This window comes from Rhodococcus globerulus NBRC 14531 (assembly GCF_001894805.1).
Lineage (GTDB): Bacteria > Actinomycetota > Actinomycetes > Mycobacteriales > Mycobacteriaceae > Rhodococcus_F > Rhodococcus_F globerula.
Genome location: NZ_BCWX01000002.1, coordinates 1 through 57,671 on the forward strand (window position 1 = coordinate 1; position 57,671 = coordinate 57,671).

Here is a 57,671-nt window from a genome sequence, read left to right on the forward strand (position 1 = left end):
TAAAGCTCACATAAAGACAATTGTAGTTTTGTAATCGAATGTAAGAATTCGGATATATCTATTCATTAATTGCAAATAGAACAGTCGAATGTACTTATATGTCTGAATTGGCTGGAAATATTCGAGAATTCTGAAATAGTTTCTCAAATCGTCGGGGTGGCGAGTGCTGCCGCGCCTGGGGCGTCGTCGATACCCGCTGGCAACCCGCAGCATTTCATCTCCTACGACGTGACTCCCCGCACGCCGGTTGAAACGATCGACAGTTTCCACTACACGGTTGCTGTGGAGACCCCGAACGGCACCGCCGGTGTCCGTTTCTCGCTGTTCGGTGCCGGTGGTGTGCCGCTGTCTTCGGAATGGCGGTCGGGCGCTGACGGGGGCAATGGTGTCACGTGTGCGATTGATGTTCCCTATTCGCGTGGAACGGCATATTCCTTCGACGTCATGAAGTCGGGTTCGTCGGCGATGGCAACAACATGGTCGGGAACGATTACCAATGATTCCACCGGAGTGGTCACAAAGATGGGGTCATGGTCCACTCCGGCCGCATTCGGTGGACTGAAGAGCACGACTATCGGTTTCATCGAGAAGTTCTCCGGGATCAAGACGTGTGGCGACATTCCGGATGTGAGCGTGAAGTATTCGAAGGTGTCGTTCGGCAACGACAACCCGTCGTCGGGAGCCAAGATCTGGCCGAGCTCGAATGGCGGTAGCGGTATTTACACCTGCCTCGGTGTTACGCCCGCGAAGTCGGTGTCCACCGTCGGTCAGTTCAACATCGCCAGTGGTGACAGTACGGTCAGCCCGGTATCCCCAGAACCCGATCCGTCAACGTCGATACTGAATCAACTCGGGGACATTTTCGGCTCGTAACCGGATTCAGTCCGTCGGCGGAACAGGGGTTGATACGAGGCCTTCCGCCGGCTCACGAGGAATCGCAAGTTCTGTCTCTTCGAGGCGACCGCGCAGTGTGATGCTGTCGGTGATCTGCCACTGGTCGGCTTCGCTGTTGTGTGCCGCCGCAACAGCGCGGCCTGACGCTGCCAGATTTCCCGGTACGGTCTTGGCCACCTCGGAGAGACGGGCTGCCTCGTTCACAGGATCACCGATCACGGTGTACTCGAATCTTTCACGCGCACCGACATTTCCGGCAACTGCGATACCTGACGCGACGCCGATGCCGGCATTGATTTCAGGCACTTCGGCGCACAGACGGATCTGGATCTGTCTGGCAGCTGCGAGTGCGCTGCCCGCGTGGTCGTCGATCCGGTTCGGCGCACCGAAGATGGCAAGTGCTGCGTCGCCCTCGAACTTGTTGACAAATCCGCCGTGCCCGTCGACCTCGTCGACGATGACGTCGAAGAACCTGTTGAGGAGTGCGACAACGGCGGTTGGAGTGTTTGTCGAGGCGATCGTGGTGGAGCCGATCACGTCGACGAAGAGAACCGATACATCACGTTCCTCGCCGCCGAGTTCGGGATTCTGACGCATCGCGTTGGCTGCAACCTCATGCCCGACGTGTCGTCCGAACAGGTCGCGAATGCGTTCACGCTCCCGAAGTCCTTCCGCCATACGATTGAAACCGGTTTGGAGCAAGCCCAATTCGGTACCGTCGTAGACAACGACGTGAGCACTCAGATCGCCGCGGGTGACTTGCTCCATGCCTCGCCGTACGGATCGGATCGGCGCCGCAGCCGATCGAATGTTGATATAGGTCAGCCCGAGTCCGACGCACAGGGTGATTCCGCCGATTACGAGGATGGCGATTGCGAGAGCTTGCCCGGAGGCTGGACGGATGAAGCTGAAGATCGCGATCAACATCAGACCGGTGACAGGGACTCCACTGCCGAGCATCCAGACCAGGATGGTGCGCCCCGTGATGCCGAGCACCGCGGATTTGCGGGGTGTCCCGGATTCGAGGGCGCGGGCTGCGATGGGACGAAGTGCGAACTCGCTGAGGAGATAGCAGAACGCGCAGGTCGTGATTCCGCTGAAAGCTATGGTGAACAACACTTTCGGGATGGTGTTGGCGTCGACGATCCCGTACATCGTGGTGAACGTGGCCAATGCCACCGTCCACAGGATGGCTTGAACTCTGGTCAATCGCCATGGTCCGCGCAGCGCGGCGCGTTGATTCTCAGGTGTCGGCGGGACGTTGTCCGTTGCCCAGCGAAGATCATGGATGAGGCGTGTCGTTCCCCAGAGCAACCCGACGACGAAGACACACCCAGTGAATATCGGCACTGCGATGAAGTTGATCCACGCGAACTCCGATCGCATGATGCTCGGGCCTGGAACAACAACTCCGATGAGAACGACGGCCAGTGCGGACCCGATCAGATTGGTGACCAGGAGCGGAGCAGTGAGGAGGGCTTGGACGCGAACGCGTCGTCGGCGGGGACTCTCGTCTGTGGATCCGAGCAGCCACGACCCTAGGGGCGCGCTCGGGACATTGCTGGGCTGCATAGTGTGTCGAGACTAGTCGCACCGATCCCTTAGGGTGGTGCAGTGCGCTTAGTTATTGCTCGTTGCCGTGTCGACTACGTAGGTCGATTGACCTCCCATCTCCCTACCGCCAGACGCCTTCTGTTGGTCAAAGCGGACGGTTCCGTCAGCATCCATGCCGATGACCGGGCGTATAAGCCGCTCAACTGGATGAGTCCGCCGTGCTGGTTGGTCGAGACCACCGGTGACAGCGACGACATTCTGTGGGTCGTGACCAACAAGGCCGGCGAAGAGCTGCGGATCACCCTCGAAGAGGTCGAACATGATTCGTCGTACGAACTCGGTATCGATCCTGGTTTGATCAAGGATGGCGTCGAGGCGCACCTGCAAGAGCTTCTCGCAGAGCATGTCGAAACGCTGGGTAAGGGCTACACCTTGGTACGACGCGAATACATGACGGCTATCGGGCCGGTCGATCTTCTGGTTCGTGATGCCGATGGTGCTTCGGTTGCCGTCGAGATCAAGCGTCGCGGGGAGATCGACGGTGTCGAGCAGCTGACGCGCTATCTCGAATTGCTCAACCGTGATCCGCTGCTCGCTCCGGTAACGGGAGTGTTTGCGGCGCAACAGATCAAGCCGCAGGCCAAGACTTTGGCAACCGACCGCGGGATTCGCTGCCTTGTCCTCGACTACGAGGCGTTGCGTGGGACCGAGAGCACCGAGTTCCGGCTTTTCTAATGCCTCGCCGCAAACCGATGCCGAAACAATCTCGCCGTACTGACAGTCGACGAGGTCCGGTTTCGGATGAACCGCGTGGTGTGCTTTTTGGCGGGGCAGTGGTCCGGGAGGAGCCCGGTCCGGGCGGCGAGCTGTACATGGTTCGGCCGATTCCGGGAGCCAATGCCACGAAGTTCTATCGATGCCCCGGCTGTGACCACGACATCAGGCCGGGAGTTGCGCATGTGGTGACGTGGCCGTCGGAGCCCGGTGGGGCTGCGGAGCGTCGGCATTGGCATACCGGATGCTGGTCAGGCCGCGGCACCCGCGGCCTGACCAGAAGGTGGTCGTGACGGATCAGTTTCGGGACTGCGCCCGCTGTTCGACCTCGCGGGTGTCGATTTCGGCTGTGTTGGTGTCTTCGATGTCATCCGAGTCGTCAGTTTCCGGTTCGGATTCTGTGTAGCTCGTTTCCTCGTACTCGTCGTCGGTGAATTCCGAGGACGGCGGAGTGGTCGGGGCGTCGAGCAATTCGCTCTCACGGTTGACGGACGCGAGCATCGCGGGCACCGAATCGAGCTGACCTCGGATTCCCAGGAGTTGCGCAAGGATGCGTCCACGTAGAACGCGCAGTTCTTCGGCAAGTTCCTTGGCGTGAGCGATCTTTCGCTCGGACTGATCTGTCGCAGCCTGTAGACGACGCTGCGCTTCGCGCGTGGCGTCGGTCAATCGTCGTTCGGCTTCTGCCTTGCTTGATGCTTCGAGTTCGTCGACTGCGGCAACAACCTTGGCGCGTCGTTCGGCCATCGAGATGTCGAAATCTTCGCGAATCTGAGTTCGCTTCGCCTCGGATTCGGCGGCCAGACGGTCGCGCTCGGCCTGCGCGGCTTCGACGATGCGTGCCGCTTCGGTCTTGGCCTGCAACATGGTCTGCTCGTGCATGGTTTCCATCGCGTTGCGACGGTCGTCGAGCTCCGCGATCAACGACTCGTAGTGCCCGCGTAGGCGGGCGCCGTCCTGTTCGGCGATGGAGGTCATCTCTGCTGCGTCGGCCTCGGCCTTCGCACGAACCTCGGATGCTTCGTCGGATGCCAGTCGGAGCATGCGGCTGATGCGATCGCTCATGCCCTCCGCAGTGGTGGGTGGAACGGACAGGCGGTCGACGTCCTTACGGAGATCGTCGATGTCGTCGCGGGCATCGTCCAACTGCTTGGCAAGGTCACGGGCTTGCGCGGCTGCGGCATCGCGATCCGCAGCCGTCACACGCAGTTCTACGTCGAATCGCTCGAAGTAGTTGCGTACCTCGTCGCGGTCGTATCCCTTCCGTGCGATCTGAAACGGAAGTTGAATGGAACCGCGGTCCTGCTCGTATGCCATGGCGACAATCTACCTGGCATATCTGCAGGAGTCGGGCCTACTAGTGCGACGCGGCCGGTTCGACCAGTTCGACGAGTACACCGCCGGCGTCCTTCGGGTGGATGAAGTTGATGCGTGAGTTCGCGGTGCCGCGCCTCGGTGCGTCGTAGAGCAACCGGACGCCGCGTGCACGGAGCTCGTCGGAAATAGCTTCGATGTCGGTGACGCGGTAAGCGAGCTGCTGCAGTCCGGGGCCGCTACGGTCGATGAACTTGGCGATAGTCGAGTTCTCGTCGAGCGGTGCGAGCAACTGAACGGCCGTGGAGCCGGCGGGCGCACCGACGACGGAGAGCATGGCTTCGCGCACACCTTGTGCTTCGTTGACCTCTTCGTGGGTCGAGACCATGCCCAGGTGCTGGGTGTACCACGCGATGGCGACATCGAGGTCGGGAACGGCAATTCCGACGTGGTCGATGGCGACGACGAGGTCGGAGGACAACGCTGCGAGAGCGGGACTGGGGGAGGTCTGTGTCATACCGTTCACGGTAGCGCTACCGTTTAAGTAGTACACGTCGGGATGTGACTTGGCTCGTAAACCACGTGCGCCCGAAGACTATGTCTCTTTTTGCAGCCGGAGGAAATCGTGACCAGTTCTGTGATTGTTGCCGGAGCCCGTACCCCGATGGGTCGACTCATGGGTTCGTTGAAGGACCTGTCCGGGTCCGATCTCGGTGGCATCGCCATCAAGGGCGCCCTGGACAAGGCCGGTGTCGCCCCGGAGCAGGTCGAGTACGTCATCATGGGTCAGGTTCTCACCGCCGGCGCCGGCCAGATGCCGGCCCGCCAGGCCGCCGTCGCCGCGGGCATCCCGATGAGCGTTCCCGCCCTGAGCATCAACAAAGTGTGCCTCTCCGGTGTCGACGCCATCGCCCTGGCCGATCAGCTGATCCGCGCCGGCGAATTCGACGTCGTCGTCGCCGGCGGGCAGGAATCGATGTCCCGCGCACCGCACATGCTCGAAAAAAGTCGCGAAGGGTTCAAGTACGGCGACGTCACGATGCGCGACCACATGGCGTACGACGGCCTGCACGACATCTTCACCGACCAGGCGATGGGCCTGCTCACCGAACAGGTCAATCAGCAGGACGGCACCCACATCACCCGCGCGGAGCAGGACGCGTTTGCCGCGGCCTCGCACCAGAACGCCGCCCGTGCCTGGAAGGACGGCCTGTTCGACAACGAGGTCGTCCCCGTCTCGATCCCGCAGCGCAAGGGCGATCCGATCGTCTTCGCGCAGGACGAGGGCATCCGCGCCGACACCACCGTCGAATCCCTCGGCAAACTGCGTCCCGCGTTCAGCAAGGACGGCACCATCACCGCCGGCTCCGCCTCGCCGATCTCCGACGGCGCCGCCGCGGTGGTCGTGATGAGCAAGGCCAAGGCCGAAGAACTCGGTGTGGCGTGGATCGCGGAGATCGGCGCCCACGGTGTGGTTGCCGGACCCGATTCGACCCTGCAGTCCCAGCCGGCGCGGGCCATCGCGAAGGCCTGCGCGAAGGAAGGTATCAACCCCGCCGATCTCGATCTCGTCGAGATCAACGAGGCGTTCGCGGCCGTCGGTATCGCCTCCACGCGTGAGCTCGGCCTCGATCCGGCGAAGGTGAACGTCAACGGCGGCGCCATCGCCGTCGGGCATCCCCTGGGGATGTCCGGTGCCCGGATCGCGCTGCACCTGGCACTCGAGTTGGCGCGCCGCGGCGGCGGCATCGGCGCGGCCGCACTGTGCGGCGGCGGCGGGCAGGGCGACGCCCTGATCGTCCGCGTACCCAAGGCCTGAGAGTCTAAATACACCTGAACACCTCAGTTCGCTCTACGACGCCTCGTGGTATTCCTCACACCACTACGGGGCGTCGTAGTTGTTCGGGCACAATGGGGTTCATGGCGAACGTCTTCGATCTCAGTACCACCGCAAAGCGGTTCCGTTTCATTGCCGTCCTCGAGGCCTTCACATGGCTCGGACTGTTGGTCGGAATGGCCTTCAAGTACATCCCCGAAGAGGGAATGGTGGCAGGCGTCAAGATCTTCGGTCCCTTCCACGGTGCTGTGTTCGTCATCTACATCCTGGTTGCGCTCTGGACTGCAAAGCAGTTGAAGTGGAACCTGGTCACCACGTTCTGGGCACTGTTTGCCAGCATCCCGCCGTTCGGCACGATTGTTTTCGAGGCGTGGGCCGCGCGCACAGGCAAGTTGGCGGAACTGTCCAAGGTGAACACAGCCGCTGCGGACCCCGCGCTCGCTTAAGTGAAGTAGGCCTCTTCGAAGGTTCCGGCAACTCGTGACAAACTGGGACTTGTGACTCGACCAGGATCCAGGCCCCCAGCGCGTTCGTCAGCAGTTGCAGCCGCTATGAGCGGCGCAGTCGACTTGTCCGCTCTCAAAGAGCGGGCCACGGCCCCACCTCCGCGTAATCCCAGCGGCGATGGGGCCGTTTCTGCTGCCAATGGGTTTGTCATCGAGGTGACGGAAGCGAACTTCGAGGCCGAAGTTCTGGTCAAGTCGAGCCAGGTGCCGGTGATCGTCAACCTCGGTGGGCGCGCGTACGAGCCGTCTGTCGTCTTCACCGAGGTGCTGGAGCGATTGGCCGCGCAGGCAGGTGGTCAGTGGATTCTTGCGAACGTCGACGTCGATGTCAGCCCCCAGATCGCGCAGGCCTTCGGAATCCAGTCGGTGCCGACGGTTGTTGCCGTTGCCGCCGGTCAGCCGTTGGCAGATTTCCAGGGTGCACAGCCCGAAGAGCAGTTGACTCAGTGGTTTGCCGCCGTTCTGCAAGCTACCGCCGGCAAGCTCAGCGGTCCCGTTCCGACTGCTGAGCGCGACGAACCAGAAGTGGAAGATCCACGATTCGTTGCTGCCGAAACCGCCCTCGACGCCGGTGATCTCGACGGTGCCATTGCGGCATACCAGGTGATTCTCGACGCCGAGCCGACCAACGCCGAGGCCCTCAACGCTGTTCGCCAGGTCAAGTTCATGGCGCGTGCCCAGAACACCGAACCCGACGCCGTGGCGGCGGCCGACGCAGATCCGTCGAATGCCGAACTGCAGTTCGCGGCAGCGGACCTGGAGATGGCCGGACAGCAACCGGAAGCAGCTTTTGCTCGCCTCATCGGCGTCGTGTCACGCAGTGCAGGTGACGACAAGGCCGCGGCGCGGACGCGTCTGCTCGAACTCTTCGAATTGTTCGATCCCGCCGAGCCCATGGTGATGGCAGCCCGCCGCAAACTGGCGGCAGCGCTCTACTAGGCCTACTACGGCCGCTACTCCGTATAGCGGCTGTCGCAGGACACCTGCCCACCCAACACACCGGTACGGAAGGCGTCGACCCGGGCGAAGCCGCTCGGGACGGTGTCGCCGTTGACGTCACTGGCAGCCAACCCGTCCGTCAACAAGCCGGAGACGGCCTCGTCGAGGTCGCCGGGCGACAGGGTGACCTGTGCTCCGGACTCGGCTGCATTGGAGGGGCTCAGTGCGGCTGTGATCACTCCGGCCAAGCACGCCGCCCGCAGCGCGGTCTGTGGTGTGTCGAGTGCCTGACCACGTTGCTGCTGCATCGCGAGGGTGTACCGCGACGCGAGCAGTACGTATGCGTTGTAGTCGCCGGTGATGTCGGTCTGCATCAATTCGCGTCGACCGACCCGTCCCGGTGTTCCGCGTTCCGCCAACTCGTCGACGTTGATGCCGATGGTGTTGGTCGAGGGGCAGAACGAGACCGGTTCGGTGGCGACGGCGTCGGCGCATCCGGTGTCCGCGCCGGTGAAGGTGACTGTCGGCGGATTCTCCAATTCGAAGACCGACTGGAACGTCGTCAGGAACTCCTGCAGCGTTTCCTCGGTGACGGGAAGTTCTCCTGAATCGTCTTCGGAGTCGAATTGCTGGGGCAGTTCAGCCCGTCGGGATTCGATTTCTTCCTGGTCGATCCGCGTGCAGGCAGACGCGCCGTCGGTGAACCCGATCTGTGTTGCGGTGACGCGTTCGAACGCGGAACCGTGGTGTGAGTCGGGATCGTTGGGATCGTCGTCACGGATAGCGACCGCAGAGGCGAGCACCTTGTTCAGGCCGTCGGACGTATTCATGGTGAAGTGTGCTGCCTTGTCCTCGGCAACGTGCCGCAGGAACGCACCACCGAAGCAGTCGGCCTGTTGTTCACGCACCAGGGCCGATTCGGACCCACCTTTGACGATTCCGGCTTTGCGCTGGACGGCATGGCCGTACTCGTGCGCGAAGATGAACGCGACGGCGACGTCCCCGAACTTTTCCTGCACCTCGGGAAGGAGAAGTTCGCGATCCCAGCCGATGGTGTGGTCGAGGCTGCAGTAGCCGGCGTTGATGAGGTCTTCTGTGGTCTCTTCGCAGAAGTCCGGGCCGTTCGATTCGGTGGGATCCCACGAGATCAGCGTGTCGACGGGTTGGAACGGCTCGTTGAACAGTGTCGGATACTGCGTGTTCCAAAAGGTTTCGATGTCGGTGATCGCGTTGGCGGCGAGTGCGTCGATGGAACCGCCGTCGGTGCCGACGATGTCGCGTTCGGCGTCGGGCGCACCGGGTCGCAGGCCACTAGGACCGGACGACGCGTCGAGGCCGGCAACGCGGAAAGGGTCGTGGTAGATCGAGACGGCCTGGCCACTGGAGGTCTGCGAACAGCCGGACAACACGGCAGCAGTTGCCAACAACGACGAAGTGACTAGTGCTGCTCGCCGGCCCACCATCAACGCTCCAGACTGATCCATATCGCACCGTTGGCGGGAAGTGCGACCTGAGCTGACGCCGGCCGACCGTGCCACGACTGCGACGTCGCTGTGACCGCACCGAGGTTGCCCACCCCCGAGCCGCCGTACGTCTGCGCATCGGTGTTGAGGATTTCCACCCATCGGCCGGGCTCCGGTAGCCCGACGCGGTAGCTCGAGTGTTCGCTGCCCGAGAAGTTGAAGAGGCAGGCGACAATCGAGCCGTCAGTACCGTAACGCAGAAAACTCAGGACGTTGTTCTCGGTGTCGTTGGCGTCGATCCACGAATACCCGCCAGGCGAGGTGTCCAGGGTCCACATTGCCGGATGCCGGCGGTATGCAGAGTTGAGATCGCTGACCAGCTGCATCGCGCCGCGGTGGAGATTGCCGGTGTTCGGGTCGTCGAGTTGCCACCAGTCGAGGCCTCGTTCTTCGGACCACTCGGCCGTCTGGCCGAACTCCTGGCCCATGAACAGAAGCTGCTTACCCGGGTGCGCCCACATGTACGCGAGGAGAGCGCGAAGCCCCGCGGCTTTCGCGAAATCGTTGCCGGGCATACGTGTCCACAAGGTTCCCTTGCCGTGGACGACCTCGTCGTGGCTGATGGGCAGTAGGTAGTTCTCGCTCCACGCGTACATCAGCGAGAAGGTGATCTCGTGATGGTGGTACGTGCGGTGGACGGGGTCGCGGCCCAGGAATCCCAGGGTGTCGTGCATCCACCCCATGTTCCATTTCATGTTGAATCCGAGACCGCCCACATTGGTCGCGCGGGTGACTCCAGGCCACGCGGTTGATTCCTCCGCAACGGTGACAACGCCACGGTGCTTCTTGTGGACGGTGGCGTTCATCTCCTGAAGGAACGCAACTGCTTCCAGGTTCTCTCGGCCACCGTGAATGTTGGGAGTCCAGCCACCTTCCGGGCGGGAGTAATCCAGGTAGAGCATCGATGCGACAGCATCGACGCGTAGGCCGTCGATGTGGAATTCGTCGAGCCAGAACAGTGCGTTGGCGACGAGGAAGTTGCGGACCTCGCGTCGACCGAAGTCGAATACGTATGTACCCCAGTCCAACTGCTCGCCGCGCTGCGGATCGGCATGTTCGTAGAGCGGTGTGCCGTCGAAGCGGGCCAGTGCCCACTCGTCCTTGGGGAAGTGAGCGGGAACCCAGTCGACGAGGACACCGATGCCGGCGGCATGGAGGTGATCGACAAACCAGCGGAAATCGTCGGGTGTCCCGAATCGTGCGGTCGGAGCGTAGTACGACGTGACCTGATATCCCCAGGAACCGCCGAACGGGTGCTCGGCGACTGGGAGCAATTCGACGTGTGTGAACCCGGTTTCGGTGACGTACTGCGCGAGTTGCTCGGCCATCTGCCGGTAGTCGAGGCCAGGGCGCCAGGATCCGAGATGCACTTCGTACACACTCATCGGTGACTGCGCTGGGTCGATGTGGGCACGAGCCTCGAGCCAGTCGGCGTCGTGCCAGATGTGGGAACTGGTACTCACGCGTGACGCCGTCGCCGGCGGTACCTCGGTGGCGAAGGCCATAGGGTCGGCCTTGTCCGCTACCGAACCGTCTCGCCCGTGGACGCGGAACTTGTACAGTTCACCTGCTGTGATTCCGGGCAGGAACAGTTCCCAGACTCCTGTCGAACCGAGGACGCGCATGGGCGCGAATTGCCCACCCCAGCCGTCGAAGTCGCCGATGACGGTGACGCCGCGGGCGGCGGGCGCCCACACCGCAAACGAGGTTCCCTCGACTACGCCGTCCGGCGTTTCGTAGCTGCGCGGGTGGGCGCCGAGAATATCCCACAGGCGTTCGTGCCGACCCTCGCCGAAGAGATGGAGATCAAGTTCGCCGAGCGTGGGGAGGAATCGGTACGGATCGGCAACAACGACGGTATGCCCACCCGGGTAGGTGACCGAGTACCGGTAGTCCATGAGTTCGGCGTAGGGGACCAGTGCGGCGAAGACCCCACCCGAAATGTGGTGGAGGGGAAAGGCCTTTCCGCCGATGACGGCGTCGACCGACTCGGCGTGTGGCCGAAGGGTACGCAGCACTGTTCCGTCGGGGTGTGCGTGCGCGCCGAGGACGCTGTGCGGATCGTGGTGTTCGCCGCGGGCAAGCAATTCCAGATCGTGGGGCGCTGGAGCAACCCCGGCAGGCAGTTCGGCGACCATCATTTACCTCCGCGGTATGCCAGGGAAGTTCTGGCGGGGTAGGGAACTGGCGGTAGCGCAAGAATGTGGGCGACGGACCGCCACGGCTCTAGGCGAACGAAATTTGCTTGGCCCCACTGATATTGCTCGCCGCTGACTTCGTCGAGCACGCTCATGTGGTCGTGCCATTCGCGCCCGAGTGCCGGCATGTCCAGCCAGATCGTTCCCTCTTCCGCGGCAAACGGATTGAGGTTGATGACGGTGAGTACGGCGTCGCCGGTGATCGGATCGAACTTCGAGTAGGCGATGATCGCGTCGTTGTCGATGTGGTGGAAATGCAGGTTGCGGAGTTGTTGCAGAGCGGGGTGCGCGCGGCGGATCCGGTTCAGCGTGGTGATCCAGGGTTCGAGGGATTCGCCGCGCGTAGCGGCTTCCGCGAACCGGCGCGGACGTAGTTCGTACTTCTCCGAGTCCAGATACTCTTCGCTACCGGGACGCACCGCCTGGTGCTCGTAGAGTTCGTACCCCGAGTAGACGCCCCACGTCGGTGCGAGTGTTGCGGCGAGAGCTGCCCGCAGCGCGAACATTCCGGGTCCGCCGTGCTGTAGCGACTCGTGCAGGATGTCCGGGGTGTTCACGAAGAGATTGGGGCGCGCCTCGTCGGCTTTGGCTGCGAGTTCGTTGCCGAATTCCGTCAGTTCCCACTTTGCGACGCGCCACGTGAAGTACGTGTACGACTGTGTGAAGCCGCGTCGGGCCAGGCCGTACATGCGGGCAGGCCGGGTGAACGCCTCGGCCAGGAAGAGAACGTCCGGATCGGATTTCTTGACTTCGGAGATCAGCTTTTCCCAGAAGTTGGGCGGCTTGGTGTGGGGGTTGTCGACGCGAAAGATCTTGACCCCCGCGTTGATCCAGTGGCGAACGACGCGCAGGATTTCCTTGTCCAACCCGTCCGGGTCGATGTCGAAGTTGATCGGATAGATGTCCTGGTACTTCTTCGGCGGGTTCTCCGCGTAGGCGATGGTGCCGTCGGGCAGAACAGTGAACCACTCGGGATGCTTTGCTGCCCAAGGATGATCGGGTGCACATTGCAGTGCGAGGTCGAGTGCCACTTCGAGGTCGAGTTTGCGTGCCCGCGACACGAACGCCTTGAAATCCTTGAGCGTTCCGAGTTCCGGATGGACTGCGTCGTGCCCACCTTCGGCGGAGCCGATGGCCCATGGCGATCCGACATCCCCGGGTTCGGGAGTGAGCGTGTTGTTGCGGCCCTTGCGATTGATCTCACCGATCGGGTGAATCGGCGGCAGGTAGACAACATCGAAACCCATTGCGGCAATGCGCGGTAGATCCTCCGACGCGGTCTTGAACGTGCCGTGCTTCGGCACCCCGTTCTCGTCCCAGCCGCCGGTGGAGCGGGGGAAGAACTCGTACCACGAACCGAAAAGTGCTCGGTTGCGGTCGACCAGCACGTTGTGCGGTTCGCCCTTGGTGACCAACTCGCGCAGGGGATGCGCGCGGAGCAACTCGGCGACGTCCGACGCAAATGCCGGGGCGACCCGGGCTGTCACCGGCGCGGTGCTGCGCAGCGACGCCGTCACCGCCTCCAGCTTCGAGCGGTTGGCGCGGGGCTGTTCCTGGGCGGCGCGCTCGAAGAGTCGCGCGCCGATCTCGAGGTCGTTGGCAAGCTCTGCCGGGCCTTGCCCGACGGACAGTTTGGCTTCGACGGCGTGCTTCCAGGTTGCGACCGGATCACTCCACGCTTCGATCCGGAACGTCCAGAGTCCCTCGGTGGACGGAACGAATACAGCGTCGACGGTGTCCGGTTCGCTGCCCGGGTCCATCTGGATGCGTATCGGTTTGGTTCCGCGGGGTCCGCGCACGGTGAGGGTGGTCGCAACTGCGTCGTGGCCCTCTCGCCATACCGTGGCGTGTACGGGAAACACTTCACCCACTACGGCCTTGGCTGGATAGTTACCCGAGATCGCGGGTACCACGTCGTCGATACCGAGGCGTCCTGTCACGGGAAGCTCCATTTCTGATGGTGGAGTGTTACTGGTGTGGCCGAGTTCAACCGTAGTGGGTACAGCGCCTTGTCGTCGCTCCAGCGGACACGGTGGTTCAACTCGACTAGGGTTCGCGGGGTGAAAGCCTTGCGTCGGTTCACTGTCCGAGCCCACCTTCCGGAGCGCCTTGCAGCGCTCGGCCCCTTGTCCACCAACTTGCGTTGGTCCTGGCATCCCGAGACTCAGGATCTGTTCTCGCGCCTGGACCCTGAACTCTGGCAAGCAGTTCAGTTCGATCCGGTTCGAATGCTCGGAGAGGTCGATCCCGCCCGACTCGACGAGCTCAGCAGCGACGACGACTTCCTCGCTGACCTCGACACCGCAGCCGCCGATCTCGACAGCTACCTGAGCACTCCGCGCTGGTACCAGTCGCAGCAGGCAAAGGGGGTGTCGCTGGCTGGGGGAATTGCGTACTTCTCCATGGAATTCGGCGTCAGCGAAGTCCTGCCGAACTACTCGGGTGGCCTGGGAATTCTGGCCGGCGATCATCTCAAGGCCGCATCGGATCTGGGACTGCCGCTGATCGGTGTCGGGCTGCTCTATCGATCCGGCTACTTCCGCCAGTCCCTGACAGCCGACGGGTGGCAGGCCGAGCACTACCCACCCCACGATCCGCAGGGGTTGCCTCTGCGTTTGCTGACGGATGCCGGCCCGTCGTCCGACGACGGTTCGCCGGTAGTGATCCACGTCGCGATGCCCGGTGGGCGAGTTCTCCGGTCGCGGGTGTGGATCGCGCAGGTCGGCCGGGTGCCCCTGCTTCTCCTCGATTCGGACATCGCTGAGAACGATCCCGATCTCCGCGGCGTGACCGACCGGCTGTACGGCGGCGATCAGGATCACCGCATCAAGCAGGAAATCCTTGCGGGTATCGGTGGCGTACGTGCAGTTCGGGCGTACACCGCGGCATACGGATTGCCCGATCCCGAGGTGTTCCACATGAACGAGGGCCACGCCGGTTTCCTCGGTATCGAACGAATTCGTGAACTTGTCACCACCAGCGGGCTGGATTTCGATTCGGCGTTGGCGGCTGTACGCGCCGGTACCGTCTTCACGACCCACACTCCGGTGCCCGCCGGAATCGACCGCTTCCCGGCAGATCTGGTTCGCCACTACTTCGGCGGTTCCAACGGCGAGAACGAATCGACGCTTCTTCCCGGCCTGACGGTCGATCGCATCGTCGGCATGGGCCGCGAATCGGATCCGTCGATCTTCAACATGGCGCATATGGGCCTTCGACTGGGCCAGCGCGCCAACGGTGTGTCGAAGCTGCACGGCATCGTCAGTCGCGACATGTTCAACGGTCTCTGGCCGGGATTCGACGCTGACGAGGTTCCGATCGGCTCGGTGACCAACGGTGTCCATGCGCCCACCTGGGCGGCGCCGGAATGGATGAACGTCGCCCGCCGGATCGTCGGACAGGAGCAGCTCGAGGAATCGCGCGGCTGGGAGCGCTTGCACGAGCTGTCCGCCACCGAACTCTGGGAAACGCGCAACGACTTGCGCGGCAAACTCGTCAACGAAGTGCGTCGACGTGTGAAGGCGTCGTGGCTCGAGCGCGGCGCCACCGAAGCCGAACTGGGTTGGACCAGTGGAGTTTTCGACCCGAATGTGTTGACTGTCGGGTTTGCCAGGCGCGTGCCGACGTACAAGCGACTCACCCTGATGCTGCGCGACCCCGATCGACTGCGCGCGATGCTCCTCGACGAAAAGCGGCCAGTGCAGTTGGTGGTGGCCGGAAAGTCGCATCCCGCCGACGACGGTGGCAAGGCGCTCATTCAGCAGGTGGTGCGGTTCGCCGACGAGGCGGACGTCCGTCATCGCATCGTCTTCCTGCCGGATTACGACATGTCGATGGCCCGCTACCTGTACTGGGGTTGCGATGTGTGGCTGAACAATCCGCTGCGCCCGCTCGAGGCGTGTGGAACTTCCGGTATGAAGTCTGCACTGAACGGCGGACTCAACCTCTCCATCCGTGACGGATGGTGGGACGAGATGTACGACGGTGAGAACGGCTGGGCAATCCCGACCGCCGACGGCGTCCTCGACGACGTTCGCCGTGACGATCTCGAAGCGAGCGCGCTCTACGAATTGCTCGAACACGCGGTGCTGCCCACGTTCTACGACCGTGACGCTGCCGACCTGCCGACGCGGTGGGTCGAGAAGGTTCGCCACACACTCGAGAATCTGGGCCCGAAGGTGTTGGCGTCACGCATGGTTCGTGACTACGCAGTGCAGTACTACGCGCCGTCGGCAGAATCTGCTCGGGCTGTGGTGGCGGACAACTACGCCGGAGCGCGTGAGGTTGCCGAGTTCCGTCGGCGGATCGAATCGCAGTGGCCGTCCGTGAGCGTTGTGCAGGTTGACGGTTCCGGGTTGCCGGATACCCCGGAAATCGGTGCGACCCTCTCGCTGAAGGCGCAGGTTCGTCTCGGTGATTTGTCGGTGACAGACGTCGAGGTGCAGGCCGTCATCGGACGCGTCACTCCGGGTGAGGAACTGACCGATGTGGTCACCTTCCCGATGACACATTTCGGTTCGGAGGACGGCATCGAGATCTTCGAAGCCGAAGTAGCGCTTCCGGTTTCGGGATCGGTCGGCTACACGGTTCGGGTTCTTCCGCATCACCGTCTGCTGGTGAACGCATCAGAGCTGGGATTGGTCACGACCCCGGCTGTGTAAACCCACTTTCTGGCCCCGGACCTTGTCGACAAGGTCCGGGGCAGAAGTGCGTCAGGGCCGCGAATCGCGGATCCGGGTCAGCGCTTTGCGGACGACCTCGGGCTTGGTCGTCTCCCAGAACGGTGGCAATGACGCCCGCAGGTATCCGGCATACCGGGCCGTTGCAAGACGCGGATCCAGTACGGCCACAACACCTTTGTCGTCGACGCTACGCAACAGTCTGCCCACTCCCTGGGCGAGGAGCAGCGCTGCATGGTTGGCCGAGACGCTGAGGAAGCCGTTTCCGCCGTGTGCCTCGATGGCCTGTTGACGAGCCATCAGCAGCGGATCGTCCGGCCGCGGAAATGGAATGCGGTCCAAGATCACCAGGGACAGCGACGGGCCGGGAACGTCGACGCCTTGCCATAGGGACAGTGTCCCGAACAGTGATGTGGGTTCATCCTTGGCGAAGGCCTTGACGAGGGTGCCGGTGGCGTCGTCGCCCTGGCACAGGATCGGTGTGTCGAGGCGATCACGCATGGCTTCGGATGCGGCTTTGGCGGCGCGCATCGACGAGAACAGTCCGAGGGTGCGCCCACCCGCAGCCTCGACGAGTTCGGCGATTTCGTCGAGGTAGACCGGGGACAAGCCGTCCCGGCCGGGTGTGGGCAGGTGGCGGGCAATGTAGATGATTCCGGCTTTTGCATGGTCGAACGGCGATCCGACGTCGACCGAGTTCCAACGAAATGCGTTGGCATCGGAAGGGGCTTCGCTTCCGATTGCAGTTCCGGAATCGGGGCGAACCGACGACTGTGCGGGTAGTCCCCAGTTGATCGCAAGACCGTCGAAGGAACCTCCGACGGTGAGTGTTGCGGACGTCAACACCACAGTGGATTCCGCGAACAGGCGTGAGCGCAGCAAACCGCCGACGGACAGTGGGGCCATCCGGACGGAGCGGCGGACCGATCCGCGGAACTCGTCGGACGAGAGCCAGACCACATCTTTGCGCTGGGCGGGATCTGGTTCGTCGAAAGCAGTGAGGACTCGTACGGCGCTGTCGTGAATGTCTTCCACCGAGGAGAGTGCCGCATTGCGGGCGGCCGCGGCTTCGGGATCGGCTGCCATCATGCCGGGCTTGGCCGGGCCGATGGCTGTGCGCAGGGCCCACGCGGCATCGCGGATGGCTGCGAGCGCGGGAGCAGCGCCGTCGGGAAGCCCGTCCCAGCGTCCGGGGCGAAGTTCTTCGAGGAGTCCGGCCCAGCCTTCGCCGGCGGCCTCGAGACGATCGGCGTCCTGTTCTTCGACGATCTTGCCGCAGCGACGAGCGGCTGCGCTGATGGCGGCCGCGGTGAGCTCGTCCGTCGCGACCCCGGTCACGCGGTCGACCAATTCGTGGGCTTCGTCGATGACAACGACGTCGTGCTCGGGCAGAATCTGGATGCCTGTAATGGCGTCGATCGCGAGTAGGGCGTGGTTGGTCACGACGACGTCCGCTTTCGACGCCTCGACGCGGGCGCGTTCGGCAAAGCAGTCCTCGCCGACCGGGCACTGGTTCTTTCCGATGCACTCGCGGGACGTCACGCTGACCTGCCGCCACGCCTGATCGGACACGCCTGGCACCAGTTCGTCGCGGTCGCCCGTGTCGGTGTCCGAGGACCACTCGGTCAAGCGCACCACTTCACGGCCCAGCCGGGAGACTGTGAACGGATCGAACAGTTCGTCCTCCGGTGGCTGCTCGGAGGCACCGGTGTGGATCTTGTTCATGCACAGGTAGTTGTTGCGGCCCTTGAGGATTGCGAATTCCGCGCGACGCCCGAGAGGCTTCTTCAGTGCATCGGCCAGGCGGGGGAGATCACGATCGACCAACTGCCGCTGCAGGGCGATGGTGGCCGTCGACACGACGACGGTGCGACCGGACTCGACGGCATGACGCAGGCTCGGCACCAGGTAGGCCAGCGACTTACCCGTACCGGTGCCGGCCTGGACGGCAAGATGCTCACCGGTATCGATCGAATGCGCTACCGCCGACGCCATCGTGAGCTGGCTGGTCCGCTCGGCACCGCCCAGCGCCTGCACCGCCGTGCGAAGCAGTTCGGGGACATTCGGAAGTTCATCGGCCACTGAAGCAGGTTAGTGGATACCTACGTCAGAAATATCGACGCCACTCGAAGGCGCATGTTGGTCACGGCCGCTGAGCTGCACTCCGTGCTCGCGCATCTGCGTCAAAGCAGCTTCGATCGTGGCGGTTGCCACACCCGCAGTGAGTGGCAGGAGGACTGTGGTGGCAAAGCCGGCGCGGACCGCGTCGAGTGCCGTGGCCCTCACGCAGTGATCGGTGGCAATGCCGATGACGTCGACGTCGGTGATGTCGTGTGCCCGCAACCACTCCTCGAGGGTCGTGCCGTCCTCGGAAAACCCTTCGAACCCGGAGTACGCGGCGCTGTACGCACCCTTGGAGAACACGGCAGATCCGGCGATCGATGCATCGAATGCCGGGTGGAAATCGGCGCCCGAGGTTCCGACCACACAGTGCACCGGCCACGTGTCGACGTAATCAGGGTTCTCCGAGAAGTGAGCACCGGGATCGATGTGGAAATCGCGGGTCGCTGCGACGGCGTCGTACTCGTGAGAGTCGACGAAGGTGTTGATCGCCGCAGCTACGGCAGCGCCGCCGTCGACGGCTAGGGCGCCGCCCTCACAGAAGTCGTTCTGGACGTCCACCACGATCAATGCACGTGCAGTCATCAGTGACCTCCACCGACAAATCGGACCGGTACCGCGGAATCTCCGCGTGAGAGCTTCAAGCCCTCCCACGGGAGGCTGAGCAGCCCGGCTTTCACGACTGCTCGGCTCTCTTCCAATGTGGGGACGCCGTCGACGGTCTTGCCGCCGCGTACCAACGGAATCATCAGCTCGGTCGCGCCGTCCGCGGCGGTGAACGGCGAGGGCGCGTCGGCGGGATAGATCACTTCCTCGACCAGTGTTCCGGTCTGGCGAGCGATGCGCAGTGCTTTCTTCGCTCCGCCGCGCGACGCTTTGTTGGTACTGCGCTTCTCGACAGGAATTCCGTCCACCTCGACAAGTTTGTAGACCATGCCGGCCGTCGGAGCACCGGAGCCGATGACGAGCGAAGTGCCGACGCCGTAGGTGTCGACGGGTTCGGCGCGCAGCGCTGCGATGGCATATTCGTCGAGGTCGCCGGAGACGACGATGCGGGTCTTGGTGGCGCCGAGGTCGTCGAGTTGTCGACGCACCTGGCGGGTGACCACCCCGAGGTCTCCGGAGTCGATACGCACCCCACCAAGCTCGGTTCCGGCTACGGCGATAGCGGTTTTCACGCCTTCGGTGATGTCGTAGGTGTCGACCAGCAATGTGGTCGAGACACCGAGTACGTCGACCTGCGCGCGGAAGGCCGCGGCCTCGTCGGTTCCGTTGTCGGTGGTGTGCAGGAGGGTGAAGGCGTGGGCGCTGGTACCCGCGCCGGGAACGTCGTGGCGGCGGACAGCTTCGAGATTGGACGTGGCGTCGAATCCGGCGAGGTACGCGGCGCGGGACGACGCGACTGCGGCTTGCTCATGGGTCCGGCGTGAGCCCATTTCGATGAGCCGTCGACCGTCTGCGGCACTGACCATGCGGGCCGCAGCCGACGCAATCGCGCTGTCGTGGTTGAGGATCGAGAGGGCCAGTGTCTCGAGCAACACGCATTCGGCAAACGATCCGCGGACGGAGAGGATCGGCGAGCCGGGAAAGTAGAAGTCGCCTTCGCGGTAACCGTCGATGTCGCCGGAGAACCGGTAATTGCGCAGCCACTCGACGGTGGTGTCGTCCAGGAACTTCGAGACGATCGCCAGTTCGGGTTCCCCGAAACGGAAGTGCTCGAGAGCGTCGAGCAATCGCTCCGTACCGGCGACGATTCCGTAACGCCTGCCGTCGGGAAGTCTGCGCGCGAATACTTCGAAACTGCAGGTACGGAAAGCAGATCCGTCGGCAAGTGCGGCAGAGAGCATGGTGAGCTCGTACTGGTCGGTGAGCAGAGCGGTACTCGCGGCGGCGTCACGGGTGTCGGAGATTTGCGTAGGCACGCACATAACTCTAGGCGGGAGACCACGAGGGTGGGTGTTGTCACCTCGGATCGCGCCGTACCCTGGAGACATGGTTTTCGGCTCTGCGACTGTTTCCACAACTGCCTCTGCGCCGCGCGCGGTCCCGGAGCAGTCGGAGGCTGTTGCAATCATCGAAGCTGTTGACAGGCCTTGGGTGACGATCGTCTGGGACGATCCGGTCAATCTGATGCACTACGTGACCTACGTGTTCCAGAAACTGTTCGGGTACAGCAAGGCCAAGGCCACCGATTTGATGATGAAGGTGCATTCGGAGGGCAAGGCCGTCGTGTCCAGTGGTTCGCGCGACAAGATGGAAGCCGATGTTCGGCGTCTGCACGCGGCGGGACTGTGGGCCACGATGCAGCGCGACGACACCTAGGGCTCGCTCACCTTCGACAAGTTCGATCCGATCACAAGAGGGGAGTCCGACGCGTGCGGACGTGGATCAAGAAGAACTCGCTTTCCGGAGTGAAGTTCAAATCCGAGATGGACGCTCATGAGGTGACCGTCCTGAGTTCGCTCGTAGAGTCGGTGATCGGACTGCTGGAAGATCGTGAGTCCGGCGCACCGCAGGACGAGTTGGCGGCGCTCACCGGTCTTCGAACCGGTAATTCGGAATCGCCCGACAATCCGGTTCTGGCGCGGTTGCTCCCAGATTTTCAGCGAACCGACCCCAGTAAGGCGTCCCCGGATTCCGATGATCTCGACGACGCCGGCGCCAATGTCAACGGAGCGCTGCGGAGTTTGCACGAACCCGAGATCATCGACGCGAAGAAGGCTGCCGGCAGGGTTTTGCTGGCCTCGCTTCCCGCGGACGGCGGCAAGATCCTCCTGACCCAGGAGCAGGCCGACGCGTGGCTGTCCGCGCTCAACGACGTTCGTCTGGCTCTCGGCACCAATCTCGGTATCGACGCAGACACTCCGGAAAGTTTGGATCCGGATGATCCGCGAGCACCGCATCTTGATGTCTATCACTGGTTGACGTGGATGCAGGATTCGCTCGTTCAGGCGCTCATGCCGTGATCACCACGGCGCCCGGCCCCACGGATTCGTTGACCGACATCGCCGGTTTGACTGTCGGTCATCATCATCGGCTCGACGATGACGCTGCTCTGGGGGCGGGGGCCGCGACGGGATGCACCGTTGTGCTGGCCCCGGCGGGAGTGGTTGCGGGAGTTGATGTTCGGGGCGGCGGGCCGGGTACTCGCGAAACCGATCTCCTTGACCCGAGCCATTCGGTTCAGCAGGTCAATGCCGTGCTCCTGACCGGTGGAAGTGCGTACGGCCTCGCTGCCGCCGACGGTGTCATGCGCTGGCTCGAGGAACACGGCCACGGAATCGCGATGGGCCTGCCTGGCCAGGTGGTGCCGATCGTGCCGGGCGCCGTCATCTTCGATCTTCCGGTCGGGGACTGGAAGATTCGACCTGACGCCGATTTCGGATATCTGGCAGCAGAATCCGCGTCGCGTGAATGTGCGACCGGGACAGTGGGCGCCGGTGTCGGTGCCCGTGCCGGTGGGATCAAAGGCGGCGTCGGAACTGCCAGCGTCGTGATCACAGACGGACCGGCCAAGGGGACAACTGTGTCGGCCTTGATCGTGGCAAACCCGGTCGGCTCGGTCTTCGATCCGCGTACCGGTCTGCCGTGGGGCGTCGGGTCCGAGGGGGAGGCGTCCTTCGGGATCGGCATGCCGATTCCGTGCGAGCTCGACGCAGCCAACGCAATCGGGGCCAAAGGGACAGTGCTCAACACCACCATCGGCGTCGTCGCTACCGACGCGGCCCTGACCAAAGCCGGGTGCCGACGCGTTGCAGTTGCCGGTCACGACGGTTTGGCCCGGGCAATCCGTCCGGCCCATTCGCCGTTGGACGGCGACACGATCTTTGCGCTCGCTACCGGAACGCACACGCCGGAGTCGGCGATCGACGTACCGGCGGCGTTCCCGGCGGATCTGCCGATCCTCGACGCTGTCTGTGCGGCCGCCGCCCAGGTCGTGGAACGCGCGATCGTCAGAGCGATTCTCGACGCGACATCGGTGGCGGGGATCCCGAGTTACCGAGACCTGTTCCCGTCGGCTTTCGTCTAGCCCGGCGAGCGCCGGTAACCTCGAAGTAGACACATCTACTGTGAGGACGCACGCGATGACGATGGATTTCAACAGTCCTGATTTCGGTTCACGGGCACCGGTTCCCGCGCCGAAACCGCCGTCGGTGTGGAAGCAGTCCGCGGTGCTGGTCGGCGGATTTGTACTAGCGCTGTACGTCATCGAGATCATCGACGTCATTTCCGGTCAGAACGTCCAGAACGCCGGAGTCTCACCGCGAACGCTCGACGGTTTGTGGGGCATCCTGTTTGCGCCCGTGTTGCACGACGACTGGGCACACTTGATCGCGAACACCATCCCCGTACTGATACTCGGCTATCTCGTTCTGGTGTCTGGCATATCGAGAGGGTTGGCCGCGACCGGAATCATCTGGGTGATCGGCGGGGTCGGAACGTGGCTCGTTGCCGGAGCGAATACCAATCACGTCGGGGCGTCGGTGCTGATCTTCGGGTGGGTGACCTACCTGTTGACGCGTGGATTCTTCACCCGGAGTTTCGGCCAGATTCTGATCGGCGTTGTTGTCTTCGTGATTTACGGCGGAGTCCTGTGGGGCGTGGTGCCCAGCACGCCGGGTGTCTCGTGGCAGGGGCATTTGTTCGGTGCGGTCGGCGGCGTCGTAGCGGCGTGGGCACTCTCCTCCGGCGATCGAGCGAACCGCGCCGGCGCTACAACACCTGCCCGACCAGCAACTTTCTGATCGGACGTGGGTCACACCCCACCGGCGGTGTGACTTCGACTCGCCAAAACGACCGGGAGCTTTTTTGTTGACGGGTCGACGTGGCAGCATGACCTTATGCGCATGACCGTCCTGGGGTGTTCCGGCAGCGTCTCGGGGCCGGATTCACCGGCTTCGGGTTACCTGCTCACAGCGCCGGGTACCCCGCCGCTCGTCATAGATTTCGGTCCCGGAGTGCTCGGGGCTCTGCAGCGGTACGCGGACCCAGGGGACGCGACGATTCTGCTCTCACATCTGCACGCCGATCACTGCCTCGACATGCCGAGCCTGCTCGTGTGGCGTCGCTATCATCCGAACCGCCCCGAGGGGCGAGCGGTGGTGTACGGCCCGACAGATACAGCGTGCAGGATCGGAACGTCGTCCGCCGAGTGCGCGGGGGAGATGGACGATATTTCCGACACCATCGATCTGAAGTTGTGGGCCGAGAACGAACCCGTCACCTTCGGTGAACTGACCGTCGTGGCAAGCCGCATGAATCATCCGCCCGAGGCGTACGGATTCCGGATCACGGACGCCGACGGACGGATTCTCGTGTACACCGGCGATACCGGAATGTGTGACAACGTCGTCGAGCTTGCTCGTGGAGCCGACATCCTCCTTTCCGAGGCGTCGTGGACGGACAGTCCTGATCGGCCGGAAGGTATTCACCTGTCCGGCAAGGAAGCCGGCCGGATCGCGACGTTGGCCGGAGTGAAGGAACTACTCCTCACCCACATCCCGCCGTGGACGTCCAGGGAGGACGTCATCGCCGAAGCGAAATCCGAGTTCGCAGGGCCGGTTCACGCTGTGTCCGCGGGAAGCGTCTACGACATCTGACGTGTTGCCTGGGGTGGGACGCTAGGCTCACGAAGGTGACTACACGAGAAGACGGCAGGGCGGACGACGAACTTCGCCCGATCAAGATCACCCGCGGGTTCACCAGCCATCCGGCCGGCTCGGTTCTGGTCGAGTTCGGAAACACCCGAGTGATGTGCACGGCCAGCGTCGAAGAGGGTGTTCCACGGTGGCGCAAGGGTTCCGGGCTCGGTTGGCTCACCGCCGAATATGCGATGCTGCCCGCAGCTACGCATACCCGCAGTGGACGTGAATCCGTCAAGGGCAAGGTCGGTGGCCGCACCCAGGAGATCAGCCGGCTCATCGGTCGATCCCTTCGGGCCTGCATCGACCTCGCGGCCATCGGCGAAAACACCATTGCTCTGGACTGCGATGTCCTGCAGGCAGATGGTGGCACCCGTACCGCCGCCGTGACGGGGGCGTACGTAGCTCTCGTCGACGCGGTGACGTATCTTCGCGCTGCCAATCTGCTGAGCGACCCTCAGCCCATCTCGTGCGGCATCGCGGCCGTCAGCGTCGGCGTCGTCGACGGACGAGTGCGCCTCGATCTGCCGTACGAAGAGGATTCGCGTGCCGAGGTCGACATGAACGTCGTCGCCACCGATACCGGCACCTTGGTGGAAATCCAGGGCACCGGCGAAGGTGCCACGTTCCCGCGCTCGACCCTGGACAAGCTTCTCGACTCCGCGCTGGCGGGCTGTGAGCAGCTGTTCGAGATCCAGCGTCAGGCATTGGCGGAGCCGTATCCGGGTGTGTTGCCCGAACCCAAGAACCCGGAACCCAAGAAGAAGTTCGGTGCCTGAGCTGTGAGCGTACGAGTACTGGTAGCAAGTAGAAATGCCAAGAAGCTGAAGGAACTCCATCGCGTTCTCGACGCGGCCGGTGTGAGCGGAATCGAACTGGTCGGGCTCGATGAGGTGCCGCCGTTTCCGGAAGCGCCCGAGACCGGTGCGACCTTCGAAGAAAATGCGCTCGCGAAGGCTCGTGACGGAGCCGCTGCCACCGGAATGCCGTGTATCGCAGACGATTCCGGTGTCGAGATTGATGCGCTGAACGGGATGCCCGGCGTGTTGTCTGCCCGCTGGTCCGGTACCCACGGAAACGACGGCGCCAACACTGCGCTGGTGCTCGCTCAGTTGGGTGACGTGCCCGACGAACGGCGCGGCGCGGCCTTTGTCTCGGCCTGCGCGCTGGTGATCCCCGGCGGCGACGAGACCGTGGTCCGCGGTGAATGGCGCGGCGTCATCGGTCGGGAACCGGCAGGCGACGGCGGATTCGGTTACGACCCGATCTTCCGCCCAGACGGTGACACCCGCTCGGCGGCGGAACTGACTCCGGCCGAGAAGGACGCGGCCTCGCATCGCGGGAGAGCGCTGGTGCAGCTGGTGCCCGCACTGGCGGCACTGGCCGACTGATCGCACACACGAGAAAAGGCCCTGAACGTGAATGACGTTCAGGGCCTTTGCTTTACGGAGAATCAGAGGTTGTAGTCGCTCTTGACCTGGATGGTCCGCTTGTGTTCGAACACAAACGACAGGAACGGAATGGTGCCGGCCAGTGCCGTGGCAACCGTCGTGCCTGCCTTCCAGCGGGCCTTGATAGCCAGGTCGACTGTGAACACCAGGTACAGCATGTAGAACAGCCCGTGAATCTGGCCGATGTAGAACAGCCACGACGGAGCATCCGCGGAGTTTTCCAGGATGAGGTACTTGTAGACCATCTCACCGGTCAGGAACAGCAGCCACAGGCCGGTGATCCACGCCAGAACGCGGTAGCGAACAAGCGCAGAAGCAACCTTCTTCTGCTTCTCGGCCTGCGCCTTGGTGGCCTTGTCTGAGGGGGTAGCGGTGCTCGCTTCCGGGCCGGTACTCACGTAGTGCTCCTATCGGGCTCGCGAGCGGCGAGCTGCGCAAGGTAGTCGTTGTATTCGAGCATTTGGCGTGCTTCGGGGTCATCGGCATCGAGTTCCGCGTCGCCGAACTGTGCCCGGGGGCGTTGCGGCAGCAGATCGGCCGGAATCTCACGCGGCTCCGCTGCGGCTTCCTCGGCTTCGACCTCGTCCGGATCGGCATCCTCGAGCTGAACGAACTTGCGATATGCGTACACCACAAACGCGGCGAACAGTGGCCACTGCAACGCATAGCCGAGGTTCTGCCCGCTGCCGCCCACAGCTTCGAAGCGCTCCCACTGCCACCAGCCGAGCGACAAGCAGACCGCTGCTGACACAAGAACCAGCAGGATCAGCGCAGGTCGGCTTTTTGTAGGCTTCTTCGACACACTACGACGGTACCGCAGAGCTATAGTGCCGCGCCCTGCGATCTCCGACACGGTGTCGTAGATGCCGTGCCACGGCGTGTCGTAGATGCCAAAAAGCGCCAAAAGCAGAGCCCCACCGAAACGATCTCGATGGGGCTCTGCGTTGTGCGCGAGGGGGGACTTGAACCCCCACGTCCTGAGACACTGGAACCTAAATCCAGCGCGTCTGCCAATTCCGCCACTCGCGCGCGGAATTCACAGGATACGCGATTGCCGCCCCCGCTATCGACACCGCCCTCACATGGCTGGAACCGGCACCGATTTCGCCGGTCGTCGGGGTTGCTCGGCAGTGCGTTGGTACCGCCACGCTGCGTGCGTGAGAGTTGTTGCGGGGACATCCAATTCTGCAGCCACTGCAGCGAGCAGTGATGTTGCCTCCACGCCGCCCAGCGGTTCGGCGCTACCGGCTGCCTCGGTGGCAAAACGAGTCAGTAGTTCCACCGAATCGGGTGTGAGTGTGCCGGACAGGAACAGCAGCATGTCGAATGTGCGCGCTCCGAACCCTGGAACCGACATGATTGCCGCTCGATGCGCGTCGGTGTTGCCGATATCTGCACTTCCGGTGCATCCGACGGCAACCAGTGATGCGGCGCCCAGTGCGGCAGCCTCCGCTTTGGTGGAGTAGTTGCCCGGCACCCGCTGACGGTTATCGAGAATGACGGCCAGTTCGTCGCCGCGCTCCGCAAAGGCTGCCAGAGCGGAGAGGTTGTCCAGTGGTGCGTCTGACTGGCGGTGGTGACGCCACCGCGTGATGACGGCCCGCACGCCCGTCGTGGGTGTTCCGTACGCGGCGCGGGCCGAGAAGGCCGCGTCGAGGATGGCTGCTTCGGCCTCGTGTGCCCACCCATCGGTCCAGTGCGGCCACGCGGACTGTGGCAGCTCGCGTGCGATGAAGTCGATGACGATTTTTGTGGTGTCGGTACCCATGATTTCTCCCCCCGAGAAAGTTGTCCGATCGGACGCGCTGAACCTAGCGCGGGAGTCCGACAGGTTCTGGGGTGAAAGGCACGCGATGGGCCAACCGTCAAGAGGGTAACGATTTGGTAACGATAAATATGAGGAGTTCCTCAGGTTTGTGGAAATCCGAGTAACAGTCCCTGGCAGCGCGTTTGCGACCTACTCGCGAGTCACTTTCTCGACATCCCGTGAGGAAGATCACCGCGTGGAAAGTCCCGTATTTCGGGCCGTCAGCAAACGTGAGGAAATCCTCATGATCCTGTGTCAGCCTTAACGTGCACGGCAGGCGCAGACATGCCGATTCTTTCGGTCGATTTGCAAGATGTGCGCCCCGGGCAGACCCACAATTCCCACCTCGCCGCAGAGGTGACCAGGAGAGGACGTACGCGTGACGATCGATGACACGACACCTACAGGAAACGGACGCGACTCGAAGGATGGACGCCGCGTCGGCGTCGACGGGGGAGCCTCCCGCACGAACAGTAAAGGTGCCCTCGTCGATTCACTGAACAACGGATTGCCGTACGCCCTTGCCTTCGGTGGACAGGGCGCCCCGTGGCTCAGCACGCTCGAAGAACTCAGCCGCGACAACGGCCTCGAGCCGATTCTCACCGACTTGGTCAACGACGCAGCAGCGCGCCTCGCTCCGCTCGCGCAGGATCTTGTGGTGGTGCGCCCGATCGGATTCGATCCGGTCGCGTGGATTCTCGAAGCCGAGATCGTTGACGAAGAAGAAGGTGAGAAGCCGGCAGGTCCCTCTGCTGCAGCACTCACCGCAGCACCCGTTTCGCTCCCCGGCGTCTTCCTCACGCAACTTGCGGCGTTGCGTGCGCTGACTGCGCAGGGTCTCGATATTGCAGCGCATCCGCCCGTGTCCGTCATCGGACATTCGCAGGGCGTGCTCGCGACTGCTGCAGTTGCAGCTGGTGGCAACGACGACGGCGAGCTTCTTGCTGTTGCTCAGCTCGTCGGCGCCGCAGCCAGCCTGGTCGGCCGTCGTCGCGGCATCATCGCGAGCGCGTCGGGCAAGCCGATGGTCGCCGTGTCCAACGTCGATCCCGAGCGCCTCGCCGCGATTGTCGCCGAACTTGCCGAGACCACGACGGACAATCGCGCAGCAGTCCTCGCTATTCGTAACGGACGCCGCCGTGTTGTCCTCGCCGGACCGCCCGCTCAGCTGGCCCGCGTGCAGGAACATTGCGAGCAGATCGAGGCGAACGAAGCCCGCGAGCGCGATGGAAAGAAGCGTGGCGGTTCGGTCTTCGCTCCCACCTTCGACGCCCTCGACACCGAAATCGGTTTCCACCACCCGGCGCTCGCCGACGCAGTCGACCTGGTCGGCAGCTGGGCTGCGCGCTGCGGCCTCGACGCAGATCGCGCCAGCGCACTTGCGCAGGCCATTCTGGTCGCCCCGGTCAACTGGGTGCAGGCCGTGAATGGTGCCATCGACGCCGGCGCGCAGTGGATTCTCGATCTCGGACCCAGCGACCAGCTGACCCGTATGACGTCGTCCTCGCTGCGTGGGCAGGGTGTTGGCATCATCGCCGCGTCCACCCGCGGTGGACATCGCAACTTGCTCACCCCCGGTGCTGCGCCTGAGGTCTCACGTTCGTGGACCGAATTCGCGCCCAAGCCTGTAGCGCTTCCCGGTGGCCGTATCGGCGTCGAGACGGCCTTCACGAAGCTCACGGGTCGCTCACCGATCCTGTTGGCCGGCATGACGCCGACCACCGTCGACGCCAAGATCGTCGCCGCCGCAGCCAATGCCGGTCACTGGGCCGAGCTTGCCGGTGGTGGACAGGTCACCGAAGAGATCTTCGAAGACCGTGTCGCAGAACTGAAGATGCTCCTCGAGCCGGGCCGTGCGGTCCAGTTCAACTCGCTGTTCCTCGACCCGTACCTGTGGAAGCTGCAGCTCGGTGGCAAGCGCCTCGTGCAGCGCGCTCGTACTGCCGGTGCACCCATCGACGGCGTCATCGTCACCGCCGGTATCCCGGAACTCGAAGAGGCCGTTGCGCTTATCGAAGAGCTGTCCGAGATCGGCATCACCAACATCGCATTCAAGCCGGGCACCGTGGCGCAGATCCGTTCGGTGATCCGCATCGCCAACGAGGTTCCGAACTTCCCCGTCATCGTTCACATCGAAGGTGGCCGCGCCGGCGGACACCACTCGTGGGAAGACCTCGACGACCTGCTCCTCGACACGTACGCCGAGCTGCGTACGCGTTCGAACCTGATCATCTGCGTCGGCGGCGGCATCGGAACACCCGAGCGCGCAGCCGATTACCTGACCGGCCGCTGGTCTGTCGGAGCCGGCTTCCCGGCAATGCCCGTCGACGGCATCCTCGTCGGCACGGCAGCGATGGCGACGCTGGAGGCCACCACGTCTCCCGAGGTCAAGCAGCTCCTCGTCGACACACCGGGTACTCCGGACTGGGTAGGCGCCGGCACCGCCGAAGGTGGAATGGCTTCGGGCCGTAGCCAGCTCGGTGCCGACATCCACGAGATCGACAACGCCGCATCGCGCACCGGACGCCTCCTCGACGAGGTTGCCGGCGACGCCGACGCCGTTGCCGAGCGCCGCGACGAGATCATCGCAGCACTCGACGTCACCGCCAAGCCGTACTTCGGTGACATCGAGACCATGACGTACGCGCAGTGGCTGCGGCGCTACCTCGAGCTGACCGTCGGTATCGACGCGGCCAAGGAATTCGACTGCGGCGCAGACCTTCAGGACGCTATCGCCGAGGCAACGACGAGCCCGTGGCTCGACATCACCTGGCGTGCTCGCTTCGGCGAGATGCTCCAGCGCACCGAGGCTCGTCTGCACCCCGTCGACCGCGGCCCCATCCCGACCCTGTTCGGCGATGCCGAGACCCTCGAGCGTCCCGAAGCTGCGATTTGCGCACTGCAGGCGTCGTACCCGGACTACATGAGCACGGTTCTGCATCCCGCAGACGTCTCGTTCTTCATCTCGCTGTGCAAGACGCCGGGCAAGCCGGTCAACTTCGTTCCCGTCGTCGACGGTGACGTGCGCCGCTGGTGGCGCAGTGACTCCCTGTGGCAGGCACACGATCCCCGCTACACCGCAGATCAGGTCTGCGTCATCCCCGGCACCGTTGCCGTTGCCGGCATCACGCGTGTCGACGAGCCCGTCGGTGACCTGCTCGATCGTTTCGAGAAGGCCACGTACGACGAATTGGTTGCTGCCGGAACCACTCCGGTTGTCCTCGCGAGCCGTCGCCACCAGGATTCCGCTCCCGGTCTGCTCGACGCGATTCTCTCGGCGCCGGATCTCCAGTGGGCCGGCCGCCTGACCCAGAACCCGGTACGTCGTCTCGGCGACCTCGAAGAGTGGAGTGCCGAGTCCGTTGACAAGGCTGTTCACGCCTCGACCGGATCGAGCCTGACGGTTGTCGACGAGACTCACGTCCTGCTCTCGGTTCCGCTGGTGGCAGACAAGTCGGTCGACATCACGATCACCATTCCCAGCTCCGTTGTCGACGGCGGTGCCCCGGTCGTCACCGAGGCCGACGCTGAAGCCGCGATGTCCGCACTGTTGGCAGTTGCTGCAGGACAGGAACTGCCGACCGTCAAGAACGGCACCGCACGCCTCAATGTCGCGTGGGTACCCGACCGCATCGCCGATCACGCCGGAGTCACCGGTTCCGGTCTGCCGACCACACTGAGCGTGAGCGGCAAGGCTGTTCCGGACGTGGTCGTCGGCGCGTGCTGGCCCGCAGTATTCGCCGTCCTCGGCGCAGCCAAGCTCGACAGTCTTTCCGTCATCGAAGGCATGCTCGATCTCGTCCACCTCGACCACTCCGTCGACTTCGTCGGTGAACTACCCACCGAGACAAGCATTCTCGTGGTCAATGCCGAGGTCGCCTCGGTTCTCGACACCGACCTCGGTCGAGTCGTCGAGGTCAAGGTCGAGGTCGGCGCCATGCTCGGCGAGGGCCTCGACGCTCCCGCCGTGGTCACCATGACCGAGCGTTTTGCCATCCGCGGACGTACCGGCGCAGGCGAGCTTGCCGACCCCGCGCGCGCAGGTGGATCGATCAGCGATGCCGCTATCGATACTTCGCGTCGTCGTCGCCGTGACGCGAAGATCCTGGCTCCGGTCAGCATGGGCGCATTCGCTCAGGTTTCCGGTGACCACAACCCGATTCACACGTCCGACAACGCCGCGCTGCTGGCCGGCCTCGGAACCCCGATCGTGCACGGTATGTGGCTCTCGGCTGCGGCGCAGCAGGTTGTCACCGCGGTTGATCCCAGCGAGACCCGCACCCCTCCGCGTCGCCTGACCGCGTGGACCGCTCGTTTCCTCGGAATGGTCCGCCCCGGCGCTGAGATCGACGTCCGCGTCGATCGCATCGGTATCGATCAGGGTGCCGAGATCGTCGAGGTCGGTTGCCGCATCGACGGTGACCTGGTCATGGTCGCGACGGGACGCACTGCAGCACCGAAGACGATCTACGCCTTCCCCGGCCAGGGCATCCAGCGTCCAGGCATGGGCCTCGACGCCCGCGCTCGCTCGAAGGCTGCGCGCGACGTCTGGGAGCGTGCGGACAAGCACACCCGCAAGGCGCTCGGATTCTCGATTCTTGCTGTGGTGCGCGACAACCCGGTCACCGTCAAGGCCCGCGGCGTCGAGCACAAGCACCCGGACGGTGTTCTGCACCTGACGCAGTTCACCCAGGTCGCGATGGCTGTTCTCGGTGTAGCCCAGGTTGCCGAACTGCGCGAGTCCGGCACCTTCATCGAAGGCTCGTTCCTCGCCGGTCACTCGGTGGGTGAGTACAACGCACTCGCCGCTGTTGCCGAGGTCTTCCCGCTCGAAGCACTTCTCGAAGTTGTCTTCCAGCGCGGATCCGCGATGCACCAGCTGGTTCCCCGTGACGCAGCGGGCCGTTCCGACTACCGCATGGCTGCCATTCGCCCGTCGCAGATCGGTGTGTCCGACGACGACGTGCAGGACTTTGTCGCCGGTGTTGCCGAGGCGTCCGGTGAGTTCCTCGAAATCGTCAACCTGAACCTGCGCGGCAGCCAGTACGCCATAGCCGGATCCGTTGCCGGCCTCGACGCACTCGAGGTCGAGATCGATCGTCTCCGTGCGGAATTCGGTGGCAAGCGCGCCTACATCCAGGTTCCCGGCATCGACGTGCCGTTCCACTCCACCGTCCTTCGTGGCGGCGTGGCGGACTTCCGCGTATGCCTGCAGGACTTGCTCCCGCACGACATCGATCCGGACATCCTTATCGGCCGCTACATCCCGAACCTCGTTCCGAGGCTCTTCTCGCTGAGCCGCGACTTCGTTCAGGAAATCGCCGACCTGGTGCCGTCGGAGCAGCTGCAGGAAGTCCTTGCTGACTTCGACAGCTACGCAACGCGCAGCCACGAACTGTCCCGGATCATCCTGATCGAGCTGTTGGCGTGGCAGTTCGCCAGCCCGGTCCGCTGGATCGAGACCCAGGATCTGCTGTTCAGTGACGAGTCCGAAGGTGGACTCGGTGTCGAGCGCTTTGTCGAGGTCGGCCTCGGCGCTGCCCCGACCGTCGCGAACCTCGCATCGCAGACCCTCAAGCTGCCGGGCCGCTTCGGCTACCCGGTCGAGGTTCTGAACATCGAGCGTGAAGCTGCGATCGTCTACGGCACGGATGTCGATCCGGCTGCTGCCGACGATGACGACGAGGTGGAAGCACCCGCTGCCACTCCGGCGGCTGCCGCTGCCGCACCGGTCGCCGCTGCACCCGTCGCGACGTCCAGCGGACCGCGTCCGGACGACATCACCTTCAAGGCGCCAGACGCCACCAAGGTTCTGATCAGCCTGTGGACCAAGCTGCGTCCCGATCAGGTCGGCCCCGCCGACACGATCGAGGCACTGTGCGACGGTGTGTCCTCACGTCGTAACCAGCTTCTGGTCGACCTCGGATCCGAGTTGTCCCTCGGTGCCATCGACGGTGCGGCGGATGCCGACATGGGCTCGCTCGCAGCCACTGTCGACAAGCTGGCGCGTACGTACAAGCCGTTCGGACCGGTACTTTCCGATTCGATCAACGATCACCTGCGTAAGGTCTTCGGCCCCTCGGGCAAGCGTCCCGGCTACATCGCCGATCGTGTCAAGAAGGTCTGGGAACTCGGCGACGGTTGGGCGCACCACGTCACCGCAGCGGTAGCGCTCGGTACCCGTGACGGTGCCAGCATCCGCGGCGGCGACCTCGGCGGCCTGACCTCCGGCGCTCTGGCCGACGCAGCAGCAGTCGACGCAGTCATCGACAGCGCCGTTGCTTCGGTTGCGTCCGCTCGCGGCACCAGCGTTTCGCTGCCGGCAACCGGTGGTGGCGGCGGTGGAACCGTCGACGCAGCCGCTCTGGGTGAGTTCACCGAGAACATCACGGGCCGCAACGGCGTTCTGGCTTCGGCCGCCCGCCTCGTGCTCGAGCAGCTCGGACTCAGCGAAGAGGCTCCGGCCGCAACGGTCGAGGACACCGAACTGGTCGACCTGGTCTCGGCTGAACTCGGTTCCGACTGGCCGCGTCTGGTTGCTCCGGCATTCGACGCTCAGAAGGCGGTCCTGCTCGACGACCGTTGGGCAAGTGCGCGTGAGGATCTCGCTCGCATCTGGCTCGGCAGTGAGACTCTGTCGGTCGAGAACTTCATCGGTGCCGGTTCCACCGTTGCCGCACAGGCAAAGTGGTGGGCCACCCGCGCCGCCGACGAAGGTCGCACGACGCTGGCCGAGGTCTACACCCGCATCGCTGATGCGGCCGTGACTGCAGAATCCGACGCACCTGAGTGGGCCGGCGAGGTCGCAGTCGTGACCGGAGCCAGCAAGGGTTCGATCGCAGCAGCGGTCACGGGCAAGCTCCTGGCCGGTGGCGCAACGGTATTCGTCACCACGTCGCGTCTCGACGGCTCGCGTCTCGGCTTCTACCGTGACCTGTACCGCGAGAACGCTCGTGCCGGTGCCGCTCTCTGGGTGGTTCCTGCCAACATGGCGTCGTACACCGACGTCGACGCACTGATCGACTGGATCGGCAACGAGGCCACCGAAAATGCCGGTGGCGCAAAGAAGCTGATCAAGCCGGCTATGACGCCGACGATGCTCTTCCCGTTCGCGGCTCCTCGCGTCGGCGGAGAACTCTCCGACGCCGGCGCTCGCGCCGAAATGGAAATGCGCGTGCTGCTGTGGTCGGTGGAGCGCCTGATCGGTGGTCTGTCGAAGATCGGTTACGACAGCGACGTCGACACGCATCTGCACGTGGTCCTGCCCGGTTCGCCGAACCGCGGAACGTTCGGTGGTGACGGTGCATACGGTGAGGCCAAGGCTTCGCTGATCGCCGTGGTCAACCGCTGGAAGGCCGAGCGCAACTGGGCCGAGCGAGTCACGTTGGCACACGCCGTCATCGGCTGGGTCCGCGGAACCGGTCTGATGGGTCACAACGATCCGATCGTCGACGCTGTCGAAGCTGCCGGTGTCCGTACCTGGTCCACCCAGGAAATGGCAACCGAACTGCTGAAGACGGCTACCGCGCAGTCGCGTCGTAGCGCAGCCACGGCTCCGCTCGAGGTCGACCTGACCGGTGGACTTGCGGAGGCGAACCTCGACCTGGGCGCCCTCGCCAAGGAAGCCGCCGCGACCGCAGAGATCGCCGAGGCAGTTGACGAAGCAGTCGACGAGAACACCATCCTCGCGCTGTCCGCACCGGCACGCATCGATGCCTCGATCAAGGCTCCGAGCTGGCCCGAACTCGATGTCACTCCCGCGGACCTCGTGGTCATCGTGGGCGCCGGAGAGCTCGGCCCCTACGGTTCCTCGCGTACCCGCTTCGAGATGGAGGTCGACGAGCAGCTCTCTGCCGCAGGCGTTCTCGAATTGGCGTGGAACACCGGACTGATCGTCTGGGAGAACGACCCCAAGCCGGGTTGGTACGACGTCGAATCAGGCGATCTGGTGCCAGAGGCGGAAATCGCCGACAAGTACCATGACGCAGTTGTCGAGCGGTGCGGCATCCGTCGCTACGTCGACGAAGGCCAGATGATCGACAACACCGCACCGCTGCTCACCTCCGTGTTCCTGGACAAGGATCTGAGCTTCGTGGTCGGCAGCGAGGCAGAGGCTCAGGCCTTCGTCGAATCCGATCCCGAGAACACAGTGGCGTCGGTTTCGGCCGAGTCCGGTGACTGGACGGTCACGCGCCGCGCCGGCACCGAGATCCGTGTTCCGCGCAAGATGAAGCTGACCCGCAGTGTCGGCGGCCAGATTCCGACCAACTTCGACGTCACGAAGTGGGGCATCCCCGCCGACATGGCCGATTCGGTCGACCGCGTCGGACTGTGGAACATCGTTGCGACCGTGGACGCATTCCTCACGGGCGGCTTCACTCCGAGCGAACTGCTGCGTTGGGTTCACCCGAGCCTGGTAGCGAACACGCAGGGCACCGGCATGGGCGGCATGACGTCCATGAGGAGCTTGTACATCGACACGCTGCTCGGCGAGAACCGTCCCAACGACATCCTGCAGGAAGCTCTGCCGAATGTTATTGCGGCGCACGTCGTTCAGTCGTACGTCGGTGGCTACGGCGCGATGGTTCACCCCGTCGCGGCCTGCGCAACGGCAGCCGTGTCCGTCGAAGAGGGCGTCGACAAGATCCGCTTGGGCAAGGCCCAGTTGGTTGTTGCCGGTGGATTCGACGACCTGAGCGCGGAAGGCATCATCGGCTTCGGTGACATGTCGGCCACGGCCAAGACGTCGGACATGCACGCCAAGGGCATCGAGGATCGCCGCTTCTCGCGGGCAAACGATCGCCGGCGCGGCGGCTTCGTCGAGTCCGCCGGTGGTGGCACGATCCTGCTCGCTCGCGGTGACCTGGCACTGGAAATGGGCTTGCCCGTTCTCGGCGTTGTCGCCTGGGCCGGATCGTTCGCAGACGGTGTCCACACGTCGATCCCGGCTCCGGGAATCGGCGCACTGGGTGCCGGACGCGGCGGAGCGGATTCGCAGCTCGCACTCTCGCTCAACGCCCTCGGCGTCAGCGCGGACGACATCGCGGTCATCTCCAAGCACGACACGTCCACCGCGGCAAACGATCCCAACGAGGCAGAACTGCACGAGCGTCTCGCCGGGGCTTTGGGTCGCAGTGACGGTGCTCCGATGTTCGTGGTGTCGCAGAAGAGCCTGACCGGCCACGCCAAGGGCGGCGCAGCTGCCTTCCAGCTGATCGGTCTGTGCCAGGTGCTCAGCCAGGGCGTCATCCCGCCGAACCGCAGCCTCGACTGCGTCGACGACAAGATGGCCGAGTTCGAGCACCTCGTGTGGGCACGTCAGCCGCTCAAGTTCGGCGAGCAGCTCCCGCTGCGCGCCGGCCTGCTGACCAGCCTGGGCTTCGGTCACGTCTCCGGACTGATCGCCGTCGTTCACCCGCAGGCATTTGTCGAGTCGGTGCCCGCCGACAAGCGTGCGGACTATGTTGCAGCCGCACAGCAGCGCACCATCGACGGTCAGCGTCGCCTCGCCAAGGCGATGTGCGGTGGCGACAGCCTGTACGAGCGTCCCGCCGATCGTCGTCTCGGCGCCGACGGAACGCCCGCAAAGGCGTCGCGTCAGCTCGAAGCGGATGTTCTCCTCAGCGAGAACGCACGCCTGGGTGAAGATCAGCGTTACCGCTCGAATCTGCCTGGCTGCAAGTAGATAATCGCAGGATGGGAGTTCTGGGTATCGGTTTCGACCTCGTCACGGTGTCGGAGTTCGCCGAGCAACTGAAACGGCCGGGAACGGCTATGCTCGACAACTTCACACCGGGTGAGCGTCGGGATTCCAATACTCGGAGTTCCGATCCGGCAAGACATTTCGCGGCCCGGTGGGCGGCGAAGGAAGCAGTGATCAAAGCGTGGTCCACTGCTCTCTTCGCCAGCCCGCCGGTGCTGGGGGAGATGATCCACAATCAAATCGAAGTCGTCTCCGACGCGTGGGGGCGGCCCAGCATCAGATTGCGGGGCGACGTCGCGAAACACCTCACCGACGTGAAGATTCACATTTCGCTGACGCACGACGGAGACATGGCCGGCGCATTTGCCGTGATCGAATCGACTTAGGGTCGAGCTGGCGTCAGCCCTCGTAGTCGGCTGTGCCGCGGCCCTTCAATCGAGATTCCTTCTCCGCCACCAGCAGGTACGCACCCATCAGACGCTTGAGTTCCACTACGGCGTCGGCGTGGCTCTGGCCGTCCTGCACGGAGAAATTCAGCATCGAATACACCACGTGCACAAGCACTTCCGCCATCATCATGCGGCGATCCCGCGGTGAGCGCGGTGTGAGTGGACCAAGCATCTTGGCGACGGTTTCCGCGAACTGCTTCTCGTGAATGACACCGGTTGCCCGCGTGGACGGCGTGGACTGCATTGCCAACCACACCTCGCGGCGGGACGGATCGGACGTCCAGAGTCCGGCCATGTGGTCGACAAAACTGTTGAGGAACCGCAGCCAATCGAGTGACGGCACTTCACCGCCGAACTGGGCCAGCTCGTGTTGCACCCCCACGAGGTCCTGACGGTTCAACTCGCACACGATGACGTACTTGTTGGCGAAGAACTGATACAGAGTCCCGATGGGCACGTCAGCACGCGCCGCGACCTCTTCGCACGTGAACGATTCGAAACCGACGTCGGTGAGAAGTTCGCGGGAGGCGGCGAGAAGGGCATCGAACTTGCGCTGGCTTCGCTCCTGCGTCGGACGTTTGCGTGGAAGCAGTTCCTGAGGTGCGTCGCTCTGAGAATTTTCGAGTGCGGGGTCCGGCCGACGGCGTACGCGGTTGCGGGTAGAGGGCTGCACAGATTCGAGGCTATCGGCATCTGCAGCAGAATTTGGCGCTTGTGGAATATCCGGGCTCACCGAAAGATCACCCGACCGACTGCTGGAAATCCGACGACGTTGCCACTCTTCGATACTAGGTGACCGAAGGTGCGCTGCAGGAGAGGGTTGCTCATCGGTGATTCGGGCACACTGGAGTCGGCGAGAAAAGGAGACCGAAATGGCCGAACAGTTGCGAGCCGCAGTACGCGAGCTCATGCCCCGCGCGCACGAGGATCTGACGCGGTTGGTTGCGTTGCGGTCGGTCGCGGATGCGCGGCAATTCCCGCCGGAAGAATGTGCGGCAACTGCCGCCTGGGTGGTTGGCGCGTTCCGCGAACAGGGATTTGCGGACGCCGAGGCGGTTGAGACGTCGGACGGTTCCGCTGCGGTAATCGGATTTCGGCCTGGCCCAGCGGATGCCCCGACCGTTCTCCTGTACTGCCACTACGACGTTCAACCGCCCGGAGACGAAGAGCTTTGGAATTCGCCACCTTTCACGCTGACCGAGCGCGACGGACGGTTGTACGGGCGAGGCGCGTCGGATTGCAAGGGCAACCTCGTCATGCACCTGACCGCACTCCGAGCGCTCGCAGCAGCCGGGCAGGCGCCGGCTGTCAACCTGCGAATCGTCGCCGAAGGCTCGGAGGAGATGGGCACCGGAGGCCTCGAAGACCTGCTGCGGCAGCGCCCCGAACTGTTCGACGCCGATGTCATGCTGATCGCCGATACCGGCAATACCGCAGTGGGGGAGCCCACGATCACGACGTCATTGCGCGGTATCGCCAATGTGGTCGTCCACGTCTCGGCGCTCGAAGGTGAGGTGCACTCCGGGGTGTTCGGCGGCCCGGCGCCCGACGCGATGACCGCGTTGGTGCAGATGCTGGCAACCCTGCACGACGAAGAAGGCAACACCACCGTCGACGGTCTTGTCAGCGATCAGCACTGGAATGGCGTCGAGTACGACGACACACAATTCCGAGGCGACGCAGGAGTCCTCGAAGGGGTCGATCTGGTCGGCTCGGGTTCTGTGGCCGACCAGGTGTGGGCGCGGCCGGCGCTCACGATCTTGGGGATCGACTGCCCGCCCGTGGTCGGCTCGGCTGCGGCAATTACGCCACGAGCTTCCGCACGGTTGAACCTGCGCGTTCCACCCGGCACGGATCCCGCCGAGGCCCAGGACTTGCTGATCGGGCATCTGCTGGCTGCGGCGCCGTGGGGCGTGCGGGTGAGCGTGGACCCGGAGGCGACGGGAATGCCGTTCGGTGCTTCCACGGGTGGGCCGGGATTCAAGCAGCTCACAGCGGCTCTGAGTGCGGCGTACGGCGCCGAAGTCGGATTTGCCGGACAGGGAGGCTCGATTCCCCTGTGTAGCGCGCTGGCGGAGCAGTTCCCCGACGCGGAGATCGCGTTGATCGGCGTCGAGGAACCGCAGTGCCGCATCCATGCCCCGAACGAGAGCGTCGACCCGTCGGAGATCGAGAATCTCGCGTATGCGGAAGCCCTGTTTTTGAGTCGGTTCGAGTCTCGAGCCGGTTCGAGTAGCTAGACGGACAGGTCGCGTCGCAACTTGGCGACGTGACCGGTGGCCCGGACGTTGTACTGGGCAACCTCGATCTTTCCCTCTTCGTCGACGAGGAAGGTGGATCGGATGACACCCTGGACGGTCTTGCCGTACATCTTCTTCTCGCCGAACGCGCCCCAGGCCTCCAGCGTCGCCTTTTCCGGATCGGAGAGCAGCGGAAAGGTCAGCTCCTCGTTGTCGCGGAACTTGGCGAGCTTGGCGGGCTTGTCCGGCGAGATGCCGATGACGTCGAGGCCCGCCCCGTTCAATTCGGCGAGGTTGTCGCGGAAGTCGCAGGCCTGCTTGGTGCAGCCCGGCGTGCTGGCCGCCGGGTAGAAGTACACGATGACCTTGCGGCCTCGGTAGTCGTGCAACGAAACTTCGTTGCCTTCGGCGTCGGGGAGCGTGAAATCCGGCGCGATATCGCCGGCAGACAATCTACTGTTCTCGGTCACGGGAATCGAGGTTAGTCGAGAAATTGCGCGCCAGGTGGGCGCGCGGGCAATCTGCTCCTCTACGGTAGAACCAGGTGTCGACGCCTTGCGTCTGCACGGACGTAGCGGCAACGAACATCAAGCGACAGCACACAGACAAGTTGGAGGACACGTGCCCAGGGACACCGAGAGCATCGAGCGCGAGATCGAGAAGGCGCGTAACCAGCTCGCGAGCACACTCGACGAACTGACGGTACGGACCAACCCGAAGCGGCTGGTCGAGAACACCAAGAAGACGGTGCTCGCGAAGCTCAACGAGCCGAACGTGAAGTACGCGTTGATCGCCGTGGGATCCGTTGTCGGACTCCTGGTCATTCGCAAGATCATTCGCTGATCACCGAACGGCGTCGGACATGAAGAAGGCCCCCATCTCGATGAGATGGGGGCCTTCTTGCAAGTGCGCCCACAGGGACTCGAACCCCGGACCCAGTGATTAAGAGTCACTTGCTCTACCAACTGAGCTATAGGCGCTCGCTCTTGCGAGACAGAACATTAGCCGACGGGCTCCTCAGTTTGCAAAACGCGTCATAGTAATCGTGACGGCAGTTACATCGCACGTGTCTTTCAGGCCTGCGGCGGACGGGAATTCGTCCACCCGATCCGACCCTCCAGCTGATGTGCGAGCGACAAAATTGTCAGCTCGCCGTTCGGTCGCGACACCAGTTGGACGCTGAGGGGGAGCCCGTCGGTCGAAAATCCCGCCGGAACGGCCGCCGCCGGATTGCCGCACACATTCCAGATCGAGCAGTACGCCGCGATCGGCAAAGCCTTGCGGACGGCGGACAGCAGTCCTGTGCCCTCGAGTTGACCGATCCGCCGTGGCAAGGCGGGTGTGGTCGGCATCAGCACTATGTCATACGTGTCGAAAACCTGGTTGACGGTGTGCGCGATCCGTTGGCCACGCCGGTACGCCGCCCGGCCGACGCGCCGGGGCGACGCGATTCTGCCGATCGAAGACAGTGCGCGAGTTCGCTTTTCGAGAAGATCGGGCCGATCGACCCGCAAAGCTTCGTCGCGTACGCCGCCGAGTACCTGGGGGAGGAACGACGCCGTTGCATCGGGGTATCGGGGATCATGTTCGTCGACGTGGTGCCCCAACGCGCTCAACATTTCTGCGACCGCACGAACCCCGGCAACCACTTCGGGCGCCGGCGTGACGCCGCGCACGGGGCAGCGGGTGGACACGGCAATACGGAGGGGGTGCAGCGGGGACACCGCACCTTCGGTGAAGCGGGCCCCGAGTGGTTCGGCTCTGTAGTCGTCCACCGGTGTGGTGCCGATAATGGCGTCGTAGACGAGTGCGCTGTCCTCGACCGAGCGGGTAAGCGGGCCGAGCGTTCCGAGGCTGCGCCACAGGTTGCCGTTCGGTGCGGTGCTTACTCGGCCGCGTTGCGCTTTCAGTCCGAACAATCCGCAGAATGCCGACGGAAGCCGGATGGAACCGCCGCCGTCGCCGCCGATTCCTGCGGCAACCATGCCCGACGCGACAGCTGCTGCCGTGCCGCCACTCGATCCTCCCGTGGATACTGTTGTGTTCCAGGGATTTCGGGTGTAGCCGTGCGCGGCGGTCTCGGTGAACGGCCAGATGCCGAACTCCGGCATCGTGGTTTTTCCGATGATGACTGCTCCGGCGTCGCGTAAGCGTCGTACCACCTCGGAGTCCGAATTCGCGATCCGAGTGACTGCAGCACCGCCGTAGGTGGTGGGTGTTCCGGCTACGTCGTTCTCGTCCTTGATCGCGATGGGCACGCCGTGCAGGAGACCGACAGCGTCGCCGGATGCCTGGCGCTCGTCGAGTCGGGTGGCTTCGGCGATTGCTTCGTCGGCGAGGACGCGGGTGAAGGCGTTGAGTGTGGGATTGAGGCGTTCGATACGTCTGAGTGCATGTTCGGTCAACTCACGAGCCGACAGTTGGCCGCTGCGGATCAGTTCGGCTTGACCGACGACACCGGCAAATGCGACTTCCGCATCGGGCAGATCAGTCATGGCTCGCTCCATTTTGTCGGGTTCGCTGGAGTGTATTCGCCGCCCGGACACAAAAAAGATCCCCACCGTGTTTCCACGATGGGGATCTTTGCAAGTGCGCCCACAGGGACTCGAACCCCGGACCCAGTGATTAAGAGTCACTTGCTCTACCAACTGAGCTATAGGCGCTCGCTCTTGCGAGACAGAACATTAGCCGAACCGTTCCGTCGGGAGCAAATCGCCTGGTGGGCCGTCGTTGGACGGGTGGTTTCTGTGACATTGACCGAAATCGGTAACATTCCAATCGGTACGAAACGATTGATATTCGAACGTTACTCTTCGACGGGGTTTTCATGACCGTGAGTAACGACTGTGCCTGGCATCATTGACCTGGCGCAATTGCTGGTCGTTAACATGTGAAGCGGAGTCGAACAAATGAGTCGTCAGTGGTGGGGCATGTCCGTGCGTGGAGGGACAGGCCGAATCTCGAGGGGCGCCGCCATGGCCGCCGTGTCGTTGGGAGCGTTGGTTCTGGTGACCGCGTGCACGTCCAGTGGGGCTGCCGTGGACAACGAGGGCGCCGCGCCGATCGACTCCAACCCGTTGACCGAGCTCATCAAGCCGAAAGTCACCTCCACCGTCGCTGACGGCGCAATCGGTTTCTCCCCGGGCGATCCGGTCCGCATCGACGTCGCCGACGGCAGCCTGTCCGACGTTCGGATGGTCAACGCCGACGGTAAGACCGTTGCCGGCACCCTCGCGGCCGACGGAGCGTCGTGGGTGACCGCTGAACCCCTCGGCTACAACCGCAAGTACAAGATCGAGGCCCAGGCCTACGGATTGGGCGGAGCCAGCACCACGGTGACGTCGTTCACGACCAGCGCGCCCGGCAACCTCACCAAGCCGTACGTTATGCCCGGCGAGGGTTCCGTGGTCGGTATCGGCCAGCCGATCGCCGTGCAGTTCGACGAGAACATTCCGGATCGCAAGGCTGCCGAAGAGTCGATCACCGTCACGACGACGCCGGCTGTCGAAGGTGCTTTCTACTGGGTCAACAACCGCGAGGTCAGGTGGCGTCCGGAGGCGTACTGGGCGCCGGGCACCAAGGTTGACGTCAAGGTCAACGTCTACGGCCGCGATCTGGGCAAAGGCGTCTTCGGCCAGGAGGACGCCACGACGTCCTTCGACATCGGTGATTCCGTGATTGCCGTTGCCGACGACAACACGAAACAGGTCACTTTCCAGGTTAACGGCGAGACTGTCATGACCATGCCCACGTCGATGGGTAAGGACAGCACCCCCACCGACAACGGTGTCTACATCATCGGTGACAGGTTCGCGAACTTGGTCATGGACTCCTCGACGTACGGAGTGCCTGTCACTTCCGCTGACGGATACAAGACTCCGGTCGACTGGGCGACGCGAATGTCCTACAGCGGCATCTTCTTCCACTCAGCGCCGTGGTCAGTCGGGCAGCAGGGTTACTCCAACACCAGTCACGGCTGCCTCAACCTGAGCCCCGCCAATGCCAAGTGGGTGTACGACAACACCAAACGCGGCGACATCGTCATCGTGAAGAACACCGTCGGTGGCACGCTTTCGGGCACCGACGGCCTGGGGGACTGGAACATCCCGTGGAACGTGTGGAAGGCCGGTAACGCGGACGTCTGAGTGCGTCCCTGAAGTACTGAACGTCAGAATGCCCCCAGCCGATCGGTTGGGGGCATTTTCGTTCGCAGTGGTGTTTGCGGACCCAACCAAAAGAACCCCCGGAAATATCTTTCGACATTTCCGGGGGTTCCCTTTGGGTGAGCGACGGGACTCGAACCCGCGACAGCCAGGATCACAACCTGGTGCTCTACCAACTGAACTACGCCCACCATTGCCTCGGCGACCGGTTTGACCCGGTTGCTTTGACGTAGAAGATACTAGCCTGAAAGTTGGCCAGGATGCCAATCGGCAGGTCAGGCAGGCCCGAGGCCCTCTACGACGGCTGCGATCTCCGCGCTGGACGGTCCGGGAGCGGGGACAAATGCGGTACTGCGGTAGTACTTGAGTTCGCGGATGGATTCCTTGATGTCGGCCAGGGCGCGGTGCGCGAGGCCTTTTTCGGGCTGGCCGAAGTAGATTCGCGGGTACCAGCGACGCGAGAGCTCCTTGATGGAGCTGACGTCGATCATCCGGTAGTGCAGGTAGGTGTCCAGCGCGCTCATGTCCCGCGAGATGAATCCGCGGTCGGTGGCAATGGAATTGCCCGCCAGGGGAGCGGTGCCGGCGACGGGCACGTGCTCACGGATGTAGGCGAGCACCTCCTTTTCCGCCTCGGCAAGCGTGACCGTCGACTTGCGAACTTCTTCGGTCAGACCCGATTTGGCGTGCATCTTCTTCACGACGTCCGGCATTGCGGCCAGCGCGTCGTCGTCGGCGTGGATGACGATGTCCACGCCTTCGCCCAAGATGTTCAATTCGCTGTCGGTTACCAGAGCCGCAATCTCGATGAGTTTGTCCGACTCCAGCCGCAGCCCGGTCATTTCACAATCGATCCATACCAATTTGTCCTGCACCAGGAACACAGTAGTAGGCGCGGCCGGAAGGATAAGGTCTGCGGTGACATCTCGACGCGCGTAGATCTTCTTTTGTAGTGCAAATGAGGAGGGCCTTGTATGACCGTGGATCCCAAGGACGGCGCTGTTTCACTGACGCCGGCCGAGAAGGCGAAAGTGGCCAAGGCCGCTGCTGCCGAAGCTGCTCGAGTTGCTGCCGAGGCCGCACAGGCCGCCGAGGACGCTGAGCGTGAGGCTCTCGCTGCAGAGAGTGCTGCTGCGCAAGGCGCAGCCACGCCGCCGGTTCCGTCAGGTGTTGCAGCCGAGATCGCCGCGGGCTATTCGTCGGAGGGTCGGGCGCTGGAGCTGGGGTCGATTGTTGTCGACGGAGTTGCAGATCCGGCAGCCCGGGTGCGTATTCCCTTGGCCACCGTCAACCGTCACGGCTTGATTGCCGGTGCAACCGGTACGGGCAAGACCAAGACGTTGCAGGGCATCGCGGAACAGCTCTCCGCCGCGGGTGTGCCCGTCGTGATGGCGGATGTGAAGGGTGATCTCTCGGGATTGTCCAAAGCGGGGGAGAGCAACGACAAGATCACAGCTCGGGCAATCGAGACGGGTGACGACTCCTGGACTCCGTCCGGTATGCCCGTCGAATTTCTGTCGCTGGGAACCGGCGGGATCGGGATTCCGGTCCGCGCCACCATCACGAGTTTCGGGCCGATCCTGCTCAGTAAGGTGCTGGGGCTCAACGAGACTCAGGAGTCCACGCTCGGATTGATTTTCCACTGGGCGGATACTCAGGGCCTTGCGTTGTTGGATCTCAAGGACTTGCGTTCGGTCATCGCGCACCTCACCAGTGCCGAAGGCAAGGCAGATCTGAAGGGAATCGGCGGCGTGTCGACGGCCACGGCTGGGGTCATCCTGCGCGCGCTGGTCAATCTCGAGGCCGACGGTGGTGACACCTTCTTCGGTGAACCGGAACTCGAAACCGAGGACCTGCTGCGGGTTGTCGGTGGCGCCGGCGTCATCACACTCTTCGAACTCGGCGCGCAGGCCGCGCGTCCGGCGATGTTCTCCACGTTCCTGATGTGGGTGCTGGCCGACCTGTTCCAGACCCTGCCGGAAGAAGGGGACTTGGAGAAACCCAAGTTGGTCTTCATCTTCGACGAGGCCCATCTGTTGTTCGCCGACGCGTCGAAGGCTTTCCTTCAGCAAGTCGAGCAGACCGTGAAGTTGATTCGCTCCAAGGGTGTCGGTGTGTTCTTCTGCACGCAGTTGCCCACCGACATCCCCAATTCTGTTTTGTCGCAACTGGGTGCCAGGGTGCAGCATGCTCTGCGTGCGTTCACTCCGGACGATCAGAAGGCGCTCAACAAGACGGTCCGCACGTACCCGAAGACGGAGCATTACGACCTCGAGAAGGCACTCACGTCGTTGGGAACCGGCGAGGCCATCGTGACCGTCCTCTCGGAGAAGGGTGCGCCGACACCGGTGGCCTGGACCAAGATTCGTCCGCCTCGCTCCCTGATGGACACGATCGGCAACGACGCCATCACAGCCGCGGCGGCGTCGAGTCCGCTCCACCAGAAGTACGGTCAGACGATCGATCGCGAATCGGCGTACGAGAGGCTGACGGCCAAGGTGGCCGGGGCGCCAACGGCAGACCCGTCGCTGGATCTGCCGCCGTTACCGGATCTGTCGCAGTTTCCGCCGCCGCCACCGGTCGAGCCGGAGGGTCCCAACATCGCCGAGCAGATTCTCGGCAATTCTGCGGTCAAGAGCTTCCTCAAATCGGCGGCATCTGCTGCCGGTCGGGAAATCTCGCGCAGTATCTTCGGAACCGGTAGCCGCCGTAGGCGCTGACGATTCGACGCCCGCGAGTGTCAGATGCCGACCTCGCGGGCGAGTAGGTCGTTGATCGATTCGCGTCGGATCAATGGTCGTGCGACGCCACCGAGCACGGCAATCACCGGCGGACGGCACACACTGTTGTAGGTGGATGCCATGCTGTGGTGATAGGCGCCGGTACACGGCACTCCCAACAGATCGCCCTCGTGAAGGTCTGCGGGAAGTTGTATGCCGACGGAAATTTCGTCCCCCGATTCGCAATGCCGCCCCACGACGGTCACTTCCTCGAGCGGCGCATTCGAATGTCGGTTGACCAATTCGACGTCGTAGCGACTGTTGTACAACGACACTCGCGGATTGTCGCTCATGCCGCCGTCGACGGAGACAAATGTCCTGCCGCCGCTGATGGTCTTGATGTTCGCCACGCGGTACAGCGTGACACCGGCCCGAGCGGCGATGGCCCGGCCGGGTTCGAGGACGATTTCGGGGCGAGGAAAGCGATTTCGGGTGCAGGCGTCATCGAGTGATTCGTCGATGACAATTGCCAGTCGAGTCAGGTCGAGTTGCGCGTCACCGGGGACGTACGGGATTCCGTGCCCGCCCCCGAGATCGAGTTCGGTGAGGATGATCCCGTGAGAACGACGTATGTCGTCCATTTGCGCGATCATCGTATTGATCCCGGAGCGGAAATGTTCGGGATCGGTGATCTGCGAACCGAGATGGCAATGGAGGCCGATAAGTTGGAGGTGAGGCGCTGCGCTGACGGCGGCAACCGCACGATCCAATTCTTCGGAGAATGCCGGCAGGCCGAACTTCTGGTCGACGATGCCGGTGGCCACTGCCTTGTGTCCGTGAATGTCGATACCGGGCGTGACTCGGATCAGTACTTTCTGCGGCCGGGTGCAGACCGAGGCCAGTCGTAGTGCTTCGCTGTGGGAGTCGAGAACTATCCGCCCGACACCCGCGTTGACGGCTACTCTCAGCTCTGCGACAGATTTGGCGTTGCCGTGCAGGATGATTCGTGCCGGGTCCACACCGGCTGTCAGTGCGATGGTGAGTTCGCCGGCCGAGCAGACGTCTACCCCGAGCCCCTCGTCGGAGACCCATTTTGCCATCGCTCGAATCATGAGAGCCTTGCCCGCGTACACGATTTCCGCGTCGGGGAAGATCTCGCGATACATCCGGCAGCGGTGGCGCACGTCGGCCTCGTCGACGACATAGGTGGGGGTTCCGTACTGGTCGGCGATCTCTTCGAGGGAGACGTCGCCGATGCAGATGCGTCCGCTCTGATCGTGGCGAGTGCTGATGGGCCACAAAGCCGGATCCAAGCGCGGTGTCATCGCGCTGCGTAGGGACGGGAAGATGTCGAGAAGCGTCACGTCGATCTCCTGAGGGTGACCCGCTCGGTGCGGGGCTACCAACAGATCTACTCCGGAAAAGTGCCGGTGGACCTTGTCTTGACGGGTATTTGACGGGGATACGACTGAGTTTGACGGCGTCCTTTTATGTCGTTCGTCGTCGCTTCCAGCCGAACCAACCGAGCGCCGCCAGCAGCGCAACCGCCGCGACACCGCCAACGACCGCTGTTTTGTCGATATAGACGCCGATAGACGGAGTACCGCCGGCTTCCGGAACATAACCTGCGCCGTAGACGGATTCAACTGTTGCCTGGACGTCGAAATCGGTTCCGGTATAGGGGGCGCAGCTGTATCCCTCGTATTCGGCGTCGACGTCGTAGGGCGCCGACAGGAACATCAGTCGTTCGGTACCGAGTACGTAGCTTGTGCCGCAACCATTCCCGTTTGCGAGTGTTCCCACCGACGTCACGGACGCGACATCACCCTTGTAGACGCGACTGACGTCGAACAGATAGGTGTCCTCGAACCCGTCCGAGGATTTCTCGGTGGGCGTGCCGAGGAAGATTGTGCTGGAGACACTCACTGCCTCTTGCGGCGACTCGAAGGAAACACACGAGCACGCGTTTGCCGTGGTGGGTAGCAGTAGGGGCAACCCTCCGGTCGTGAGAAGGATTGCCCCTACAGCCAACGAGCGAGAAGTTCGGATGACTCAGCCGCCGAGCTTCTTGTAGAACGTGCCAACGATCGGGGCGACAACTGCGCGCGGGGTGTAACCGCCGGCGACGGACATCGCCTTGCTCAGGATGCCCGGGACAACGCGCATCTTGTTCTCGGCCAGACCGTCGAGGGAGACCTTGGCCGTGTACTCGCTCGAGATCCAGAAGAAGTCCGGGACCAGCTTGTCGACGATCGAGGCCTCGGCGGGGTCCGGGGTCTCGGTGCGAACCGGTCCGGGGGCGAGGAGAGTGACGTTGACGCCGCTGCCTTTGAGTTCCCCGCGCAGGGATTCCGCGAACGTGTTCACGAAGGCCTTGGTGGCGGCGTAGGTCGCATTGTTGGGAATCGGCATGTTTCCCGCGGCCGATCCGACCATCAGGATGCCGCCGGACTTGCGCTCGACCATTCCGGGCAGAACGGCCAGGGTGAGGTCGTGCACCGCGACGGCGTTGAGTTCGACCTGTGCGCGCTCGTAGCTCGGGTCGAGCTCGGCTACCGGCCCGAAGGTGGCGATACCGGCGTTGTTGCACAGGATGCTGATCTCACGCGTGCCCAGTTCCTCGACCAGGACGGCACGGGCCGCGCTGTCCGAGAGATCGCAGGCACGGACCTCGACGTCGACGCCATGCTTGGCGCGAAGTGTCTCGGCAAGACCCTCCATGACGTCGCCGCGTCGTGCGACCAGGATCAGGGAGTGTCCGCGGGAGGCCAGATCAGTGGCCAGTGCCTCTCCGATTCCGGAGGAGGCACCGGTCACGACGGCGCGGGCTGTGGTGGTGGGTGTCGGCAGGCTCACGATCAGTCAGCGTAGTCGGTCAGATCTTCGCGGCCAGTCGTGTGCCCTGTTCGATGGCACGTTTTGCATCGAGTTCGCCGGCTACGTCTGCCCCGCCGATGATGTGGGTCACCATGCCGGCAACGGTCAGCTCGTCGACGAGATCGCGCACCGATTCCTGTCCGGCGCAGATCACGATGGTGTCGACCTCGAGGAGGCGAGGCTTCTCGTGCTTCTCGCCGAAGGTGATGTGCAGGCCGGCGTCGTCGATCCGTTCGTAGTTCACGCCGGAGAGTTCGTGCACACCCTTGTTCTTCAACGCGGCGCGGTGGACCCAGCCGGTAGTCTTGCCGAGGCCGGCTCCGATGCGTCCGGGCTTGCGCTGCAGGAGGTAGACCTCACGCTCCGAAAGCTCCGGGATGGGTGTGGTGAGCGCTCCCGGTGCCATCTCGGGTTCCGTGACGCCCCACTCCTGCTTCCATTCCTTCAGGTTCAAGGTGGGTGATGTTGGGTGAGTGAGGAATTCGCTGACGTCGACGCCGATACCGCCGGCTCCGATCACAGCGACGGTCTTGCCGACGGGCTTGCCCTCGCGGACCACCTCGGCGTACGTCAGTACCTTCGGATTCTCGATGCCGGGGATGTTCGGGACTCGCGGCGTCACTCCGGTGGCGACCACTACCTCGTCGAAGGATCCGATGAGATCGGCTGGAGTCACGCGTGTTTCAAGCTTGACGTCGACGCCGGCAAGGTCGAGTTGCCTGGTGTAGTACCGGATGGTTTCGGTGAATTCTTCCTTGCCTGGGATCAACTGCGCGATCCCGAACTGGCCGCCGATCGTGTCCGACGCCTCGAACAGGGTGACTGTGTGGCCGCGTTGTGCGAGATTCAACGCTGCAGAGAGACCGGCAGGTCCGCCGCCGACAACAGCAAGATTCTTGCTGCGGCGGGTGGCGGAGAGAACGAGCGTCGTCTCGCGTCCCGCGCGTGGATTGAGCAGGCAGGACACATGTTTGCGCACAAAGGCGTGGTCGAGGCAGGCCTGGTTGCAGGCGATGCAGGTATTGATCTCGTCTGGTGCTCCGCGTTGTGCTTTGTTTGCCCAGTCGGGATCGGCCAGCATCGGGCGGGCCATGGAGATCAATTGCGCGTCGCCGCGGGTGAGAATTTCCTCAGCCGTCTCGGGCATGTTGATCCGGTTGGATGCGACCACCGGAATGCTGACGTGCTTTTCGAGTTTGCCGGTGATGTCGACAAAGGCGGCGCGGGGTACGGAGGTCACGATAGTGGGCACCCGTGACTCGTGCCAGCCGATGTCGGTGTTGATGATCGTGGCGCCCGCAGCTTCGATTTCCTGTGCCAGAGTGACGATTTCATCCCATGTCTGACCGCCTTCGACCAGATCGGCCATAGACAGGCGGAACACGACGATGAAGTTCGGGCCGACGGCGCGGCGGGTGCGTCTGACGATCTCGACGGCCATGCGTCGACGGTTCTCGGAGCTACCGCCCCATTGATCTTTACGCTTGTTCGTGCGCTCGCACAGGAACTGGTTGATGAAATAGCCTTCGCCACCCATGATTTCGACGCCGTCGTATCCGGCGGATTGAGCGAGCTTGGCGCAACGGACGTAGTTGCGGATCTGCCAGCGCACCCCACGATCAGTGAGCCGCCGTGGCCGGAACGGGTTGATCGGCGCTTTGATCGACGACGCCGACACACTGAACGGTTGGTAGCTGTACCGACCGGCGTGCAGGATCTGCAATGCGATCTTGCCACCTGCGTCGTGTACTGCCTTGGTGATCCGGCGATGGCGGCGCGCCTCGATCTTGTTGGTCAGCTTGGCTCCGAACGGAAGGAGCCAGCCGGTGCGGTTGGGGGCGTAGCCGCCGGTGACGATCAATCCGACGCCGCCGCGCGCGCGTTCGGCAAAGTACTCGGCAAGTTTGTCGATGTCTTTGGCCCGGTCTTCGAGACCGGTGTGGATCGAACCCATGACTACGCGGTTCTTCAGTGTGGTGAACCCGAGGTCGAGGGGTTCGAACAGGAGGGGGAACTGCGGAGTGGTCATGGCTGCGGGTGTCCTTCCGAGTTGCTGGCAGCGGAGTTGTTGTCGGCTGAGTTGTTGTCGGCAGGGGGTAGGGCGTCCAGAATTTCCTGGCACCAGTCGACAAAGCCCTCTTCGACGCGGATGCCGCCGCGCAGAACGAGATACTGATGCAGGGGTGATCCGGAGAGAGCTGTGGGATTGGGGAAGTCGCGTTTCTCGATAAGTCGGTAGACGTCGAGTCGGGAGGCGTGGCCGTCGCGGTGGCGAGCGACTTCGTCTCGAAGTGCGGGGATGTCTGCGCTACCGGCGGCGCGGATCTTCACGGCCAGTTCATTACGCAGATGGCTGGGTTCGGACGGTTCGGCTATCCAGCGCGTCAGCTCGGCGCGGCCAGCTCCGGAGACCCGATACACCTTCTTGTCCGGGCGCCCGTCCTGAGCGACGGTTTCCACCTCGAGCCACCCGGCTTCGTCCATCCGCTTGAGTACGCGGTAGATCTGCTGGTGCGTCGCGCTGTGGAAGAACCCGATCGACTTGTCGAATCGACGGGTCAGGTCGTACCCCGACGCCTCCTGCTCGGTCAGCGAGGTCAGGAGCGCGTGTTCGAGTGCCATGAGTGAAGTATGTATGCACCTCGTTCCATATGCAACCAAGTGCATACCCTGAAAAGTTTGCACTGTTTTGTCCCTCTCGCTCGAATAGGCTCGCGATCATGAGCGCAGAGTCGACAAGTACGCAGGCGGAACCGCCCGCAGGGATAGGCGCCGCGGCGACCAAGAGTCAGGTGGTTGCGTGGGGGCTGTGGGACTGGGGATCTGCAGCATTCAACGCGGTGATCTTGACTTTTGTCTTCTCCGTTTACCTCACCGACGCCGTGGGTGACGATCTGCCCGGCTCGGTGTCGGCGACAACATGGCTCAGTTGGGCACTCGGAATCGCCGGATTCTTCATCGCGATTCTTGCTCCCATCACCGGACAACGGTTCGACGCGTCTGGCAAGCGCAAGTGGTCGCTGGCGATCCTCACCGGCATCACCGTTCTGTCGATGGCCGGGTTGTATTTCGTCGAGGACAACTATCGGTATCTGTGGCTGGGGCTTGTGCTCCTCGCCATCGGTTCGGTGATCTTCGAACTGGCCGGAGTTCCGTACAACGCCATGATGCGGCAGGTGTCGACGCCGGAGAACTTGGGCCGCGTGTCCGGGTTCGGCTGGGCCATGGGTTATTTCGGTGGAATTGTTCTGTTGTTGCTCTGCTACTTCGGGTTCATCGTCGGTGACGGCGACACGCGAGGTTTTCTGGGATTGACCACCGACGGCGGGCTGAACATCCGGATGGTGGCACTGCTTGCGGCGGTGTGGTTTGCCGTCTTCGCGATCCCGGTGTTCTTCAAGGTGCCCGAGTTGCCTACGCCCGACGCAGATCCGGGTGCGGCGAAGGCGGGGTTCCTCGATTCCTACCGCGTGCTGTGGCGCGACTTGCGTGAACTGTGGATCGTCGACCGTCGCACTATCTGGTACTTGATCGCGAGCGCCTTGTTCCGCGACGGACTCGCCGGGGTGTTCACTTTCGGTGCTGTCCTTGCCGTGAATGTGTACGGCATCAGTGCGGCGGACGTTCTGTTGTTCGGCGTTGCGGCCAACGTTATTTCGGCCATCGGCGCCTTGGTGGCAGGGCGATTCGACGACCGGATCGGGCCCAAGCAGGTCATCACCGTATCGCTCGCGTCGATGATCGTGGTCGGTGCAATCTTGATTGCGGTGTCCGGGCCGGTGATGTTCTGGATCTTCGGACTCTCGCTGTGCTTGTTTGTCGGGCCGGCACAATCGTCCGCTCGAACGTTCCTGGCGCGCATCACTCCGCCCGGTCGTGAAGGTCAGCTTTTTGGTCTGTATGCGACCACAGGCCGAGCAGTATCGTTTCTTGCGCCGACACTGTTCGGCCTGTTTGCGTGGATGTTCGGTGCCGATCGCGCCGGCATCGTCGGACTGTTGGTGGTTCTTGCTGTGGGCCTGGCTGCCCTGTCGCTGGTCAAGGCGCCCGAAGGCGACAGTGCGGAGGTTGTCAGTCCTTGAAGTAGACCAATTGGTGGGTGGTGGCCAGCAGTTCGCCGTCACTGCCCCATAATTCGGCGCTCTGATCGAAGTAACCGTTACCGAAACGCTGGGTGCGTGCGGTTCCGAGGACGGAGCGATCGGACTGCCGGGCCAGCGCTGCGGCGTCGGCATGGAAGTAGATCGTCAGCGATACGGTTCCGGCGGGAGCCATCTTGCCGCGGCGCAGGAACACTCGCGGAAAGAACACATCGCACAACGAGGTCAGCGAGGAGAAATCAAGCGCGCGCGGCGGGCTGTCACGAACCCAGAGAGTCGAGACGGAGTCGGGATGCTCGCCGGATTCCAGATCGGGGATTGCGCCCTCGATAAACCGCATTTCGTAATTCTGAGCCCAAGCGATGAACTCGGGGAACGGTTGCGCGGGAACATCTTCTGCAGCCGGCACCGCAGGCATCTCGATTTCCGTGGAGTCCCAGGTATCGCGGCGGAGGCCGAACACAGCTGTTGCGGTAGTCGCCACAGTGCCGTTCTGAGCGAGTTCGATCCACCAATGCTGTGTCGTTCGGTTGGTGCGCACCGGACGCGCAGTGATCTCGAACTGGCCTTCGGCGATCGGGCCCGCAAAATTGACCGTCAGCGACAGTGGTTCACCTAGGCACTCGGGGTGCCGCTGAACCGAGGCCAGCAACGTGGCCGAGGTGATTCCGCCGAACGGCCCGACCATGTTGTTGTATGCGGTACTGGTGTGCCCGGTCGAGAGACCCGGCGTAATGGATTCCAGGTCGACTGCGGCATCAAACGGATGCGGGGGTGCAACGGTTGTGGTCACGACAAGCTCCTGACGGTGAAATCGGTGTAGTAGGCAGTCAGTATATGTATGACAACCTACATATAAGCTCAGGTGTAGGTCGGATCAGGCTCCCGCTCGCCGGATTATCGCGTCCGCCAGTTCCTCGGCGCGTTCCTCGGGTACCCAGTGACTGCCGCCCTCCAGAACCACAAATTCGTACGGCGCATCCACGAATTCACCGCATCGTTCTGCTGCGGCGCGGCCGAGTGCGGTGTCGGCCGTACTCCAGACGTACGTCGTCGGAACAGTGGTGGGGGCTATGTCTCCGAAATCGCGAGTCATGGCGCGATACCAGTTCAATGCGCCGGTCAATGCTCCATCGCCACTGAGGATGCGAATATGTTCGTCGGCGAACTCGGGATCGATCTGGCCGTCGAACATCGCCCGCAATCGTCGGAAGTTGTCCTCCGACAACACTTTTTCGGCCTTCCCTTCCTGGCGGAGCAGTCGGATGTACGTCGAGCGTTCCTTTTGATCCTGATCTTCGCGCAGCGCCCAACCGAAAGCGGTGGGGTGGGGAACAGAGATTGCGGTCAGGCTGCGAATTCGCTGTGGATGCCGTCCCGCAACCTGCCAGGCCACGGCGGATCCCCAGTCGTGACCGACAAGATGAGCGTCGGGCAACCCCAGGGCGTCGAGCAGACCGACGGTATCGGCAACAAGGTGCTCGATGCGATAGGCGTCGACGCCGGAGGGACGGGCATCGGGCGAATATCCGCGCTGATGCGGCGCTATGACGCGAAATCCGGCGGCCGTCAGTAGGGGAGTCACTTTGCCCCAGGACGCGGCGCTTTCGGGGAATCCATGCAAGGCAAGAAGCGGGACGCCGTCGTCCGGACCGGAAATCAGGACGTCGAATGTCAGGTCGCCGACAGGAATCCGAAACGTATTCGTGGAGGACATGGTGCCACCGTACGAGGCAACTCCGGATCCACACCACACTTCGGGCTGAATTGATGACCGGCGGTCGCCTCAGCAGGCGATACGTTTGGGGGAAGGTGTGCGAAAGGCAGACTACTGGTGTCCGCGGGCCGGCCGTGTCTGTAGTTCTGGTGCGGCGGCGGTCAGTAGGGCGGCCCGATCGCGGGTCAACGGCGGATAGATGCGTTGGGTGTTGATGGTGTTCTTGGTGGCTTTGGCCTGTGCGCCGGTCGCCACAACTTGCCGATCCCAGCCTTCGGTGTAGACCGCACCTGCCGGGCCTAGGTCCAAAACCGTGACATACCACGGGATGCGGAGGGCCAGCATCGGATTGCCGAGCAGATCGCCGATCACGTTGTACCCGGCGTAGCGGCCCATCGGCCGGCTGTGCTGGCAGGACATCACCGACTGATGCTGATTATCCATCTTCGCGGTGGCGACGTCGCCGGCAGCGAATACGCCTGGTACGCCGATCACCTGGAGATAGTCGTCGACCGGGAGCCGTCCGAGCCGATCACGTTCGACCGGGAATTGCGCGGTCAACGGGTTTGCCTTCATGCCGGCACACCAGATGACCGTCGCGGCGGGCACCATCTCATCCGAAGACAGCGTGACCCCGCCCTGGTCCACCGTGGTCACACTCATCCCGGTCAGTGTCTCGACTCCGGTGTTGGACAATGCCGCTTCGATGACCGGCCTCGCCGACGCACCCATATCCGATCCGACGTTGGGGTTGTGGTCCACCAGCACCACGCGCGAGGTCACGTCGGCGCCGAACAGGGCAGTGAGCCGGCCTGGCAACTCGCAGGCGGTTTCGATGCCCGTCAGGCCGGCCCCGACCACCACCACGGTCGCCGCGGCGGGTGTGACGGGTCCTTCGGCCAGCAGGGTCAAATGAGCGTCGAGTTTCATTGCGCCGTCGTAGGTATCGACGTCGAACCCGAACTCCGTCAGACCCGGGATATCGGGTCGGGCTACACGGCTACCTGCCGCCAGAACGAGGCGGTCGTAGCCGTACGTCTGTGACTGACCACCGACGTTTGCGGAGACGGTCCGCGCACCGGTGTCGACCGCGGTCACCTCCGCGGTGACATAGGCGATCCCGGCCGGGTTGAGGACATCGGCCAGCGGGATGCGGCAGGCGCTGAGATCGGCCTCGTAGTTGCGCACCCGGATGTCGTGGAAGGGCTGGGCGCTGAGTACCGTGATCGACACCTGCCCGGCCGGTATCCCGAGTTCGTCGAGCCGCCGAGCAGCGCCGAGCGCGGCCCATAATCCGGCGAATCCGGAACCGATGATGATGACATCGCTCATGCGTCGAGGGTCTCACGGATCGCGGCAGAACAGGTGTGTGCTGCGTTGGAATGTTCGCGAACGCTGCGATAAGAGAAGCAATTCGCCGATGACTTAGCCCGGTCTGCCAGGTCAGTATCTGAGTACGAGCGCCATTGTTTACGTCGAGAGGTACAACCTTATGTCGATCGATCATGTTCTTGCTGTCGTCCCCGTTCGAGACCTCGCAGAGGCAGTGCAGTGGTACTCGAGTCTGTTCGGCCGCGGGCCTGACAATCGCCCGATGGTGAACTTGGCAGAATGGCGTGTGACTGACACCGGATGGGTGCAGGTCACGGTGGACACTCGCCGCGCGGGTCTGGCGCTGCTCAACTTTGCCGTGGACGACCTCACGACGCACCGTGAGGCGGTCGGTGTGCGAGGGCTGACGCTGGATGCGGTGGTGGATGCAAACAAAGGTGTGCAGTTGTCGAGTATCAGCGATCCTGACGGCAACACCCTGACATTCATCGGCGGGTTCCGGATCCACTACTGACCGGAACTACGCCTCGTGTGCGAGTTCGTAGTGTTCGACTCTGTTTCTAGGTTCGAGAGGGATCCCAGGTAGCCATACCCAGAATGATCAGCCGCAACTGCTTCTCGGCCCGCGCGATTACAGCATCTTCGCTGGGATATCCCGGCGAGCCTGCGTCGAGGAGTGCCACGACGGCGGTGAACATCACGCCGACGATCAGGTCGGCCGCAATTTCAAGATCGTCGTTTCGCCAGTTTTCCAGCCCAGCCATTCGGGAGAGGTCGACGGTGAGTTCGCTGACGAACAATCGCATCTCGGTGTTGATGGCGCGTCGTATCTCGCTGATGCCGCCGTAGCGTTCGCGGCAGAGGAAGCGAAACTCGCGCTCGTGTGAATGAACCTGGCGGACAAGGATATCGAGTGAGGTTCCGGCGTTCTTGGGGCTGGGGTCGCGCCTGGCGTCGCGCAACATTTGCCGAAGCATGCGCATGCTCTCCTCGACCAGGACGACTCCGAGGTCTTCCATCGAGGCGAAGTGCCGATAGAAGGCCGTGGGGACGATGCCCGCCTCGCGGGCCACTTCGCGGAGGCTGATGCCGGCAAAACTCCGGTCGGCGAGGAGATCCATCGCGGTATCG

General features: G+C 63.4%; 47 protein-coding genes and 4 tRNA genes (1 of these 51 running past the window's edge). 22 read left to right on the top strand and 29 right to left on the bottom strand.

All coding sequences use genetic code 11. From position 1 onward, the window contains the following. The first annotated feature begins 156 nt into the window (after positions 1-156). Positions 157-873 carry a hypothetical protein gene (locus RG2_RS08635; RefSeq protein WP_051730857.1) on the top strand — a complete coding sequence of 239 codons (717 nt, stop codon included), beginning with the start codon at positions 157-159 and terminating at the stop codon, positions 871-873. A gap of 6 nt (positions 874-879) precedes the next feature. Here RG2_RS08635 and RG2_RS08640 read toward each other — a convergent pair whose 3' ends face one another. Continuing rightward, positions 880-2,466 carry an adenylate/guanylate cyclase domain-containing protein gene (locus RG2_RS08640; RefSeq protein WP_033237399.1) on the bottom strand — a complete coding sequence of 529 codons (1,587 nt, stop codon included), beginning with the start codon at positions 2,464-2,466 and terminating at the stop codon, positions 880-882. Positions 2,467-2,508: 42 nt separating this feature from the next. On the opposite strand from RG2_RS08640, the gene nucS reads away from it, so the two are divergent. Together nucS and RG2_RS32240 are read left to right on the top strand one after the other, a co-directional pair. Beyond that, positions 2,509-3,183 carry an endonuclease NucS gene (gene nucS / locus RG2_RS08645; protein ID WP_033237400.1) on the top strand — a complete coding sequence of 225 codons (675 nt, stop codon included), beginning with the start codon at positions 2,509-2,511 and terminating at the stop codon, positions 3,181-3,183. Further along, positions 3,183-3,515, top strand: a complete 333-nt coding sequence (locus tag RG2_RS32240; protein ID WP_080711916.1) for an Rv1322 family protein — start codon at positions 3,183-3,185, stop codon at positions 3,513-3,515. The genes nucS and RG2_RS32240 overlap by 1 nt, the downstream gene beginning before the upstream one ends. Before the next feature lie 4 nt (positions 3,516-3,519). On the opposite strand, the gene RG2_RS08655 is transcribed toward RG2_RS32240, so the two are convergent. Next, positions 3,520-4,539 carry a hypothetical protein gene (locus RG2_RS08655; protein WP_033237401.1) on the bottom strand — a complete coding sequence of 340 codons (1,020 nt, stop codon included), beginning with the start codon at positions 4,537-4,539 and terminating at the stop codon, positions 3,520-3,522. 40 nt (positions 4,540-4,579) lie between these two features. Beyond that, complete coding sequence (mce, locus tag RG2_RS08660) at positions 4,580-5,053, bottom strand: methylmalonyl-CoA epimerase (RefSeq protein WP_033237402.1); 474 nt, start codon at positions 5,051-5,053, stop codon at positions 4,580-4,582. Positions 5,054-5,161: 108 nt separating this feature from the next. Between mce and RG2_RS08665 the strand changes: the two genes are divergently transcribed. From RG2_RS08665 to RG2_RS08675, 3 genes are all read left to right on the top strand, one after another. After that, on the top strand, positions 5,162-6,355 hold the full coding sequence (locus RG2_RS08665) for an acetyl-CoA C-acetyltransferase (RefSeq protein WP_072782436.1): 1,194 nt from the start codon (positions 5,162-5,164) through the stop codon (positions 6,353-6,355). 101 nt (positions 6,356-6,456) lie between these two features. Next, positions 6,457-6,819, top strand: a complete 363-nt coding sequence (locus tag RG2_RS08670; RefSeq protein WP_033233155.1) for a DUF3817 domain-containing protein — start codon at positions 6,457-6,459, stop codon at positions 6,817-6,819. Positions 6,820-6,924: 105 nt separating this feature from the next. Beyond that, positions 6,925-7,818, top strand: a complete 894-nt coding sequence (locus RG2_RS08675; protein WP_033232713.1) for a tetratricopeptide repeat protein — start codon at positions 6,925-6,927, stop codon at positions 7,816-7,818. A 14-nt stretch (positions 7,819-7,832) separates the two neighbouring features. On the opposite strand, the gene RG2_RS08680 is transcribed toward RG2_RS08675, so the two are convergent. From RG2_RS08680 to RG2_RS08690, 3 genes are read right to left on the bottom strand one after another with little or no spacing between them, the layout of a single operon-like run. Then, a complete protein-coding gene (locus tag RG2_RS08680) occupies positions 7,833-9,281 on the bottom strand; it encodes a neutral zinc metallopeptidase (protein WP_033232715.1) in 1,449 nt (482 codons plus the stop codon). After that, complete coding sequence (gene glgB / locus RG2_RS08685; RefSeq protein WP_033232717.1) at positions 9,281-11,479, bottom strand: 1,4-alpha-glucan branching protein GlgB; 2,199 nt, start codon at positions 11,477-11,479, stop codon at positions 9,281-9,283. Before glgB ends, RG2_RS08680 begins: the two co-directional genes overlap by 1 nt. Next, entirely contained in the window at positions 11,479-13,479 is a 2,001-nt protein-coding gene (locus tag RG2_RS08690) for a maltotransferase domain-containing protein (protein ID WP_033233156.1), read from the bottom strand. The genes glgB and RG2_RS08690 overlap by 1 nt, the downstream gene beginning before the upstream one ends. A gap of 120 nt (positions 13,480-13,599) precedes the next feature. Here RG2_RS08690 and glgP point away from each other — a divergent pair, with 120 nt between their 5' ends. After that, a complete protein-coding gene (gene glgP / locus RG2_RS08695) occupies positions 13,600-16,200 on the top strand; it encodes an alpha-glucan family phosphorylase (protein ID WP_033232719.1) in 2,601 nt (866 codons plus the stop codon). A 51-nt stretch (positions 16,201-16,251) separates the two neighbouring features. Here the strand turns inward: glgP and RG2_RS08700 are convergent, their stop codons facing one another. From RG2_RS08700 to RG2_RS08710, 3 genes are read right to left on the bottom strand one after another with little or no spacing between them, the layout of a single operon-like run. After that, positions 16,252-18,300 (bottom strand): ATP-dependent DNA helicase, encoded by a 2,049-nt coding sequence (locus RG2_RS08700; protein ID WP_033232721.1) that lies wholly within the window; start codon positions 18,298-18,300, stop codon positions 16,252-16,254. A gap of 9 nt (positions 18,301-18,309) precedes the next feature. Further along, entirely contained in the window at positions 18,310-18,924 is a 615-nt protein-coding gene (locus RG2_RS08705) for an isochorismatase family protein (protein ID WP_033232723.1), read from the bottom strand. Next, a complete protein-coding gene (locus tag RG2_RS08710) occupies positions 18,924-20,267 on the bottom strand; it encodes a nicotinate phosphoribosyltransferase (RefSeq protein ID WP_033232725.1) in 1,344 nt (447 codons plus the stop codon). Before RG2_RS08710 ends, RG2_RS08705 begins: the two co-directional genes overlap by 1 nt. Positions 20,268-20,331: 64 nt before the next feature. Between RG2_RS08710 and clpS the strand changes: the two genes are divergently transcribed. From clpS to rdgB, 7 genes are all read left to right on the top strand, one after another. After that, a complete protein-coding gene (clpS, locus tag RG2_RS08715) occupies positions 20,332-20,661 on the top strand; it encodes an ATP-dependent Clp protease adapter ClpS (RefSeq protein ID WP_033232727.1) in 330 nt (109 codons plus the stop codon). A gap of 53 nt (positions 20,662-20,714) precedes the next feature. Continuing rightward, complete coding sequence (gene aosR / locus RG2_RS08720; RefSeq protein ID WP_033232729.1) at positions 20,715-21,305, top strand: oxidative stress transcriptional regulator AosR; 591 nt, start codon at positions 20,715-20,717, stop codon at positions 21,303-21,305. Continuing rightward, positions 21,302-22,369 carry a P1 family peptidase gene (locus RG2_RS08725; protein ID WP_033233157.1) on the top strand — a complete coding sequence of 356 codons (1,068 nt, stop codon included), beginning with the start codon at positions 21,302-21,304 and terminating at the stop codon, positions 22,367-22,369. Before aosR ends, RG2_RS08725 begins: the two co-directional genes overlap by 4 nt. A gap of 55 nt (positions 22,370-22,424) precedes the next feature. Then, complete coding sequence (locus tag RG2_RS08730; protein ID WP_033232731.1) at positions 22,425-23,084, top strand: rhomboid family intramembrane serine protease; 660 nt, start codon at positions 22,425-22,427, stop codon at positions 23,082-23,084. A gap of 96 nt (positions 23,085-23,180) precedes the next feature. Next, positions 23,181-23,939: a cyclic nucleotide-degrading phosphodiesterase gene (locus tag RG2_RS08735; protein ID WP_033232733.1), complete on the top strand. Its 759-nt coding sequence runs from the start codon at positions 23,181-23,183 to the stop codon at positions 23,937-23,939. A gap of 35 nt (positions 23,940-23,974) precedes the next feature. Continuing rightward, a complete protein-coding gene (gene rph / locus RG2_RS08740) occupies positions 23,975-24,760 on the top strand; it encodes a ribonuclease PH (RefSeq protein WP_033232735.1) in 786 nt (261 codons plus the stop codon). 3 nt (positions 24,761-24,763) lie between these two features. Then, positions 24,764-25,372, top strand: a complete 609-nt coding sequence (gene rdgB, locus RG2_RS08745; protein ID WP_033232736.1) for an RdgB/HAM1 family non-canonical purine NTP pyrophosphatase — start codon at positions 24,764-24,766, stop codon at positions 25,370-25,372. 62 nt (positions 25,373-25,434) lie between these two features. Here the strand turns inward: rdgB and RG2_RS08750 are convergent, their stop codons facing one another. The 4 genes from RG2_RS08750 to RG2_RS08765 all read right to left on the bottom strand — a co-directional run bounded on the left by RG2_RS08750 (position 25,435) and on the right by RG2_RS08765 (position 27,200). Beyond that, the gene (locus RG2_RS08750; protein ID WP_033232737.1) at positions 25,435-25,830 is read right to left on the bottom strand and encodes a DUF3817 domain-containing protein; all 396 of its coding nucleotides are present in this window, start codon (positions 25,828-25,830) and stop codon (positions 25,435-25,437) included. Beyond that, positions 25,827-26,234: a glucitol operon activator gene (locus tag RG2_RS08755; RefSeq protein WP_033233158.1), complete on the bottom strand. Its 408-nt coding sequence runs from the start codon at positions 26,232-26,234 to the stop codon at positions 25,827-25,829. Before RG2_RS08755 ends, RG2_RS08750 begins: the two co-directional genes overlap by 4 nt. A 145-nt stretch (positions 26,235-26,379) precedes the next feature. Then, positions 26,380-26,461 (bottom strand) — tRNA-Leu (locus RG2_RS08760). 49 nt (positions 26,462-26,510) lie between these two features. After that, the gene (locus tag RG2_RS08765; protein ID WP_033232738.1) at positions 26,511-27,200 is read right to left on the bottom strand and encodes a DUF8548 family protein; all 690 of its coding nucleotides are present in this window, start codon (positions 27,198-27,200) and stop codon (positions 26,511-26,513) included. Between the two features lie 418 nt (positions 27,201-27,618). Here RG2_RS08765 and RG2_RS08770 point away from each other — a divergent pair, with 418 nt between their 5' ends. After that, entirely contained in the window at positions 27,619-36,924 is a 9,306-nt protein-coding gene (locus tag RG2_RS08770; RefSeq protein ID WP_033232740.1) for a type I polyketide synthase, read from the top strand. 11 nt (positions 36,925-36,935) lie between these two features. Continuing rightward, complete coding sequence (gene acpS, locus RG2_RS08775) at positions 36,936-37,328, top strand: holo-ACP synthase AcpS (protein ID WP_033232742.1); 393 nt, start codon at positions 36,936-36,938, stop codon at positions 37,326-37,328. A 13-nt stretch (positions 37,329-37,341) separates the two neighbouring features. Here acpS and RG2_RS08780 read toward each other — a convergent pair whose 3' ends face one another. Next, a complete protein-coding gene (locus RG2_RS08780) occupies positions 37,342-38,064 on the bottom strand; it encodes a TetR family transcriptional regulator (protein WP_033232744.1) in 723 nt (240 codons plus the stop codon). Between the two features lie 199 nt (positions 38,065-38,263). Between RG2_RS08780 and RG2_RS08785 the strand changes: the two genes are divergently transcribed. Continuing rightward, complete coding sequence (locus RG2_RS08785) at positions 38,264-39,631, top strand: dipeptidase (protein WP_033232746.1); 1,368 nt, start codon at positions 38,264-38,266, stop codon at positions 39,629-39,631. Here RG2_RS08785 and bcp read toward each other — a convergent pair. Next, the gene (bcp, locus tag RG2_RS08790; RefSeq protein WP_033232748.1) at positions 39,628-40,101 is read right to left on the bottom strand and encodes a thioredoxin-dependent thiol peroxidase; all 474 of its coding nucleotides are present in this window, start codon (positions 40,099-40,101) and stop codon (positions 39,628-39,630) included. The genes RG2_RS08785 and bcp overlap by 4 nt on opposite strands. A gap of 151 nt (positions 40,102-40,252) precedes the next feature. On the opposite strand from bcp, the gene RG2_RS08795 reads away from it, so the two are divergent. Next, on the top strand, positions 40,253-40,474 hold the full coding sequence (locus tag RG2_RS08795) for a DUF3618 domain-containing protein (protein ID WP_033232750.1): 222 nt from the start codon (positions 40,253-40,255) through the stop codon (positions 40,472-40,474). 64 nt (positions 40,475-40,538) lie between these two features. Here RG2_RS08795 and RG2_RS08800 read toward each other — a convergent pair. The 3 genes from RG2_RS08800 to RG2_RS08810 form a co-directional block, all read right to left on the bottom strand. Continuing rightward, a tRNA-Lys gene (locus RG2_RS08800) sits at positions 40,539-40,611 on the bottom strand. Positions 40,612-40,704: 93 nt separating this feature from the next. Further along, positions 40,705-42,126: an amidase gene (locus tag RG2_RS08805; RefSeq protein WP_165826308.1), complete on the bottom strand. Its 1,422-nt coding sequence runs from the start codon at positions 42,124-42,126 to the stop codon at positions 40,705-40,707. A 95-nt stretch (positions 42,127-42,221) separates the two neighbouring features. After that, positions 42,222-42,294: transfer RNA gene (locus RG2_RS08810), tRNA-Lys, on the bottom strand. A gap of 267 nt (positions 42,295-42,561) precedes the next feature. Between RG2_RS08810 and RG2_RS08815 the strand changes: the two genes are divergently transcribed. Then, positions 42,562-43,776 carry a L,D-transpeptidase gene (locus RG2_RS08815; protein WP_033232754.1) on the top strand — a complete coding sequence of 405 codons (1,215 nt, stop codon included), beginning with the start codon at positions 42,562-42,564 and terminating at the stop codon, positions 43,774-43,776. Between the two features lie 136 nt (positions 43,777-43,912). Here the strand turns inward: RG2_RS08815 and RG2_RS08820 are convergent. Further along, a tRNA-His gene (locus tag RG2_RS08820) sits at positions 43,913-43,985 on the bottom strand. An 84-nt stretch (positions 43,986-44,069) separates the two neighbouring features. Beyond that, on the bottom strand, positions 44,070-44,669 hold the full coding sequence (gene orn, locus RG2_RS08825; protein WP_072782550.1) for an oligoribonuclease: 600 nt from the start codon (positions 44,667-44,669) through the stop codon (positions 44,070-44,072). A 99-nt stretch (positions 44,670-44,768) separates the two neighbouring features. Between orn and RG2_RS08830 the strand changes: the two genes are divergently transcribed. After that, positions 44,769-46,514, top strand: a complete 1,746-nt coding sequence (locus RG2_RS08830; RefSeq protein ID WP_033232756.1) for a helicase HerA-like domain-containing protein — start codon at positions 44,769-44,771, stop codon at positions 46,512-46,514. A 20-nt stretch (positions 46,515-46,534) separates the two neighbouring features. Here the strand turns inward: RG2_RS08830 and lysA are convergent, their stop codons facing one another. The 5 genes from lysA to RG2_RS08855 form a co-directional block, all read right to left on the bottom strand. Then, positions 46,535-47,878 carry a diaminopimelate decarboxylase gene (lysA, locus tag RG2_RS08835; RefSeq protein WP_033232758.1) on the bottom strand — a complete coding sequence of 448 codons (1,344 nt, stop codon included), beginning with the start codon at positions 47,876-47,878 and terminating at the stop codon, positions 46,535-46,537. A gap of 124 nt (positions 47,879-48,002) precedes the next feature. Then, entirely contained in the window at positions 48,003-48,440 is a 438-nt protein-coding gene (locus tag RG2_RS08840; protein ID WP_033232760.1) for a hypothetical protein, read from the bottom strand. Between the two features lie 126 nt (positions 48,441-48,566). Continuing rightward, positions 48,567-49,370, bottom strand: a complete 804-nt coding sequence (cmrA, locus tag RG2_RS08845; protein ID WP_033232762.1) for a mycolate reductase — start codon at positions 49,368-49,370, stop codon at positions 48,567-48,569. Positions 49,371-49,389: 19 nt separating this feature from the next. Beyond that, the gene (locus tag RG2_RS08850; RefSeq protein WP_033232763.1) at positions 49,390-51,420 is read right to left on the bottom strand and encodes an NADPH-dependent 2,4-dienoyl-CoA reductase; all 2,031 of its coding nucleotides are present in this window, start codon (positions 51,418-51,420) and stop codon (positions 49,390-49,392) included. Next, on the bottom strand, positions 51,417-52,013 hold the full coding sequence (locus tag RG2_RS08855) for a PadR family transcriptional regulator (protein WP_045066905.1): 597 nt from the start codon (positions 52,011-52,013) through the stop codon (positions 51,417-51,419). The genes RG2_RS08850 and RG2_RS08855 overlap by 4 nt, the downstream gene beginning before the upstream one ends. A gap of 98 nt (positions 52,014-52,111) precedes the next feature. Here RG2_RS08855 and RG2_RS08860 point away from each other — a divergent pair, with 98 nt between their 5' ends. Then, on the top strand, positions 52,112-53,473 hold the full coding sequence (locus tag RG2_RS08860) for an MFS transporter (protein ID WP_033232765.1): 1,362 nt from the start codon (positions 52,112-52,114) through the stop codon (positions 53,471-53,473). Here the strand turns inward: RG2_RS08860 and RG2_RS08865 are convergent. The 3 genes from RG2_RS08865 to RG2_RS08875 form a co-directional block, all read right to left on the bottom strand. Next, a complete protein-coding gene (locus tag RG2_RS08865; protein WP_033232767.1) occupies positions 53,463-54,284 on the bottom strand; it encodes an acyl-CoA thioesterase in 822 nt (273 codons plus the stop codon). The genes RG2_RS08860 and RG2_RS08865 overlap by 11 nt on opposite strands. Positions 54,285-54,368: 84 nt before the next feature. After that, positions 54,369-55,208, bottom strand: a complete 840-nt coding sequence (locus tag RG2_RS08870) for an alpha/beta fold hydrolase (protein ID WP_033232769.1) — start codon at positions 55,206-55,208, stop codon at positions 54,369-54,371. Positions 55,209-55,319: 111 nt separating this feature from the next. Beyond that, positions 55,320-56,540, bottom strand: a complete 1,221-nt coding sequence (locus tag RG2_RS08875) for an NAD(P)/FAD-dependent oxidoreductase (protein ID WP_033232771.1) — start codon at positions 56,538-56,540, stop codon at positions 55,320-55,322. 160 nt (positions 56,541-56,700) lie between these two features. Between RG2_RS08875 and RG2_RS08880 the strand changes: the two genes are divergently transcribed. Beyond that, on the top strand, positions 56,701-57,054 hold the full coding sequence (locus RG2_RS08880; protein WP_033232775.1) for a VOC family protein: 354 nt from the start codon (positions 56,701-56,703) through the stop codon (positions 57,052-57,054). A 46-nt stretch (positions 57,055-57,100) separates the two neighbouring features. On the opposite strand, the gene RG2_RS08885 is transcribed toward RG2_RS08880, so the two are convergent. Continuing rightward, positions 57,101-57,671 carry the 3' portion of a TetR family transcriptional regulator gene (locus tag RG2_RS08885; RefSeq protein WP_033232777.1) on the bottom strand. The gene runs 62 nt beyond the window's last position, so the window shows 571 of its 633 coding nt (coding positions 63-633); the start codon falls outside the window, past its right edge — the gene reads right to left on this strand; its stop codon occupies positions 57,101-57,103.

Bases quoted from the DNA above. Each gene is read 5' to 3' on its own strand.
- RG2_RS08640 (WP_033237399.1), bottom strand. From the start codon at position 2,466: ATGCAGCCCAGCAATGTCCCGAGCGCGCCCCTAGGGTCGTGGCTGCTC.
- RG2_RS32240 (WP_080711916.1), top strand. From the start codon at position 3,183: ATGCCTCGCCGCAAACCGATGCCGAAACAATCTCGCCGTACTGACAGT.
- RG2_RS08655 (WP_033237401.1), bottom strand. From the start codon at position 4,539: ATGGCATACGAGCAGGACCGCGGTTCCATTCAACTTCCGTTTCAGATC.
- mce (WP_033237402.1), bottom strand. From the start codon at position 5,053: ATGACACAGACCTCCCCCAGTCCCGCTCTCGCAGCGTTGTCCTCCGAC.
- RG2_RS08670 (WP_033233155.1), top strand. From the start codon at position 6,457: ATGGCGAACGTCTTCGATCTCAGTACCACCGCAAAGCGGTTCCGTTTC.
- RG2_RS08675 (WP_033232713.1), top strand. From the start codon at position 6,925: ATGAGCGGCGCAGTCGACTTGTCCGCTCTCAAAGAGCGGGCCACGGCC.
- RG2_RS08680 (WP_033232715.1), bottom strand. From the start codon at position 9,281: ATGGTGGGCCGGCGAGCAGCACTAGTCACTTCGTCGTTGTTGGCAACT.
- glgB (WP_033232717.1), bottom strand. From the start codon at position 11,479: ATGGTCGCCGAACTGCCTGCCGGGGTTGCTCCAGCGCCCCACGATCTG.
- RG2_RS08705 (WP_033232723.1), bottom strand. From the start codon at position 18,924: ATGACTGCACGTGCATTGATCGTGGTGGACGTCCAGAACGACTTCTGT.
- RG2_RS08710 (WP_033232725.1), bottom strand. From the start codon at position 20,267: ATGTGCGTGCCTACGCAAATCTCCGACACCCGTGACGCCGCCGCGAGT.
- clpS (WP_033232727.1), top strand. From the start codon at position 20,332: ATGGTTTTCGGCTCTGCGACTGTTTCCACAACTGCCTCTGCGCCGCGC.
- RG2_RS08730 (WP_033232731.1), top strand. From the start codon at position 22,425: ATGACGATGGATTTCAACAGTCCTGATTTCGGTTCACGGGCACCGGTT.
- RG2_RS08735 (WP_033232733.1), top strand. From the start codon at position 23,181: ATGCGCATGACCGTCCTGGGGTGTTCCGGCAGCGTCTCGGGGCCGGAT.
- RG2_RS08765 (WP_033232738.1), bottom strand. From the start codon at position 27,200: ATGGGTACCGACACCACAAAAATCGTCATCGACTTCATCGCACGCGAG.
- acpS (WP_033232742.1), top strand. From the start codon at position 36,936: ATGGGAGTTCTGGGTATCGGTTTCGACCTCGTCACGGTGTCGGAGTTC.
- RG2_RS08785 (WP_033232746.1), top strand. From the start codon at position 38,264: ATGGCCGAACAGTTGCGAGCCGCAGTACGCGAGCTCATGCCCCGCGCG.
- RG2_RS08805 (WP_165826308.1), bottom strand. From the start codon at position 42,126: ATGACTGATCTGCCCGATGCGGAAGTCGCATTTGCCGGTGTCGTCGGT.
- RG2_RS08815 (WP_033232754.1), top strand. From the start codon at position 42,562: ATGTCCGTGCGTGGAGGGACAGGCCGAATCTCGAGGGGCGCCGCCATG.
- RG2_RS08830 (WP_033232756.1), top strand. From the start codon at position 44,769: ATGACCGTGGATCCCAAGGACGGCGCTGTTTCACTGACGCCGGCCGAG.
- RG2_RS08850 (WP_033232763.1), bottom strand. From the start codon at position 51,420: ATGACCACTCCGCAGTTCCCCCTCCTGTTCGAACCCCTCGACCTCGGG.
- RG2_RS08855 (WP_045066905.1), bottom strand. From the start codon at position 52,013: ATGGCACTCGAACACGCGCTCCTGACCTCGCTGACCGAGCAGGAGGCG.
- RG2_RS08860 (WP_033232765.1), top strand. From the start codon at position 52,112: ATGAGCGCAGAGTCGACAAGTACGCAGGCGGAACCGCCCGCAGGGATA.
- RG2_RS08870 (WP_033232769.1), bottom strand. From the start codon at position 55,208: ATGTCCTCCACGAATACGTTTCGGATTCCTGTCGGCGACCTGACATTC.
- RG2_RS08875 (WP_033232771.1), bottom strand. From the start codon at position 56,540: ATGAGCGATGTCATCATCATCGGTTCCGGATTCGCCGGATTATGGGCC.
- RG2_RS08880 (WP_033232775.1), top strand. From the start codon at position 56,701: ATGTCGATCGATCATGTTCTTGCTGTCGTCCCCGTTCGAGACCTCGCA.